The following is a 55,785-nucleotide window of genomic DNA, read 5'->3' as shown; positions in this document are numbered from 1 at the left end:
CCGTGCGTGCTTGCAGGGCCGACCTGCGACAGCGCCGACGTGCTGTACGAGAAGACCCCGTATCCGCTCCCCGTCACGCTCGAGATCGGCGACAAGGTGCTGATCGAGGGCACTGGGGCCTATACGTCGACCTACTCGTCGGTGGCGTTCAACGGCATCCCGCCGCTGAAGACCTACCACATCTGATCCGCCTCTCTTTCGAGGCCTGACGAACCCGGGAGCCGGCCCTGCCGGCTCCTCCCTCACATTCCGATTTCTGACGACGTCTTGGACCGGCGTGCTCGCTCACGTCGGTTCAAGCGGGGACTGACGCGCCATGACTGCTCCTCGGAAGCCACTGATCGCCCTCACCTCGAAAGCCGCTCCGTTTGCGATCCGCAGCGAGCGCGCTGGCGACGTCGCGATGCGTGAAGCGCTGCTCGATGCCTGCTTTGGCGAGAACCGCCATGGCCGGACCTGCCAGCGCCTGCGCGACGGACGCGCGCCTGCCGCAGGCCTTGCCCTGTCGGCCGTGCGCGAGGGACAGCTCGTGGGAACCGTGCGGCTGTGGCACGTCAGCGCCGGAGGCAGGCCCGCTCTGGTCCTCGGACCGCTGGCGGTCGACCCTGCCTGCCGCGAGCTCGGGATCGGCGCCGCGCTGATGCATCAAGCGCTGGCCGCCGCCCGGGCGCGCGGGCATGCTGCGGTGATCCTGCTCGGCGATGCCCCCTATTACGCCCGCTTCGGCTTCTCGGCCGACAAGACCGGTGCGCTGTCGCTGCCCGGCCCATTCGAGCGCGACCGGCTGCTGGCGATCGAGTTCGCGGAAGGCGCGCTCGACGGCGCCGAAGGGATGATCGTTCCGACTGGAGCGGCCCAGCCCAAACGGAGGGCGGTTCGCGCTCTCCAGGCGCACGCGGCCTAAGGGATTGCCATGATGGCAACGACCGAAGCCGCATCCAGCGGCCATACCCGGCTGCGCCTGACTTGATGCCTGTTCCTTTGGGGTTGCGCGAGCCCGAGAAACCCCCTTTAACCCCGCAAAACATCCCCCTTCAGTCGAGGTCCGAGAGCATGTCCCGTCGCCTGATTTCCACCGGCTCCCCGTTCGAGAAGACCGCCGGCTACAGCCGCGCCGTGATCGACGGCGAGTTCGCCTTCGTCGCGGGAACCACGGGCTATGACTACACCACCATGACAATGCCGGCCGATGTCACGAGCCAGTCACGCAACTGCTTCAAGACCATCGAAGCCGCCCTGAAGGAGGGCGGCTTCGAGATGGCCGACATCGTCCGCGTGACCTACTACCTCACCGACGTCAAAGATGCCGACGCGCATTTCGCTGTCTGCGGCGAAGTCCTCGGCGACATCCGCCCGGCTGCAACGCTTCTCGTCGTCTCGGCGCTCTACAAGCCCGAGATGAAGGTCGAGATCGAAGTCACCGCCAAGCGGCGTAGCGTCTGATCCACCCCTCACCCATTGTCTGCCAGCACGTTCCGGAGAAACCATCCCATGAGTCCCGCCTCGCAGATCTACGCGAAGATCACCGGTCCCATCGTCATGGTCGGCTTCGGCTCCATCGGCAAAGGCACGTTGCCGCTGATCGAGCGGCATCTCGATTACGACAAGTCGCGCGTCACCGTGATCGATCCCAAGGATGAGGGCCGCAAGGCGCATTGCGAGAAGCACAATGTCCGCTTCATCCAGAAGGGCGTGACCAAGGACAATTATCGGGACTTGCTGACCCCGCTGCTCACCGAAGGCGGCGGCCAGGGCTTTTGCGTCAATCTCTCGGTCGATACCGGCTCCACCGACATCATGGAGCTCTGCAGCGAACTTGGCGCGCTCTACATCGACACCGTCAACGAGCCCTGGCTCGGCTTTTATTTCGACGCTTCGAAGGGCCCGGAAGCGCGCTCCAACTACGCCCTTCGCGAAGTGACGCTGGCCGCCAAGAAAGCGCGGCCTAAGGGCTCGACGACGGCCGTCTCCTGCTGTGGCGCCAATCCCGGCATGGTCTCCTTTTTCGTCAAGCAGGCGCTGCTCAATGTCGCCGCTGATCTGAAGCTCAATGCCCCCAAGCCGAAGACCAGAGCCGAATGGGCGGACCTGATGCGGCAGGCCGGCGTCAAGGGCATCCACATCGCCGAACGCGACACCCAGCGCTCCAGGAAGCCGAAAGAGCCTGACGTCTTCGTCAACACCTGGTCGGTGGAAGGCTTCCTGTCGGAAGGCGTGCAGCCCTCAGAACTCGGTTGGGGCACCCATGAAAAGTGGATGCCCGAGAATGCGCGGACCCACGAAGCCGGCTGCGGCGCCGCCATCTATCTGATGCAGCCCGGCGCCAACACGCGCGTGCGCACCTGGTGCCCGACCCGCGGCGCGCAATATGGCTTCCTCGTTACCCACAACGAGTCGATCTCGATTGCCGATTACTTCACGGTGCGTGACGCATCGGGCACGGCGATCTACCGGCCGACCTGCCATTATGCCTATCACCCGGCCGACGATGCTGTGCTGTCGCTGCATGAAATGTTCGGCCGCGCGGCGAAGATGCAGGACAAGCACCACATCCTCGATGAGAACGAAATCGTCGATGGCATCGACGAGCTCGGCGTGCTGCTGTTCGGCCACGACAACAATGCCTACTGGTACGGCTCGCAGCTCTCCATCGAAGAGACCCGCAAGCTCGCGCCCTACCAGAACGCCACCGGCCTGCAAGTGACCTCCGCCGTGCTCGGCGGCATGGTGTGGGCGCTGGAGAATCCGAACGAAGGCATCGTCGAAGCCGACGAGATGGATTTCGATCGTCTCTTGGAAATCCAGCTGCCCTATCTCGGCCCGGTGAAGGGTTTCTACACCGACTGGACGCCGCTGACGGATCGCCCGGGACTGTTCCCGGAAGATATCGATACGAGCGATCCCTGGCAGTTCCGGAATATTCTGGTGCGGTGAGGGCGGTTCGCCCTGAGTACACTGTCATGCCCCGGCTTGGCCGGGGCATCCAGTACGCCGCGGCCTCTCCGTATCCACGCTCCGTCTCTGGAACACTGGATCCCCCGCCTTCGCGGGGGATGACACCGAGTATGTGACGGTCAGCACGGCCGCACAGCTACTTCTTCTCAATCGGCGGCGCGACCTTCTCGGCTGGAGCGGGCGGCAGCGTGGGCTTGGTCGCCGCGCCCTGTGTCTGGGAATCGGGCCGTGCGGGCTCGGGGGCCGGCGTAGTCGGGCGATCACCGCCGGGCTTGGACTCCGCGGGCGTCTTGCTCTGATCGTCGGACGGGGTGCCCTGGAGCGGTGGCGTTGCCTGTGCCATCTGCATCCGGCTCTCGGCGCGAATCTGCGCCAGCGACAGGCCCGATACCACGACGCCCGCTGCGAACAGCGAAGAGGCGATTATCAGGTCGAGTTTCAGTCGGCGCTTGTCATAGCCTGTCATGTCGATCACCGCATTTGTCCGCGGAATCAACGAAATGGCCGCGCGCGGGTTCCGAGCTTGGCAAGGTGGGAACCGCACGCCGGCGCGCCAGAACGCCGCGCTCAATCCGTGGTGCTGACTTCCCAGGTGGCGTGGCGCACGCCTGGAAGATGCTGGAGATCCGTCGCCACCGCGTTCAGCTCGTTCGGATCGACCGCGGTCGCAACCAGCTTTGCGACGATCTCCAGGATGTCGTCGCCGATCTCGGCCACATCGATATCAGCGACCGAATATTTCGCGGCTTCCAACCTCTCGACGAGGCGGTCGCGCATGTCAGGCAGAGCGTCGGCCGCGACCGCCAGCTTGAAATAGTAGGTCGCCTCCAGTGCACGCTCATTCAGCGGAATGCGGTTGATGGCATTGACCAGCGGGCGCAGCAGCGTGTTGCCGGCAATGACGAACACGGTCAGCGCCGCCGCCTGCGCGACCATGTCGGCGCCGGCACAGGAGCCGACCGCGGCCGAGGCCCATAGCGTCGCGGCCGTATTGAGCCCGCGCACGTCCATGCCCTGCTTCATGATGACACCGGCGCCGAGGAAGCCGATGCCGGAGACGACGTAGGAGATCACCCGCACCGCGCCGTCGGCGCCGGTTAGATGCATGGCGAGATCGACAAAGGCGGCGGCGCCGACCGCGACCAGCACGTTGGTGCGCAGGCCCGCCGTGCGCTGGCGATACTGTCGCTCGGCGCCGATCAGCGTCCCCAGCACGAAGGCCGTCAACAGGCTGATCAGCGTGTCCGCAAAGTCGGCAAGCTGAAAGGTCGTCAGAAACCGCATGGCCCCCTATACGGCGGGAACCATGACAGATTAAAGCTCCAGCAGGCCGCCGTCCCCATTTTCATCCGCGAACGCCAGCAGCGTGCCCTTGGCGTTCCAGGCGAGTCCGGCGACCGGCGGGGTGCCGTTGCGGCGGACCAGGATCTCCGCGCCGTCCTCCAGCCGCACCATCAGCACGGTGCCGTCGCTGTAGCCGGCGGCGAGGATGTCGTTCTTGGGGTGGCAGGCCACCACCGCGACGCGCGCTTGCAGCGGCGCGAGCATCGCGGGCTCCTTGCCCATCGGACCGTCCTTGCCGGCGAACGGCCACAGGATCACAGTGTCGGCGCCCGAGGTCGCCAGCGCCTTGCCGCCGGCGCTCCAGGACATCGAGCGGACGCGGCCAGGATAACCGGTCATGCGCATGTGCCTGTTGTCGGCGAGCCGCCAGCCATGCAGCGCCGCCTCGTGCATCGCAGTGACCAGGAACTTGTTGTCCGGGCTGAAAGTGACGCCGAGATGCGAGCCGGCCCAGGGCAGGAATTCGGCTGTGGCAGCCATGTTGGGAAACCACAGCGTCGCGCCGTTGTAATGCGCGATCGCGAGCCGGAGGCCTTTCGGCGCGAAGGCAAGGCCGCCGACGGTCGAGGGCACCTCGATCGACTTCTCCTCGGTCTTGCCGCTCTTGACGGTCGCCGTCTTGCCGGCCGACCAGGCGAAGGCGCCATCTGGATGCAGCGCCACCGCGTCGATCCAGCGCCGCTTCGGATCGGTGGCGAGCAGGGTCACCTCGCCCTTGGCATCGAGCGACACGACCTTGCCGTCGTCGCCGCCCATGACGAGGCGCTTGCCGTCGGAGGCGGTCGAGAGGATGCCGCCGCTGTGCACGGCGACCTTGCTGATCTCGCCCTTGGCATCGACCAACGCGACATTCTCCTCGCCGCCGACGAAGGCGGCCCGATCGGCGAGGAAATGCACTGACGTCACGGCCATGCCGAGCGCGACCGGCTTGACGCGGTCGGTGACGGAGACGATCGAGGCGGAGTCGGGAGCCGGCGTAAACTCTTTCATCACGAGACGATGCAGCTCTCAAAACCCTTGCGGATGGCTTCTTCCGGCAGTTCGCGGCCGATGAAGATGAGGCGGCTCTCGCGCGGCTCGCCCTCCTTCCACTTCCGCTGGTGGTCGCCCTCCAGCATCATGTGGACGCCCTGGAAGACGTAGCGGTCGTCATCGTCGTGGAAGGCGAGGATGCCCTTGGAGCGCAGGATCTTGCCGCCCTCGATCTGCACCAGGTTCTGGAGCCAGGGCATGAACACGTTGGGATCGAGCGGCTTGTCGGTCTTGAGCGCTAGCGATTGCATGTCCTCGTCGTGATAGTGCTTCAGGCCATGGCCGTGATCATGGTGGTTGTGATGGTCGTGGCCATGGTGATGATGATCATGGTCGTGGTCATGATCGTCGGCCTCAAGGAAATCAGGCTCGATGTCGAGGATGCGGTCGAGGTCGAACGCGCCGCGATCGAGCACGTCGGCCAGCGCCACCGAGCAGCGCTCGGTGCGATGCAGCTTCGCATAGGGGTTGATGCCGCGGATGCGGGCCTCGACCTCGGCGAGCTCGCCCTTGTTGACGAGGTCGGTCTTGTTCAGCACGATCACGTCGGCAAAGGCGATCTGGTTCTTGGCCTCGGGCGCGTCCTTGAGCCGGTCGGACAACCACTTTGCGTCCGCCACAGTTACAACCGCATCGAGCCGCGCGTTCTTCTGCACGTCCTCGTCGACGAAGAAGGTCTGGGCGACCGGCGCCGGATCGGCAAGGCCGGTGGTCTCGACGATGATGGCGTCGAACTTGCCCTTGCGCTTCATCAAGCCGTCCATGATGCGCACGAGGTCGCCGCGCACGGTGCAGCAGATGCAGCCGTTGTTCATCTCGAACACTTCCTCATCGGCGCCGATGATGAGGTCGTTGTCGATGCCGATTTCGCCGAATTCGTTGACGATGACGGCGTATTTCTTGCCGTGGTTCTCCGACAGGATGCGGTTCAAAAGCGTGGTCTTGCCGGCGCCGAGATAGCCGGTCAGTACGGTCACGGGAATTTTTGGGGCAGTCGCTTCAGACATAACAACTCCGGACTTTAAGGCTTTTCGCGCGACGCGAGGCGGGGTGGCCCCTGCCCTAGTGGTCAAGCGCGCTGGTCAGGGCCTTTATATTGTGCCTGACCATGTCAATGTAAGTGGGTGCAGGCCCCTTTTCGCCGGTCAAACCGTCGGAAATCAAGGTCCCGCCGACCTTTGCCCCGGTCTCGGCCGCGATCCGCCGGATCAGCCGGTCGTCGCTGATATTTTCCAGGAACACGGCCGGGATTTTCTGGGCCTTGATCTGGCCGATGATCGCGGCGATGTCGCGCGCGCTGGGTTCGGTCTCCGTGGAGACACCCAAGGGGGCGATGAACTGGATACCGTATTCGGCGGAAAAATAGCCGAAGGCGTCGTGGGTGGAGATCACCTTGCGCCGCTCCAGTGGGATCTTGGCCACGGCCTCGCGGACCTCGCGGTCCAGGGTTTCGAGCTTTTCCAAATAGGCTTTGGCCTGGGCGCGGAAGAACTCCGCGTCATCCGGGGCGGCCGCGGCGAGTGCATTGGCGATGTCGGTGACATAGACCTTGGCGTTGGGGATGGACTGCCAGGCGTGGGGATCGGCGGCCGAACCCAATTTCAGGGGCGCGATACCGGTGCTCGCAGTCACGACCGTCGCCTTGCTGCCCGAGGACTGCACGAGCCGCGGCAGCCACCCCTCGAGGCCGAGCCCGTTGACGATGACGAGATTTGCATCCGCGATTCGCTTCGCATCGCTCGGTGCAGGCGTGTAGACGTGGACATCGCTGTCGGCGCCGACCAGCGTGGTCAGATTGATCCTGCTACCACCGACATTGCGGACGAAATCGGCGAGGATCGAGAAGCTCGCGACCACGTTGAGTCGCTCTGTGGCGTGCAGCGGCGGGGCGATCAGCAACAGCGCACAAAGCAGGATGAGCCGCATCGTCACGCTTCCAGATGCCGGCCGGGAAACAATTGCCGGACGATACCGCCGACGCGGCCGAACAGGACGGAGACCACATAGAGCGCCGTCGCCACGAGAATGATCGCAGGGCCCGACGGCACGCGGGTCTGGAACGACAGCACGAGGCCGGCATAGCCCGAGACGGCGGCAGCGACGACCGCGATGCAGATCATGGCGGTGAGATCGCGTGACCAGAACCGCGCAATGCCGGCCGGCAGGATCATGAGGCCGACCGCAAGCAGCGTGCCGAGTGCCTGAAAGCCGTTGACGAGGTTGATCACGACGAGCGCGAGGAAAGCGAGATGCGCAGGCCCCCCGGCGCGGCTCACCGTGCGCAGGAACAAGGGATCGACGCTCTCGACCACCAGCGGGCGGTAGATCACGGCGAGCACGAGCAGCGTCACCGTGGCGTTGAAGGCCACCACCAGCAGCGTCTGGTCGTCCATCGCGAGGATGTTGCCGAACAGCACATGCAAGAGATCGATATTGGTGCCCTTGATCGAAACGATGGTGACGCCGAGCGCGAGCGAGGCCAGATAGAAGGTGGCCAGCGAAGCGTCCTCCTTCAGCCCGGTCGAGCGTGCGACCACACCGGCGAGGATCGCGACCGCAAAGCCGGCGATCAGGCCGCCGGCGGTCATCGCGAACAGGTTGAGCCCGGAGAGCAGGAAGCCGACGGCGGCGCCCGGCAGGATCGCATGCGCCATGGCATCGCCGACGAGACTCATCCGCCGCAGCATCAGGAACACGCCGATCGGCGCGCCCGCCAGCGACAGCGCGATCACGGCGGCGAGTGCCCGCCGCATGAACTCGAATTCGGTGAACGGACCGATCAGCGCATCATAGGCCATTTGCGATCACGCCGCCTGCGAACGCCCGTCGTCGGCCGCGCAGGCCGCCGCACTGTCGTCGAAGGCCTCGCACATCCGCATCGCGACCATCAAATTCTCCGGCGTCAGCACCTCGGCCGTCGGTCCCCACGCCACGGGGCCGCGCGCCAGCACCAGCGTCTCGCTGAAATGGGTGCGCACCATCTCCATGTCATGCAACGCGGCCAGCACGGTGCGGCCCTCGGTGTGCCACTCCTTCACCAGCGCGAGCAGATCGGCCGTGGTCTTGCTGTCGATGGCGTTGAAGGGCTCGTCGAGCACGATCAAGGTCGCGTCCTGGAGCAGCACCCGCGCGAACAGCACGCGCTGCATCTGGCCGCCGGAGAGCGTGCCGATTGGGCGGTTCTCGAACCCGTTGAGACCAACGGCGGCGATCGCGCGCAGGATTTTTTGCCGCGCAGCCTTGCCGATGCCGCCGAACAGGCCCGTCCCGCGCCACAGCCCGGTGCCGACGAAATCGAACACCGAGATCGGAAAGCTGCGGTCGATCTCCGCGCTCTGCGGCAGGTAGGCGATGTCCCTGCTGTCGCGGCCTCCGAGATGGATGCTGCCGTCGAGCGGCTTGAGGATGCCGACGATGCCGCGCAGCAACGTCGATTTGCCGGCGCCGTTCGGGCCGATCACGGCGACCAGCGCACCGGGTGCGACCTCGCCGTTGAGATGGTGCACGGCCGGATGCCGGTCATAGCCGAGCGTGACGTTGTGGAAGGCTAGCTGTGCCATGGTCACCTCATCGCCAGGAAGACCATGCCCCAGAGCACGGCGCAGACGGTAAGCGCGGCCGCGAGGCGCCCCGCCATGGTCATGCGCAGGATCGACCACGGCGCCGCTTGAGCCGGATGCGGCGAAGCCGCGTCATGGACATGGGCATGGGTGTGGTCGTGCCCGTGCGAATGGGCGTGGTCGTGGGAATGGTCGTGATGATGGGCGTGAGAGGCGGCGGGAACCATCCCAAGACGTTATATTATAACATTGCGCCTGTCCACGCCGGGCTCAGGGCCGGTCGATCAGCATGGCGATGGCGGCCGCTACGAACGGGAACGGCACCGACACCGCGCAACGAAACCAGACGAACCGGGCCGGCATGAACGGGATCTCCCACAGGATCACCCGCTGGAAGGCGAACAGGGCCCAGGCAACGACATAAGCAACCACCTGAGGCACCCCGCCGCCGGACTTCAATGCCACCGTGCCGATAGAGAAGCCGATCACAGGCCCGCCCGGCGTGGCGGCGCCGGCGACCACGGCAGACGCGACCCCAAGCCAGCCACTGTCCGGCCCGAGCCAGCCGGTGATCACCTCTTGCGGGATGATGGCGGCGATGTAGCCGGAGCCGATCACCCCCAGCGCGATCCGCGGCACGATGTTGATGAAGTCCATCGAGCCTTCGCGCAGAGAAGCCTTGAACACGGCAGGGCTGCGGCGGAAGGCGATCAGGCCGACGCCGAACACCGAGCCCCACAACAGGATGTCGATCAGGAGCGCGGCGCTCACGTCTCGTCGCCCTTCGGGATTGGCTTCGGATAGAGCCGGACATAGACGAAGCGGCCGAGCGCGCCGGCGAGCACCGGCAGCGGCAGCGAGATCACGATCCGCCACAGCGTGAAATCGGTGCCCATGATCGGGATTTCCCAGGCCACCGCCCGGCCGTAGCCGATCAGGGTCCAGCTCACGACCATGGCGATGGTGGCGCCGAAATCGGCACCGACCGCGAGCAGCGCGCTCGCCACCGGATAGGCGGTGAAGGGACCGCCGGGCAGGATCGCGCCGAAGGCGGTGCCGATCAGAAGCCCCATCAGGCCGGATTTCGGCCCGAGCGAGCGCGAGACTTTTTCGTGCGGCAGGATTTCCGAGATGAACGCACCAAGCAGGCAACCGGCGAGCACGCGCGGCAGGATGCCGCCGAACAGCGAGAGGTCGTGGGTGAGAATGTCGAGAACACCATCGGTGCCGTCACGCCGCCAGACCAGACCCGCGCTCACCGCCACCAGGGCCGCGATGATGATGGTCGACCAGCCGATCGGCTTGCGCGCACGCCCCGGCCGCGGCTCGGAGTCCGCGTCCTCGGCAGACGCCGGGTCTTTCGGGGAAGGTTCTGACAACGGGCTCGGTCGGATCGAGGGTGATGCCCATCCTGCTTAAGGGGGCTGCCCATGCGATGCAAACGGAACGATCACAGGCCGATACGCGCACCGCGCAGGGCAATTCCGCACAGCAAAAAGGCGGCCGCGCATGCGACCGCCCTTCTCTACTCTGTCATTCCGGGGCGCGTCAGCGCCGAACCCGGAATCCATCGGGCGTCATCCCGAGTGGACAAATGGATTCCGGGTCGGCACTGGCGCGCCCCGGAATGACTCCAAATGCCTACGCCTTCTCGAACAGCGACTCGACGTATTCCCAGTTCACGAGGTTCTCGACGAACGCCTTGAGATAGTCCGGACGGCGGTTGCGATAGTCGATGTAGTAGGAGTGCTCCCAGACGTCGCAGCCGAGGATCGGGGTGGCGCCGTGCACCAGCGGATTCTCGCCGTTCGGGGTCTTGGAGATCTCGAGCTTGCCGTTCTTGACCTGGAGCCAGCACCAGCCGGAGCCGAACTGGCCGACGCCGGCCGCCTGGAAGTCGGTCTTGAATTTATCGAAGCCGCCGAGGTCCTCGTTGATCTTCTTCTCGAGCTTGCCGGGCAGCTTGGTGCCGCCGCCATTGGGCTTCATCCAGCTCCAGAAGTGGATGTGGTTGTAGTGCTGGCCGGCATTGTTGAACACCGCGGGGTTCTTGCCGAACGAGCCCTTGACGATCTCTTCAAGGGATTTGCCTTCCCATTCGGTCCCCTTGAGCGCGTTGTTGCCGTTGGTGACGTAGGCCTGATGATGCTTGTCGTGATGATATTCCAGCGTCTCCTTCGACATATACTGGCCGAGGGCGTCATAGGCGTAAGGGAGAGGGGGCAGCGTAAAGGTCATGGCTTCTTGTCCGCAACTGGTGGGGAACGAGTTCTAACGGTCACCCCTTATAGAAGGTTCCTGCGTCGTTAAATACCGCCAATTTGCGAAAATGCGTGATGCGAACGCTTGGCACGATTGCATAAAATCGTCGCAGCACGCGGACATTCGCGCGGCCTTGGTGGCGTGATGCAAAATATCATTGCCTTTGAGGCGCTTATGGCAGAACGAATGCACCACGGACCGACCTTGCGAAAGACAGAGCCATGAGCATCGAGATCGACATTTTGAACGGCGACGCCTCGTGGCCGATCGCAGAGCCGCTGCACCAGGCAATCTGGGGCCCACACATGGTTGCGGATAAGCCTTGGGCTCACGTCAAATGGGATAACGCTCATCTTCGCGTGCTGCTCGACACGCCCGACGACGGCCTCGTCTGCCATGTCGGCGTCTACTTCCGGACCGTCACCTGGAACGGACAGAAGGTCCATGTCGGCGGCATCGGAGGCGTCTGTACCCGCGAGGACCGGCGCGGTCGCGGCTATGCAACCATGGCGATCGACGCGGCGGTGCACACTATGCGCGCCAACGAGGCGGTGCGCTTCGCGCTGTTGTTCTGCGAGCCGCACAATTTCGCGTTCTACGAGGCGCGCCGATGGCAGCCCTTCAAGGGCGAGGTCTATTGCGAGCAGCCGGAGGGACGAATCCGCTTCGACTACATGGCACCCTACGTCTTCGACATCGTCCGGGCGCCGACGCTAGGCACCATCGACCTATGCGGCCTGCCCTGGTGAGCCCTGCGTGAGCGGAGGGCTGCGCCGGCCGCCTCACACCCTATAATATGTCGACCATCATTTAATATTCCGCCCGGTGAACATGACGATCGACGCCCCTGCAGACGCCGTCCCGCCGCTTGCGCCGGTCGCCTCCCCCATCGCCAACCTGCTGACGGCGCCGATCCTGCCGACATTGCTGCGGCTCGCGATCCCAAACATGATCGCGATGGTCGGCAGCACGCTGGTTGCGATCGCAGAGACTTCCTATATCGGCCGGCTCGGCACCATCCCGCTCGCCGCGATCGCGCTGGTGTTTCCGTTCGCGATGCTGACGCAGATGATGAGCGCGGGCGCGATGGGCGGCGGCGTCTCCTCCGCGATCAGCCGCGCGCTCGGCGCAGGAGATCGCGACCGCGCCGCGACGCTGGCGCTGCATGCCGCCATCATCGGCCTCTGCGGCGGCCTGTTCTTCACGGTGATGATGCTCATCTTCGGCCGCTCGTTCTTCGCGCTGCTCGGCGGCCGCGAGCGCGTGCTGGAGGAGGCCAGCGGCTACTCGCAGGTGCTGTTCTCCGGCGCGGTTGCGATCTGGCTCGTCAATACGCTGGCCTCGGTGATCCGCGGCACCGGCGACATGCGTCTGCCTTCGATGACGTTGATCGGGGCGAGCCTGCTCCAGGTCGCACTCGGCGGCACGCTGGGGCTTGGCCTGTTCGGCGTGAAGCAATTCGGCATGCCCGGCGTCGCGAGCGGCCAGCTGATCGCGTTCAGCTGTGCCGCGATCTTCTTGCTCTGGTACCTCTTGTCCGGCCGCAGCAGGCTGCCGCTCGACTTCCGCGCCTTCCATTTCGAGCGCGCGATGTTCGTGGACATTCTCAATGTGGGCGCGGTGGCCTGCCTGTCGCCACTCCAGACCGTGCTCACCATTCTGATCTTCACAAAAATCCTCGCGACCTTCGGCACCGAGATGCTGGCCGGCTACGGCATCGGCTCGCGGCTGGAATTCTTGCTGATCCCGATCACCTTCGCCTTCGGCATCGCATCGGTACCGATGGTCGGCATGGCGATCGGCGCCGGACATCTGAAGCGCGCGCGGCGCGTGGCCTGGACCGCGGCCGCCGCCTCTGGACTCACGGTCGGCCTGATCGGCCTCGGGATCGCGCTCGATCCGTCGCTGTGGGTCGCGCTGTTCACGCGGGATCCGGGCGTTACCGCCGCCGCCCACAGCTATTTCCACTGGGCAGGTCCGGCCTTCGTGTTCTTCGGCATGGGCGTGTCGTTGTACTTCTCCTCACAAGGCGCGGCGCGCGTCGGCGGGCCCGTGCTCGCCTCCACAGCGCGGCTCCTGATCGTCGCGATCGGCGGCGTCGGCCTCATGACGTTGCAGGCGCCGGCCTGGACCTTGTTCGCTCTGGTCGGCTGCGCGATGGTCGTGTTCGGGCTCTCGACCGCCGTCTCGGTCGCCTTCGTGCACTGGGGCAAATGAGCGCAGGCGAATAAGCACAGACAGTAAGCGCAGGAATGTGATTCCATCCAGCGTTGCACTATTCTGCCGGACTGCTATGGAGGCGCCGTCATTTTCGGGGGCTCTCTCCATGTTCAGCAGATTCGCGATTCCCTTCGTCGTCCTGGCTGCGCTGCTTGGCGCGACGAGCGCCCATGCGCAGAGCGCCGACGGGACCTGGCTCACCCAGGCGGGTGATGCGCGCGTGAAGATCAGCAAATGCGGCGGCGGCATCTGCGGCCACATCGTCTGGCTGCGCGAACCCATGGACACCGCGACCGGCCAGCCCGCGACCGACAATAAGAATCCCAATCCCGCGCTCGCCAGGCGTCCGATGATCGGCCTGCCATTGTTCAGCGGCATGCAGCCGTCAGCTCCGAACAAATGGTCGGGCCAGATCTACAATGCCGACGACGGCAGCACCTATGCGAGCAGTATCAGCGTGATGGGCGCGGATTCGCTGCGCGTCGAGGGCTGCGTCGGCGCGCTCTGCGGCGGCGAGACCTGGACGCGCGCGGGGCGATAGCCGCCGCTCACGTCGTCATTGCCTTCAACGCCGTCGCAGCCGAGGCATAGCCGCCCCGCGCGCCGTCGATGAAATGGACGTGGTCGCTGCGCAGCGCCGAGGGCGTGAAGCAGGTCATCATCGCAGCGTCCTGCTGATAGAGGCCGTAGCGCACGATGCCCTCGCGCGCGGCTGCAGCGAGACGATCGCTCAGCGCGCGCTCGAGCTCGTTCGTACAGTCGAGGATCATGCGCAATCCGTCGTCATATTTCCTGAAGTCCGAGTTCTCGACCACCTGACGCTTGTAGACGTCTGGCACGAAGCCGCCGACTTTGATGTCGAAGCGCATGATCAGATAGGCGAACAACGTGTAGGCCAGGACGGCGGCCCGGCGCGCAAGCAGCGGGCCGCCGCGCCTGCTGCGGGCTTCATAATCCAGCCCCTGCGGCGGCCATTTCAGCGGCGGCCCCTGCGCCGGCACCGGGCGGCCGCCATCCGGACTGCGCTCGACGAGATGGATGATGTCCTCGATCACTTTGCGGAAAGCCAGCGGGTCAGCGCCACGCGCTGGCATCACCAGCACCGACAGGATCAATCCGCGTGACGCCGGCATCACCTCGAAGCGGCAGGACAGGCCGGAGAGATCGGGCTGCGTGCCGTCCGGCGCCTCGGTCACTGCGAACTCGCCGCGCTTCATCGCGGCGTCGGCCCAGGCGAGGCCGCCGCCGGAGAACATCGCATAGGACAGGTTCGCCGACGGACCGAAGCGTGCGACGCGTACGTCGAGGCCTTGCGCACGGATGGCGCTGACCGGCACCAGGGCGACGCGCATCTTCAGATCAAGATCCTCACGCACCCAGGTCGCGGTCGCCGCCAGCGCGTCGCGGGCCAGTTCGAGATCGTGAGGCGCGACCGCAAAGCTGGCACCGTCGCCGCCGAACACGAAGGGGAATTCGCGCCCCTCCAACGCGTTGGTCACCGCCGCGATCACGGCGGCGCCGGCCATGTTCACCGCCTTGTAGCGCTGCGCCGCGATAGCCTTGGTCGAATCGACGATGTCGGCAACGCCGACGCTCCAGTCGTCCGGCAGCGGCGCATACAGCACCGGGTCCATCAGGCTGGTGAAACCACGGAAGACCGGAATGCCGCTGTAGAAGGATTCGCCTGATGTCATCGGGTGATGCCGGACGGTTGGGATGGCGCGTTGCGAAAAGTAGATACGTGGCAGGATCGATCCGGGTTCGCCGGCCGGCCTCTCCGCGACGTCCCGATCATTGGCCGAAATGGAGCCGGACAACAAGCTCGCACCGCGATGCAGTGCTGCAGTTTGTCATTGATCGACATCAAACGACACACCGCAAAAGTCGTTTACTCTTGATTTATCGAAAATGAATGCCCGGGATCATCGAAGTGTCCGACATCGGCAACAAGGACTCGACCTCACCCGTACGCCGGCGCACGGGCCTCGACGCAATCAGCGCGGTGAAGATGCCGGAACGGCTGACCGCCGCCGTCGATGCCTGGGCTGAAGCCCATCAGCTGACCCGCTCGGATGCAATCTGCAAGCTCGTCGAACTGGCGCTGAAGATCGCGCCTGCCGAACCGGCATCAGCGCACGCGATCACATCGGACGCCACGCAGATTGAATACATCGCCGTGCACGAGATCGACGCACTGCTTGATCCCGCATTGCCGGCAGACGAACGCGAGCGCCGCATCGCCGCCTCACCGAGGGGCCGCCGGAGTTCTCACATGAACGAATTGACTTGCCGAAGCATCAGAGGTGAGTGGCTAGTGCAGCTTCTCGTCCTGACGCTTGCGCACCGTTGACGCGGGGACATCGTGACAGCCGACCAGCCGCACGAATTGCTGCGGATACATTTCGTGGCCGTGATCACCGGAATTCTGATGCGACATCGGCTGGCAATGGACATCGTCCGGCCTCGAGCAAGACTGCTCTGCTGACGCGCGGCCCAGGTTCGAAGCGGTCATGGACTGCTCCCTGTCGATTAGGGCAGATCGATTGACGTAACCCAACCGATTGCGGGGCATCATACGACCAAATCCGGTGAATTCAAATTGAGCCGGATCAAATCTATTGCGGCGACAGAGTTCCGCTACGCCGTATTCCCCGCGTCGATCGTGAACACGGTGCCGGTGACGTTGCGGCCGCCCTCACCGAGCAGATATTCCACCATGCGCGCGACGTCCTCTGTCTCCGGCAGGCGGCGCAGTGCGCTGCGGCCGGCGATGCGTTTGCGTCCCTCGTCGGAGAGATTGTGCGTCAGCTCGGTGTCGATGAATCCCGGCGCGATCGCATTCACGGTGATGCCGAGCTTGCCGACCTCGCGCGCCAGCGAGCGGGTGAAGCCGGTCGCGGCCGCCTTGGTGGCGCCGTAGACGGAGAGGCCATTATAGCCGGTGGTCGCGATGATCGAGGAGATGTTGATGATGCGGCCGGCGCCATCGGCCATCATCTGCCGCGCGACATATTTGGTGAGGATGATCGGCGACAGCACGTTGAGCTCCACCAGCGCCTCGATCTCGGAATTGTGCATGGTGGCGAGCAGGCCTTCGGTGCCGAGGCCGGCATTGTTGACGAGGCCGTAGATCGGGCCGAATTCGTCGCGGACGAGCTTTGCGAAAGCGGGGATCGCGTCGATCACGGCGAGATCGCAGGCGCGGAAATGCAGGCATTGCTCGGACGCGGCGATTGCGGCCTTGAGCTCCTCGCTCTCGCGCCGTGCGGCGGCAATCACGTTGAAGCCAGCGCCGGCGAGGCGCCTTGCGATCGCAAGGCCAATGCCGCGGCTGCCGCCGGTGACGAGAACATTATGCATCGGTGCGCGCCAGTTTGCCGGCCGGAGTGACGTCGAGCGCCTCGACGAAGCGGATCACCGCCGGCACCTTGTGCGAGGCGAGCTGGGCGCGGCACTGGTCAAGGATCTGGTCGCGGATCTCATTCGCGCGGGCGGGATCGGAGCCGTCGGCGACGAGGATCACGTCGGCGACGACGATGCCGCCGGTGATCGGGCTGCGGCGGGATTTGGCCCGCGACATCCGCACGTCGGGATGGCGGTTGATCGCTGCCTCGATCTCCTCGGGGTGAACCTTCAGCCCGCCGATATTGATGATGCCGCCGCGGCGGCCGACGAAATAATAGCGATCGCCGCGCAGCTCGACGATGTCGCCGCTATCGACAAAGCCGTCCGCATCGGTGAGCGCGGCAGCGTTGCGGCCAATGTAAGCGTGCGCGGTGCGCGTCGAGCGGATGCGCAGCGAGCCGTCGACCACCTTCATCTCGACACCATTGCGGTTACCGAGATAGTCGGCCGGAAAACCCTCCAGCCCGTCATTGACAGCGAAGCCTACGCCGGCCTCGGTCGAGGCATAGGCATGACCGACGGAGGCATTGGGGAATGCCGCTTTCAAGCCGTCCAGCACCGCCTGATCGGCGATCTCGCCGGAGAGACGTACGTAACCCGGCGCGAACTGTGCCGCCGAGCCGCTCATCAGGAGCTTGCGCCAGTGCGAGGGCGTGCCGGAGATATGCGAGACGCCGCGCACATTCAGCCGCGCGACGTGATCGGCCAACGCCTCATGCGGGTTCGACAGCACCATCGAGCCGCCGGAAAGGATGGCGCGGAGGAAGATTTGCAGCCCGCCATAGCGGCGGATGTCGTAGAACGTCGCCCACACCGGCGCAGGTCCGCGCGCGGGGCCTTCGGCGACGATTGCGCCGGTGAGTGCTTCCAGCGTGTGCCCGGCGATCTTGGGCACGCCCGACGTACCCGAAGTCAGCATCAGCCATTCCGTGGCACGTTCGGTCTTCGCCGGCGCGGCCGCTTCGAGCGGCAGGTCTGCAGTGACAATGAGCGCGACGCCGGTGTTGGCCCAGCGATCCGGCTCGTCAGTCACGACGGCATCGATCCCGGCATCCGCGATCAACGCATCGAGATGCGCCGGGTTGAGATCGGGCGGGCACAGCAGCATGCGACGCGCGATGCCGTCGAGCTCGATCATGGCAAGGCCCGACCGGAGCTGGTCGGACAGCCTGAGCAGCACACAGCGGCCGGACAATTCGCGCAGGCGGCCGCCGAGGACCGTCTGCGACAGGATGTCCGTCAGCGACACGCTCGTCTGCGCATCTGACAGCGTGCGGCCCTTCAGCTCCGCGCCGAGATGGTCGCGAAGCGCAAAGATCTCACGCGGGGACATTTTCGTAGGCCCGCACGAAATCGCCCACGGTGGCGGGGAACGCTGCGTCCTCGGAAATGGTGAAGGGGTCGACGCCGGTCTCGTCCTCAAGACGCGCGACCAGGATCGCGAAGGCGAGCGAGTCGAAGCCCGTCTCGTGCAGGGACAGATCGTCCGAGAGTGCAGGAAGCGTGACGTGCTGTTCCTTGGCGATCTGCTGGATCGCTTCAATGACCTTAGACCTTACCGACATGGCTGGCTCGCTTGTTGTTATCGATCGTTCGCGTTGCGGCGGCTCTTGCTGACCGCCTCCCCATGGCCGCCTGTTTACCCGACAGAAGTAAATGGCTTCTTGGACAATTCAGATAAAATTGGACCTATCTGCGGATTTTTCGCAGCGTTACAACCTGATCGCGCCGTCCACGATCTGCGCATAGGCCTCAGCATCAAGCGCGACATAGGCGCCGGATTTCGGGTCAGCCATGAACAGCGCATCCGTTATCGCCTCTGGATCGAAGCCTTCGCGCGCGAGGTCGCCCTTCTTCTGCTTGAAGGTCTCGGTCGCATCGATCTCGCAAGAGATGCGAATGAAAACGGGACGGGCATAGGCCGGCAGGCGCTGTGCCAGATGCGCAGGCAGTGCGGCGATCTCAAAGCCCTCATTCACAACAAGCGCGCTCATGCCGGCGCGGCCGTCGGTACCGGGGATGCTGACGCCGTAGGTGGTGGCATCGATCACGCCGGTGAAATCCCGCACGGCATCGTTCACTTCCGACGTCGCGACGTTCTCGCCCTTCCAGCGGAAGGTGTCGCCGATGCGGTCGACGAAATGGAAGAAGCCCTTGTCGTCGACCCGCATCAGGTCGCCGGTGCGGAACCAGGCATCGCCGCTGGCGAAGACGTCGCGCAGGATCTTCTTCTCGGTCTCGCCCGCGTCGGTATAGCCCTCGAAACGGCCGCCGCCCTGGTCCGCGGTGCCGATGCGGCCGATCGCTTCCCCGGCCTCGCCACGGACGCAGGCGATGCAAAAGCCCTCTTCGTTGCGCAGCGGCGCGCCGGTATCGGGATCGAGCTTGACAAGGCTTGCGGGAAAGCGATGCGCGAGCAGCGGCGGGATGCGGCCGATCGCGCCCGGCTGGCCATCGACGTTGAACAGCGAGAAATTACCCTCGGTTGCAGCATAGAACTCGAGGATGCCCGGAATGGAAAAGCGCGCCTGAAAGTCTTCCCAGATGTCGCCACGCAGGCCGTTGCCGCAGACGAGCCGCAGGCGATGCCGGTTCTCATATTCCGACGGCGGCGCCTTGAGCAGATAACGGCAGAGCTCGCCGATATACTGGAACAGCGTGCAATCATGCCGGACGATGTCGGACCAGAAATGCGAGGCCGAAAACTTCTCCGCAATCACTACCGAGCCGCCGGCAGCCAGCATGCTGCAGGGCGCGACGATGCCGCCGACCGAGTGGAACAGCGGCAGGCAATCGTAGAGCCGGTCCTGCGGCGTCGCGCCGGTGAGGCCGGCGAACCAAAAGCCCCAATTGAGGATGCGGCGGTGACTGATGCTGGCGGCCTTGGGCAAGCCCGTGGTGCCCGAGGTATAGATCAGCAGCGCGCGGTCATCGATGGTGATGTTGCCGTGTTCGTCCGGCGAGAGCGCTCCATCGTCGAGCGCGGCCAGCGCCACGTCGATCGCGCGTTCGCTGCGGGCATCGCCATGGGTCCAGACTTTTGCGTCCGTCTTCAGGTACGGCGCCGCGCTGTCCCACATCTCCATCAGCTCATGCGCAACGATGACATGCGACGGCTTTGCGACGTCGACGCAATGTGCGAGCGATTGCCCAATGAGCTTGGTGTTGATCAGCGCAGCCACGCCGCCGATACGGCTGATGCCGAGCCAGGCCGCGACATAGTCGATGCCATTCGGCATGATCAGAGCAACGGTGTCGCCCTTGGCAACGCCAGCCGACCGAGCCCAGCGCGCATAGCGGTTGATCCTTTTCGACAGACCTTCGTAATCGAGAGTGGCATCGTCGGTCACCAGCGCTGCGCGATCGGGCTGGCGCTGCGCCCAATCGTCGACGACGTCCGCAAACAGACGTCCCGGCAGCGTCTCGATCCGCGCGGTGAGCTCGATCGCCTTCAGCCAGATTTTCGAAGCCGAGGGGGCGCGCGCGGCTTTCGGTTGCTCGAGGACACCGGTGGTCATGCCGTTCATTCTTTCGGGACGTGTCTGCTGATCCGGCAGCTTAGACCTGCGAGCCTGCCCAGATGTTAAGAGACAGGCTAAAACCCGGTTAGTGCGGGATTAACGCTAGCGATCCTTTACCAAGCGGGCGAGTTCGGCGGCATGCTGCCGGCCGAGACGATCGCTGGCGCAAGGTGGAGTTGTCGGGGATCAGGAAGGGGTAGGCCCCAGGCGAGACCGCGCGGCAATCCGCCCGGTGCTAACCATTTCGCCTATAACGCGGGCGCGATGCCGGGACGTTGACGGCAAAGTACGGATTGAGATCGCAAGTTGCGGCGCGGCCCGACGCAGTGGCGCGGCACTGCGGTACCGAGACAAAGGAGCACTCGTACCAGTCCCCGCCGCCGCCGTTTGAGCCGGAATAGACGTGCATGCAGACGGGGTAGCGCGGATCAAAGGTCTGCGCATGTGAGGGCGCGGCTACCAGTAAGGCACCGAAAGTCGCGATCAGGCCGAATGAGTGGCGCATGAAAACGGTCCTCGGAAGTCGCATCGCGGAAGCGCTAATATACCTTCTTGTAGCGCCGGCGCGGCGGCGGCGGTTCATCGAAAGCGTAATAGGGATTGACGTCGCAGCTCGCGGAGCGGCCTGACGCCGTGGCACGGCATTGCGGCAGCGAAGTGAAGGAGCAGTCGTAATAATCGCCGCCGCCACCGGCGAAGCCGCCGGGCGTGTAGACATGCATGCACACCGGGTAGCGCGGATCGTAGGTCTGGGCGCTGGCATCTGCCGCCACGAACAGCGTGGCAATGGCGGTGAGGGTCAGGATCGGCAGGCGCATCGGGCAGTCCTCGAATCGTGGCAACGGCACGCGTTATTTCATTTCGATATGGCACAACAACGCGGAAGAAGCGATTGTTCCTGTTCATACCTCTCCCGCTTGTGACACGCACCGAAACGGATGAGACACGGCGCTGCAACGACGCAAAAGCGGAAAAGAGCTCCGTTTCGGGCCTGCACAGGACGCATATCTCACGACAGCATTCCTTCGACAAAGGTCGCAAGCATCCGGAGCAGGAATCCGTTCGCAGGCTGCAGCGAACGGACTACTCTTTCGGTTACAACACTGGCCCCGGACCAACGACGTTCCAGGGCAATCAATAGACATAGGGGCTGAAGGAAACGCACATTCGCGCTCGGGGCTCTCGAGCGCGGCTCCGCCCTGCGCGGGGAAAGATGCGCCGGCCGGTCTGCAGGCTCAGGGCATGCAAGAGAGCTTTTCGTCTCCGTTCATCCGCTATCCGATCGGCACCTCGCTGCTGATGGCGGGCATCCTGTTCGTAGGCCTCTTGGCCTATCCTCTGCTGCCGGTTGCACCGCTGCCCCAGGTCGACTTTCCGACCATCCAGGTTTCCGCGTCACTTCCGGGCGGCAGCCCCGAAACCATGGCCTCCTCGGTGGCACAGCCGCTCGAACGCCAGCTCGCGCAGATCCCCGGCATCACGCAGATGACCTCGACGAGCTCGCTGGGCTCGGCGTCGATCACCATCCAGTTCGATCTCAACCGCCTGATCGACGCCGCCGCCAATGACGTGCAGGCCGCGATCAACGCGGCGAGCGGACAATTGCCGAAGAATCTGCCCTCGCCGCCGACCTATCGCAAGGTCAACCCAGCGGACTCGCCGATCATGATCCTGTCGGCGACCTCCGACACGCTGCCGCTGACCACGGTCAGCGACCGCACCGACGCCCAGCTCGCCCAGCAGATCAGCCAGATCCCCGGCGTGGCGCAGGTATTCGTCGGCGGACAGCAAAAACCCTCGGTGCGTATCCAGATCGATCCGACCAAGCTCGTCGCCAAGGGATTGTCGCTCGAGGACATTCGCAGCCAGATCGCGACCGCCACCGCGGACAGCCCGAAGGGCAACATCGACGGCACGCGCCGTTCCTATACCATCTACGCCAACGACCAGCTGCTCGAGGCCTCGCACTGGAAGGACGTGATCGTCGCCTACCGCAACGGCGCGCCCTTACGGATCCGCGACATCGGCGAGGCCGTGTCCGGGCCGGAGGACATGAAGACCGCGGCCTGGGCCGACGGCAAGCGCGGCGTGTTCCTGGTCATCTTCAAGCAACCCGGCGCTAACGTCATCGAGACCGTCGACCGCATCAAGGAGAAACTGCCGCGGCTGATCGCGGCGATCCCGCCCGCGATCAAGATCAAGATCATCAGCGACCGCACCATCACCATCCGCGCGGCGGTCGACGACGTGCAGATCACGCTCATGATCACCATCGCGCTCGTGGTGATGGTGATCTTCATTTTCCTGCGCAGCTTCTGGGCCACGATCATCCCGAGCATCACGGTTCCGCTGGCTCTGCTCGGCGCCTGCTCGCTGATGTGGGTGTTCGGCTATTCGCTGGACAATCTCTCGCTGATGGCGCTGACCATTGCGGTCGGCTTCGTGGTCGACGATGCCATCGTGATGCTGGAGAACATCACGCGCTATGTCGAGCGGGGCGAGAGCCCACTCGCCGCGGCGTACAAGGGCGCCGCCGAGATCGGCTTCACCATCGTTTCCATCAGCGTCTCGCTGGTCGCCGTGCTGATCCCGCTGCTGCTGATGGGTGGCATCATCGGCCGGCTGTTCCGCGAATTCGCGGTGACGCTATCGATGGCGATCTTCGTCTCGCTCGTGGTGTCGCTGACCCTGACGCCGATGATGGCCTCGCGCTTCCTGCGCGCCGACCACGAGGCGCGGCGCGGCCGCTTCTACCAGTGGAGCGAGCGGATGTTCGAGCGCCTGCTCGGCGCTTACGAGCGCGGGCTGGACCTCGCGCTGCGGCACAGCTTCGTCACGCTTCTCATCTTCTTCGGCACCGTCGCGCTCTCGGCACTGCTGTTCATCGTGATCCCGAAGGGCTTCTTCCCGCAGCAGGATAACGGCTTCCTCACCGCGGTGTCCGAGATGCCCCAGGACATCTCCTTTGCCGAGATGAAGCGCCGGCAGGAGGAGCTCAACGCCATCGTGCAGGCCGACCCTGCCGTCGATTCCATTGCGATGTTCATCGGCGGCGGCGGCACGGCGCTGAATTCGGGGCGCATGTATGTCACTCTGAAGCCGATCGGTGAGCGCGATGCCAGCGCACAGCAAATTATCGCGAGGCTGCGGCCAAAACTCGCCGAAGTCGAGGGCGCACGCCTCTATATGCAGGCCTCGCAGGACGTGCGGCTCGGAGGGCGCGCCACCCGCACCCAGTTCGAGTTCACGCTCCAGGACGCCAATCTCGCCGAGCTGAACGAATGGGCGCCAAAGATCCTGGCCGGCATGAGGGGCCTGCCGCAGCTGCGCGACGTCGCCACCGACCAGCAGACGGAGGGCACGACGCTGCAGCTTAGGATCAATCGCGACACCGCCGCACGCTACGGCATCCAGCCGCAATTGATCGACGACACGCTCTACGACGCCTTCGGCCAGCGCCAGGTCGCGCAGTATTTCACCCAGACCAACAGCTATCACGTCGTGCTCGAGATCACGCCGGCGCTGCAGGGGCAGCTCGATACGCTCGAGAAGCTCTACATCAAATCGCCGCTCACCGGCGAGCAGGTGCCGCTCTCGGTGATCTGCAACTGGACCAACGTGCCGGTGCGGCCGCTCGCGATCGCGCATCAGGGCCAGTTTCCAGCGGTCACGATCAGCTTCAACCTTGCCGAAGGCGTGGCCTTGGGACAGGCGACCGATGCCGTGCTGCGCGCGGTCAGCGCGATGGGCGCGCCGCCGACGCTATCGACGAGCTTCCAGGGCACCGCGCAGGCGTTCCAGCAATCGCTCGGCACCGTGCCGATGCTGATCCTCGCGGCGCTCGTCGTGGTGTATCTCGTGCTGGGCGTGCTCTACGAGAGCTACATCCACCCGCTGACCATCCTGTCCACGCTGCCGTCGGCCGGCGTCGGCGCGATCGCGATCCTGATGATCTTCGGCTTCGACTTCAGCCTCATCGCCCTGATCGGGGTCATTCTGCTGATCGGCATCGTCAAAAAGAACGGGATCATGATGGTGGACTTTGCCATCGTCGCCGAGCGCGAGCAGCATTTGACGCCTGAGCAGTCGATCCGCCAGGCCGCGCTGCTGCGCTTCCGTCCGATCATGATGACGACAATGGCGGCCCTGCTCGGCGGCGTGCCGCTGATGCTCGGCCACGGCACCGGCGCCGAGATCCGCCAGCCGCTCGGCTACGCCATGGTCGGCGGCCTTCTGGTGAGCCAGGCCCTGACGCTGTTCACGACCCCCATCGTCTATCTCTACCTCGACCGATTCTCCAACCTGCTTTCGCGCTGGATGGAGGGGAAGCCAGATGCGGAGGCAGCTAGGGACAAGCAGAAGGATGCGGCGGAGTGAGCCGAACCACGACCTCCGTCATTGCGAGCGCAGCGAAGCAATCCAGAGTCTTTCCGCGGAGAGATTCTGGATTGCTTCGTCGCGAGGGCTCCTCGCAATGACGGAGTATGAGGCAACAGCTTCGCTCTTGCAGGTATCGTAGGGTGGGCAAAGGCGCAAAGCGCCGTGCCCACCATTCCGGTCACGCTGCGCATGTGGAGGGCACGCTTCCGCCGTCGCTCTTCGAGCTATGGCGGACAAGTCGCTTTGCCCACCCTACCGAGGTCTGCGTGCGTGGCGAGCTGCTTCCCCATCGCAACGACGTTGGGCGAGCGTCAGCCCAGTCCCTGCAACACCAGCCGGTTCAACCTCGCCGCAAACGCCGCCGGATCTTCCGGCAATTCGCCGTCCAGGATCTGCGCCTGTTCGAGCAGCAGCAGGCTGAGATCGTCGACGTCCTTGGAGCCGGCCTGCGCCTTGGTGATCGCGCTCACCAGCGGATGGCGCAGATTGATCTCGAGGATCGGCTTGGTCTTCATGCCCCGGTTCTGCTGCGCCAGAATGCGCTCCAGCTCGCGGCTCGGCCCCTGGCTGTCGGCAACCAGGCAGGAGGCCGAGCTGGTGAGGCGCGTCGAGGCCTTGACATCGCTGACGCGCTCGCCGAGCGCGGCCTTGATCACCGCGATGGTGGCGGCTTCATCCGCCTCAGGCTCATCCTTCTTCGCCTCGTCCTTGTCGTCGAGGCGCGGGATCAGGTCGAGGTTGAGATCGCCCTGGCTCAGCGATTTCAGCGGCTTGCCGTCGAACTCCGAGGGCATCGAGGTCCAGAAGGCGTCGACCGGATCGGACAGCAGCAGCACCTCGATGCCGCGCGCAGTCGCGGCCTCGAGCCGCGGATTGGACTTCAGCCGCTCGATGCTGTCGCCGACGAGATAATAGATCTCGGTCTGGTTAGGCTTGAAATCGGCGATAACCTGCTTCAGCGACCGCTTTTCACCCGACGTCGTGGTGAAGCGCGACAGCGCCAGCAGCTTTTCGCGACGCTCGAAATCCTCGTAGATGCCTTCCTTCAGCACTGCGCCGAAGGCGTCCCAGATCTTGGCAAAATTCTCCGCATCCTTCTCGGCGAGGCTTTCGAGCTCAGATACGACGCGGGTCGCCACGGCTTTACGGATCTGCGCGAGCTGCGGATTGTTCTGGAGCATCTCGCGAGAGATATTGAGCGGGAGATCCTCGCTGTCGATGACGCCACGGATGAAGCGGAGGTAGCCCGGCAGCAGATCGGCATCATCGGTGATGAAGACCCGGCGGACATAGAGCTTGACGCGGCCCTTGCGGTTCGGCTCGAACAGATCGAACGGCTTCGTCGACGGTGCGAACAGCAGCACTGCGTAGGAATAGCGGCCCTCGGCGCGGTAGTGCAGCGTCATCGCGGGATCGTCGAAGGCGGAGGCGATCTGCTGATAGGCTTTCTTGTAGTCGTCTGCCGTCAGCTCGGATTTCGAGCGTTGCCACAGCGCGCTTGCCGAATTGATCTGGCGCGGCTCGCCTTCGCCAGGCACGAGCTCGATGGGAAACAGGATGTTGTCGGAATAGGCACCGACGATGCGCTCGATCTCGTAGGTCTCGAGATATTTCTTGGCGTCGTCCTTCAGGTGCAGGACGATCTCGGTGCCGCGCGTCACGCGCGCCGCGTCCTCGTCGCTGGCGCGGGCGATCTCGAATCCGGAGCCGCCGGAGGACGTCCAGGTCCAGACGTCACTCTCACCGGCGCGGCGGCTGACCACGTCGATCTTCTCGGCGACCATGAAGGCGGAATAGAAGCCGACGCCGAACTGGCCGATCAGGCCGAGGCCGTCCTTGGCTTCCTTCAGCTTCGATACGAACGCCTTGGTGCCGGAGCGGGCGATGGTGCCGAGATGATCGATCAGCTCCTGCCGCTCCATGCCGATGCCGTTGTCGGCGATCGTGAGCGTTCCGGCCGACTTGTTCGGGATGATGCGGATCCTGAGCGCGTCGCCCTCACCGAGCAGGTCCGGACTGGCGATCGCCTCGTAGCGCAGCTTGTCGCAGGCATCGGAGGCATTGGAGATGAGCTCGCGGAGGAAGATGTCGGTTTCCGAATAAACGGAGTGCACCATGAGGTGCAGCAGTTCGGAAACTTCGGCCTGGAAAGGCTGCGTGTGCACAGCCGTATCTGACGTCGTCATGCGCTTACCCGGTCAAATCAAAGGGGAGGAACCCGGATATAGCGCGATGAAACGGCGGATCAAGAGGATGTGAAGGCTCGGCCGCAAGTCGCGACAGAGCAGCCTTGGTCGGACCAATGGCGCGGATCAGGTCACACAGCGGCCGGGCTGGAGCAGCTTGGCGATCTCGGTCAGGGAGCTGACCATCGGCTCGCAGGCGATCGTCGGCTTGCTGCGGCCCTGCTTCTGGTTCTTCTGGTTCTGGAGCAGCACCGGCGGCTTGGCATTGCCGGTTTCGATCACCGCGGGGACCCGCAACAACACCGACGTGTCGGCGAGGTCGTTGAGCCGCATCGACACGGTGCGGGTGGCGACCGGTGCCGGCTTGATCTCGCCGAGCCGGTCGGCCTTGCCGGCACGATTGACGTTGTGGCTCGGGGCGAAGTTTGAGCTCTGGCTGGAGATGTCGGCGACCGCCTGCCAGCGGTCGGCCAAATCATGGCCGGAGGCCAGTTGCACGGCACCCAGCGTGGCGGCAATCGCGACGGCGCCCAAAAATACCTTTTGAATCTGTAACATGGCTATTGATCCCTCGCCCCATGGCGATCGCGGGAACAACGCGGGCGGAGGATCGGGGGTTCTTGGCCGTTACGATCACTTAACCGTGTGCGAAAAATGCCAGAGGCCCGCAAAATATTTCGCAAGGCCTGGAACGACTTTTGCGGACGGGAGTCGTCTCAGCAGCCGGCTATTCCCCCCTGCCCCATAAGCCGGCGACGTAGGGCGCGACTGTGGTGATGCCAGTCGCGCCTTACTTTTGTCTGGGGCTCACTTTTGCGTTGCGTTATTTGGCGGTCCCGCCAGCCAGTCCCGCCCCTCGCCATAGAGCTTCTCGACCTCGGGCCCGATCAGGCCCGGCATGTCGCGCTTGACCTTGTAGCCGATCAGCTCCTGCATGTAGGCGAGATGGCGATAGCCCTCGGGGAGCGCGGCGAGCGCTTTCTGGTCGAGCTGAAGCGGCGCAGCGGGATCGACCGGGTCGATCCGGTCCTTCTCGTAGATCGGCTGGCGGCGAACGATGCCCCACCGGGCCTGCCGCTTCTCCAGGAAATCGTAGAAGCGGCCGGTACAGACGACGTCGCAGAGCACGTCGTGCACCAAAGCCCGCTGCGAGATCGTCATCTTGGTCTGTGCGATGGCCCGCTCACCGCTGAGGTCGATGCTGGTGCCGCCGAGGAAATGCAGGATGCGCACGCCCTTGGCGAAGCCCTCCTGGCTGACGCGCATGAAATCCCGCGCCGGCCCCTGAAACCAGGTGGCGGACATCCAGCCTTCTTCATGCCAGACCGTCGCAAAGCGCTCCCAGTCCCCGGCGTCGCGCCACACCGCCCAGTTCTCGACGAGGTCGCGGATGGCGAGGCGATCGAGCAGCTGCGGGTCCATGAGCACATCTCCGATTGGGTCGATGCACGAGGTTTGAGCGGCGAATGCGATGCCGTCAAGCGCCGCAAGCGGACACGAAAAATCCGGCGCGCCTTGCAGCACGCCGGATCAAATGCGTTGCGAACGTTCAGACTACGAGCGCACCGTTACGCTGCCGGCGCCTTGGGCGTGCGGTTGCGCGAGTTGCGCTGGAAGAACAGCGCCTGACTCGCCACCGCCGACACCATCGCGGGCTGGAACGGTTTTGAGATCAGGAATGCCGGCTCGGGGCGCTCGCCGGTGAGGAAGCGCTCGGGGTACGCGGTGATGAACACCACCGGCACCTCGAAGGTGCGGAGCAGCTCGTTGACGGCATCCAGGCCCGACGAGCCGTCGGCGAGCTGGATGTCGGCGAGGATCAGGCCGGGCCGCCTGTTCTTGGCCAGCGCCACCGCATCGGCATGGGTGCGCGCGACGCCGACGACGTTGTGGCCGAGATTCTTCACCAGGCTCTCGAGGTCCATGGCAATGAAAGTCTCGTCCTCGATGATCAGCACGTCGGTGGCTATCTCAGCCGCCATCTCGCGACCGGCAGCGTCTGCGAGCCGCCGCGTCTCGCCCACGTCGGTGCCGAGGATGAAGGCGACTTCCTCTTCCGAAAAGCCCTCGAGCGAGAGCAGCAGGAAGGCCTGCCGCGGCAGTGGCGTGATATTCGACAACCGCCTCTCAGGCGGCATCGGCAAGGTCGTCACCTCGGCATCGTCGTTGACGGAGACGGAATTCCAGATCTGGGTGAACAGCCGGAACAGGCCGGCGCGCGGCCCATGGCTCTCGTCGAGCACTGATGGATCGCCAAGCATGGCTTCCAACATGGCCGCGACATAGGCGTCACCGGAGGCCTGGCTGCCCGTCAGGGCGCGTGCGTACCGGCGCAACAACGGCAAGTGTTCAGCAACAAGCTGTGAACGGGACATCCCCACTCCATTCATCTTCGGGCCAGACTTGAGGTTACCCTGAGGTCAGCGTTACGCGGGGGCCCGGTTCCCCTGCTCGGCTGATTACGCATCAGCCTGAGAAAAGTTCCGTATTGGGCGGAACTTTTTCGCGCAACTCGCATTGTGCCTATCCAGGGAACGGCTCCCGGTTGAGAAAAATTCTCGATTTTACAGTCACTTAACTCGGGGAAACGTGGAACAGGCCATGAAAGATCTCAAGTCTCAAGCCAGCAAAAGCACGACCCCCGGCAAGGGAGGGCTCACTCCGGAGATCCAATCCCGGATCGGCCATCAGCTGCGCGCCATGTACGACGACGTGGTGCGGCAAGGGGTTCCGGATCGGTTCGCTGAACTGATCAAGAAGCTTGATGCACCGGGAGCGGCCCACCAAGTGGAAAATGAGGGTGGATCCAACGACAACAACAATGGGAGGGATTAATGCCTCTCACGGACTCCCTGCGTAATGACATCCTGGCGGCCGTGCCGAGCTTACGCGCGTTCGCCATCTCGCTCAGCGGCAATGCGGACCGCGCCGACGATTTGGTGCAGGAGACGTTGCTCCGCGCGCTGGCCAACATCGACTCGTTCCAGCCTGGCTCGAACCTGCCGGCGTGGCTGTTCACGATCCTGCGCAACCTGTTCCGCTCCGACTATCGCAAGCGGCGGCGGGAGGTCGAGGACGCCGAAGGCAACTACGCCAAGACACTGAAGACCCAGCCGTCGCAAAATGCGCATCTCGAATTCGAGGAGTTTCGTACGGCGCTCGACAAGCTTCCACAGGACCAGCGTGAAGCGCTGATCCTGGTCGGCGCCTCCGGCTTCTCCTACGAGGACGCGGCCTCGATCTGCGGCTGCGCGGTCGGCACGATCAAGAGCCGCGTCAACCGCGCCCGCTCGAAGCTCGCCGCGCTGCTCTATGTCGAGGGCGCCGAGGACTTTGGGCCCGACGAGACCGTACGGGCCGTGATCGGCGGCAGCGGCGGCTGACGGCAGGCATCATCAGGATCGAGACGGCATGAAGACGGCCGCTTGCGCGGCCGCCTTTGCGTGCGTGCGAAAAACGTGATCGCGCCAAGCTTGCAGCGCCGATCACTCGTCCACGAAAGTCACGGTGTCCGCGACATTGGCCCGCGAGGTGCGGTAGCTGTTGACCTTGTGCGCGTGGTCGGCATAGCCGAACGAGATGCCGCAGACGACACGGCGATCGTCCGGCAGGTTGAAGTGACGGCGGATCAAGCCGGAATGGCGCGCGAGCGCCGCCTGCGGAATGGTGCCGAGCCCGAGCGCCTGCGCGGCCAGCAGGAAATTGGAGACATAGGCGCCGCAATCGATCGCACCATAGATGCCGAGCGGCTCATTGGTGTGAATGATCGCCACATGCGGCGCGCCGAAGAAATTGTAGTTCTCCAGCGCCTGCCTGGCATAGGCCGCCTTGTCGCCGCGGACGATGCCAAGCGTGTTGTAGAGCTGAAAGCCGCTCTCGCGCCGGCGCTCGAGATAGACCCCGACATATTCTCGCGGCGGGGTGAAATCGTAGTCGTCGCCGAGACCGCCCGAGGCCTCCTTGTAGATCGCCTGGCGAAAGCGCTCCTTGGCCGCGCCGCTGGCGATGATCACCTGCCAGGGCTGGCTGTTGCACCAGGACGCGGTGCGCTGCGCGGTGGTCAGCACATGCTCGATGGTGGCACGGTCAACTTCCTTCGGGAGAAAGGCACGCACGGAGTAGCGCTCGTTGAGGAGCTCTTCGAGCACGCCGATGCGGTCTTGTGTCTGGCTCACTTTTGCATCCATGTTTAGCTCGCGCTCTTGGTAGGGTGGGCAAAGGCGCATAGCGCCGGGCCCACCGACAGACTTACCCCGGAGCATCTGCATATGGTGGGCACGCTTCGCTTTGCCCACTCTACAAGATACAGCGAGAGGTGAGATCAACGTCCCTTGGTCGGGATCTTGTTGTACGGCACGTCCTTGTCGACGCGGATGTCACCTGGCAGACCCAGTACCCGCTCGGCGATGATGTTGCGTAAAATTTCGTCAGTGCCGCCGGCGATGCGCATCGAAGGCGAGGACAGCAGCATCTGCTGGAACTGGCCCTGCACCGTCTCCTCGTCGCTGCCGGTGAGAACGCCGGCTGCGCCCTGCAGGTCCATGGCATAAGTGGCGATGTCCTGGAGCATCATGCCCGACACCAGCTTGCCGATCGAATTCTCCGGGCCCGGCCGCTCGCCCTTCGACAGCGCCGAGATCGCGCGGTAGCTGGTGTATTTCAGCCCGCTCGACTTCACCGCCCAGCTCGCAAGCTTCGAGCGCACCGCCGGATCATCGATCGCAAGCCCATCCTCCAGCATCAGATTGGAGCAGAACTCGAACATCTCAGGCACGCCGGTCGCGAGCCGCGCGCCGATCGACATGCGCTCGTTCATCAGCGTGGTCAGCGACACGCTCCAGCCCTCGCCGACGGCGCCGAGGCGCTGGCTGTCGGGGATCACGACGTCGGTGAAATAAACCTCGTTGAACTCCTGCATGCCGTTGGCCTGCTTGATCGGACGCACCTCGACGCCCGGGCTCTTCATGTCCAGGAAGAACATGGTGAGGCCCTTGTGCTTTGGGACATCAGGATCGGTGCGCGCAATCAAGAGGCCGTAGTCCGAGTAATGTGCGCCGGAGGTCCAGATCTTCTGGCCGTTGACGATCCAGTTGTCGCCTTTCTTCTCCGCGCGGGTGCGCAGACCCGCGACGTCGGAGCCGGCCGACGGTTCGGAGAACAGCTGGCACCAGATCTCCTCGCCCGAGGCGAGCTTCGGCAGATACCGGCGCTTGGCATCCTCGCTGCCGAAAGCCATCACAGTCGGGCCGCACATGCCCTCGCCGATCTGGAACGGCTGCGTCAGCTTGCCGTAGACGCCCTCCTCCTGCTGCCAGATCACGCGCTCGATCGGCGTCGCGCCGCGGCCGCCATATTCCTTCGGCCAGTGCAGGCAGGCCCAGCCCGCTTCGAACTTCTTCTTCTGCCAGGCCTTGCCGACATCGACGATGTCCTGCTTGGCAAGCCGGATGCGGCCGAGCGAGGATTTTGACAGCTCGGCATGCAGCTCCTTCGGCGCGTTAGCCTCGACCCATTTGCGCGCGGTCTCGCGGAATCCGGCTTCTTGCGGCGTATCGTCGAAATTCATGGCGGACCTCTAACCTCTTCCCTTCGTCGGGATCTTGTTGAACGGCACGTCCTTGTCGACACGGATATCGCCCGGCAGGCCCAGCACCCGCTCGGCGATGATGTTGCGCATGATCTCGTCGGTGCCGCCTTCGACGCGCGTACCCGGTGCCCGCAGCAGCATCGCCTGGAAGCGGCCAGCCACTTCGGCGTCTTCGGGGCCGCTGACGACGCCAGCCGCGCCTTGCAGATCCAGCGCGTAGGTCGCGACGTCCTGGATCATGGAGCCCGCCACCAGCTTGCCGATGGAATTCTCCGGACCCGGCCGCTCGCCCTTCGACAGCGCCGAGATCGCGCGCATGCTGGTGTAGCGCAGGCCGCTCGCCTTCACCGCCCAGTTCGCGAGCTTCGCGCGCACCGCGCGATCCTCGATCGCAGGTCCATCGTCGAGCATCAGGCTGGAGCAATACTCGAACAGCTCCGGAAAGCCGGTCGAGACGCCGGCGCCGATCGACATGCGCTCGTTCATCAGCGTGGTCAGCGAGACGTTCCAGCCGTCGCCGACTTCGCCGAGGCGCTGGTGGTCAGGGATGCGGACATTGGTGAAATAGACTTCGTTGAAATCGGAGGCGCCACTGGCCTGCTTGATCGGCCTGACCTCGACGCCCGGGCTCTTCATGTCCAAAAAGAACATGGTGAGGCCCTTGTGCTTGGGCACGGTCGGATCTGTGCGGGTCAAGAGGATGCCGTAGTCCGAATAATGCGCGCCCGATGTCCAGATCTTCTGGCCGTTGATGACCCACTCGTCACCGTCTTTCTCGGCCCGCGTGCGCAGGCCCGCGACGTCAGAGCCGCCGGCCGGCTCGGAGAACAGCTGGCACCAGACCTTCTCGCCGGAGGCAAGCGGCGGCAGATAGGCCCGCTTATGCTCCTCGCGCGCGAATGCCATCATGGTCGGCCCGCACATGCCGTGGCCGATGATGAACATGTGGGAGAGCTTTCCGAACGGACCCTCCTCCTGCTGCCAGATCACGCGCTCGATCGGCGACGACCCGCGGCCGCCATATTCCTTCGGCCAATGCAAGCAGGCCCAGCCGGCATCGGCCTTCTTCTTCTGCCAGGCCTTTGCGACCTCGAGAATGTTGGCGTTCTTGAGCTGCGTGCGGCCGAGCGAGGATTTGCGCAGCTCGTCCTCGTATTGCTTGGGCGCGTTCGCATCAATCCATGCGCGGGCGGTTGCGCGGAATTCGGCTTCCTGCGGGGTGTCGTCGAAGTTCATAACGTTGCCCCTCGCTTACGCCGCGTTCTTCTTCCGCATGCGGTCGATCAACTGGTCTTCCCAATAGGTGAGGCTGCCGAGCCCGAGCGCCATGGCGTTGGCGCGGCGGTAGTACATGTGGCAGTCGAACTCCCAGGTAAAACCCATGCCGCCGTGAACCTGGATGTTGTTCTTGGCACAGTGCTGGAAGGCCTGCGTCGCGCTGATCCGCGCGGCGGCCGCGGCCTCCGGCAATTCAGCTGCGTTGGTCGAGAGCGCCCAGGCACCGTAATAGCTGTTCGAGCGCGCCAGCGTCGCCGAGACATACATGTCGGCGAGCATGTGCTTGATGGCCTGGAACGAACCGATCTGACGGCCGAAGGCGATGCGGTCGAGCGCGTAGTCTCGGCCCATCTCCAGGGCGCGGTCAGCGCCGCCGACCTGCTCGAACGCGCACAACACCGCGGCGCGGTCGAGCACCTGGGTGAGGATGCTCCAGCCGTCGCCGGCAGCACCTAGCGGCTCGGCCTTGCAGTCTTTGAAGGAGATCTCGGCCTGCCCACGGGTAGGGTCGAGATTGGTGAGACTTTTCACCTCAACACCCGCGCCTTTGAGATCGACCAGGAACAGCGAGATATCATTCTCACGTCCACTCGATCCCGTGCGCGCGGCAACCACGGCGAAGTCGGCGATGGCGCCATCGGCCACCGGCTTCTTGACGCCGTTGAGCACGCCATTCGCAGCAGTCAGCTTGACATTCTTCGGCGACGGATTGCCCTTGCCCTCGAACAGCGCCAGCGTGCCGATCGCTTCGCCCGAAGCAATCGCGGGCAGCCACTTCTTCTTTTGCGCGTCGCTGCCGGCAATCAGCAGCGCTTCGGCGGCAAGATACACGGTCGAGGAGAACGGCACCGGCGCATTGGCCCGGCCCATCTCCTCCGCGATCACGCAGAGCTCGAGATGACCGGCACCCGCACCGCCGAATTCTTCCGGGATCGCGACGCCGAGAAATCCCATTTCGGCGAGACCCTTCCAAAGCGCCTTGTCATAGGGCGCCTTGCCGTCGAGCACGATGCGCACCGCCTTGGGCGAGCACTTCTCGGTGAGGAATTTGCGCGCCTGGTCGCGGAGCTGCTTCTGGTCGTCGGAGAAATCGAAGTTCATGGCGGGCTACCTTTTTATTCGTTGTCATTCATTGATGCCGTCATTCTGGGGCGCAACGACGTCGCGAGCCCGGAATCCATTCCACCGCGTCAATGCGGCCCGATGGATTCGCTGATGCGCAATTGCGCATCAAAGTTCGCGCTGCGCGCCCCCGGGGAATGACGAGGTGAGAGAGTTGTGCATTCATCGCAGCACGATCACATCTTCATCCGGCTTGTCCGCATAAAGCCGCTCCACCAGCGCTGCGCGGCGCTCTAAGCCGGCGCGCTGGTTGATATAACCCTTGTCGGTGAGCTCGTTGCCGTCGATCGAAGGCGGTTCGACCATCAACATGGCGCGCGCGATGACGCGACTGCTGGCGCCTTCGCACTCCCGGTTGTGCGTCTCCAGCCCGCGCCTGAAGCAGGCCATGACCTCAGGGTGCTTCACCGCATCCGCAAAGCTCAGGTCAGGATTGCCGACGAGCTGGCGGCAGGCATGCAGGTTTGGCCAGGCAAGCAGGCCTATGAAGGCGCGATCCTGTCCCGCGACCAGCGCGTCATGCACGACGGGCGTCGTCGCCGCGATCGCATCGGTACGGAGCGAGCCGACATGCACGAAGGTGCCCGTGGTGAGCTTGAAATCCTCCACCACGCGCCCGGCAAAGATGATGCCCTGCACCGGATCGGCATCGTCGACGAAAATGCCGGCATCGCCGATACAGTAGAAGCCTTCCTCGTCGAACATCTTCTTCGTCAGCTCCGGCTGGCCGAAATAGCCTGATGTGACGTTGACACCGCGCAGGCGCAGCTCGTATTTCGAGCCGCACGGCACCATCTTCAGTTCGACTCCGGGGAACGGCAGGCCGATCAGGCCGACGCGCTCGGTGTCCCAATAGGTGCCGGTCGAGGTCGGCGCGGTCTCGGTCGAGCCCCAGCCGGTGTAGAACACGATGCGCTCGCCGGTCGTCTTCACCGCCAGCGCCTGCATGCGGTCGTAGAGATCGTCCGGCAGCCGCGCACCGCCATAAGCCATGATCGAGAGGTTCTTGAAGAAGGAGCGACACAGCGCGTCGTCCTTCTCCATCGCCGCCGCGAGCGCGGCATAGCCGGCCGGCACGTTGGCGTAATAGGTCGGCGAGATCTCGTGCAAATTGCGCAACGTCTCCTCGAACTGGCCCGGCACCGGCCGGCCGTCGTCGATATGGAGCGTACCGCCTTCGACCAGCACGGGGTGGAATGCCGCATTGCCGCCCATGGTGTGATTCCAGGGCATCCAGTCGAGCACGGTCGGCAGCGGGCCGCCCGGCGTACGCGGCCGCACCTGCATCATCATGGCCGCATTGGCGCACATCATCTCCTGGGTGTTTATGACGGCTTTGGGCATGCCGGTCGAACCGGAGGTGAAGAGCAGCTTGCCGATGGTCTGCGGCGTGATCTTCGCGATCGACGCCTCGACATCCCTCGTGACCGGCGTCGCCGCGAGCTCGGCAAAGCTGACGCTCTTGATGCCGTCGCAGGGTCGCACGACATGAACGACGGTGACGCCGGTGAGATCGATCGCCCTGAGCGCCTTCTCGAAGGTCGGGCCGTCCTGCACCATCACGACGGCCGGCTTGATCAGGTCGAACAGGTATTTCAGCTTGACGTGATCGTGGCTCATCAAAGAGTAGGCCGGCGATACCGGTGCCGCCGGCGCGCGCGCCTCCATCGCGGCCTGCGTCATCAGCGCATGCTCGATCGAATTGCCGGAGAGGATCGCAACGGGGCGACCGTCAAGCCCGAGATTGAGCAAGCCTTGCGTCAGTGCATCGGCGGTCCGCTTGGCTTCGCTGTAGGAGACTTTTCTCCATTCGCGGTTCGGGCCGCCACGCTGCGCAAGCCAGATGCGCTCGGGCGCTTCCTTCGCCCACTTCGCCAGCGACGCCGGGATATGCTTCTCGTAAGCTTGCAGCGGAATGCGCGACTTCAGCACCAGCGTGCCGTCGCCACGGCGCTCGACCTCGATGTCGCGCGCGAGCCACTGGACCTTGCGAAAGGCGGGCTTCGTCATCACTGCCGCCGCGCTTCCACTCATTTTGCGTCTCCCGGAATTAATGTCCTTTGCGGATCATTCTCGTTCAGCGCTTGATATAGACAGGCTTTCGCTTCTCAAGGAAGGCCCTGATGCCTTCCGAAAACTCCTCGGAACGACTGCACAGGACTTGGTTGCGGTCCTCCATCGCAATCGCAGCTTCCAGCGAACCGGCATCGACGCTCATGTTGAGACATTCCTTGGACAGACGCAGCCCCACGGGCGAGGCCGTCATCATCGCGTCGATATAAGGCGCGGCCGCGTCGTCGAGCTTGTCCTCGTCGACGACCTCCGAGACGAGCCCGACCGCCAGCGCGCGCTCGGCGCCGATGAAGCGCCCGGTCAGGATCAATTCCGATGCCACGGACACGCCGACGAGGCGCGGCAGGAAATAGCTGGTGCCGATGTCGCAGCCGCCGAGGCCGAGCTTGATGAAAGCGCAGTTCATCCGCGCCGATGTCGTCGCAATGCGGATGTCGGACGCCAGCGCCAGCGCGAAGCCGCCACCGGCCGCGGCGCCCTGCACCAGCGCGAGAATTGGCTGCGGGCAACGCCGCATCAGCATCACGATGTCGGCGATGCGCCGCTGCGAATCGAGAGACTCGGTCACACCAGGCGGCTCCTGCTGACCCGTGCGGCGAGCCATCGCGGCCTTGAGATCGAGGCCCGCGCAGAAATTCTTGCCGGCGCCGCGCAACACCACCACGCGCGTGTCGCGGTTGCGCTGCAGGCTTTGGAAATAGACGTTGAGAGCATCGATCAGCGCGGGATCGAGCGCGTTGAGGCTGTCAGGACGATTGAGCGTCACCCGGTCGACGCCGTCGTCATGCTCGATCAGCAGCGGTTGGGACATGGGACCTCGCACATCGGTCACGGGCCGGACTGCTACCCTCCCCTGGAGGGGGAGGGTCGGCTCACATTGCGCGGAGCGAAATGTGAGACGGGGTGGGGTGACAGTCTCTCCTCACCGAATAGTGCCCGAGTGGAGAGATCACCCCACCCCGGCGCTTCGCGCCGACCCTCCCCCTCCAGGGGAGGGTAAGAAGCGCCGCTTACCGCGGCGCCATGCGAATGGCGCCGTCGAGGCGGATGGTCTCGCCGTTGAGCATCGGGTTCTCGACGATGTGGACCGCCAGCATGCCGTATTCGGCGGCATCGCCGAGACGCGAGGGATGCGGCACCTGCGCGCCGAGGCTCTTGCGGGCCTCTTCGTTGAGGCCCATCAGCAGCGGTGTGAAGAACAAGCCGGGCGCGATAGTGTTGACGCGGATTTTCTGGCTGGCGAGGTCGCGCGCCGCCGGCAGCGTCAGGCCAACGACGCCGCCCTTCGACGCCGAATAGGCGATCTGGCCGATCTGACCTTCGTAAGCGGCGACCGAGGCGGTGTTGATGATGACGCCGCGCTCCTCACCGACCGGCTCGATCGTGACGAGACGTTCTGCGAACAGCCGCAGGCAGTTGAAGGTGCCGATCAAATTGACGTTGATGATGCGCGCGAACTTTTCCAGCGGGTAGACGCCGTCGCGACCGACGATGCGCTGCGAGCCGCCGATGCCGGCGCAGTTCATCAGCACGCGCGCGACGCCATGCGCGGCTTCCGCCTTGGCGATCGCCGCCTTGATCTGCTCCTCGCTGGTGACGTCGGCATGGAGCGCGACGCCCTTCACCTCGGCGGCGACCTTCTCGGCGTTTTCCTTGCTCTGGTCGATCACGCCGATCTTGGCGCCCTTGGCGGCCATGGCCCGAGCGGTCGCGGCACCCAGGCCCGAACCGCCGCCGGTGATGAGAACGGCCACGTCTTTCAACTGCATCGCTTGTACCTTTCCTTGGGCGTTTCTTCTCTGGACTTGAAGGTTCGGCCGGATCATCCGGCCGCGGCAGCTTCCTCGGCTTGCGTGAGGATGCCGCCGCAAATCAGCGTTTCCATGTGCTTGATGTATTGCCGGCAGACTTCGTCGGTGACCGGGCCGACGCCGGTCGCGCGAGACATTGCGTGCCGGCCGAAGAACAGGTGATCGCAAGCGCCGATCAGGCTGGTGTAGAACAGCACAGGATCGGTGGCGCGGAACTCGCCGCGGCTGACGCCGTCGGCGAGCAGGCGGCGGTGGAAGTCCAGCAGCGGCGCGACGAAGAATTTCGACACCTCATCTGCGCATTCCGGCTTGGTCTCATGCAGGAGATAGTGGATCAGCCGGTTCATATACGGGAACCGGTAATAGGCGCGGATGATACCGCCGATGTGCAGCTTTAGCTTCGCGGTCGGCGTGATCGGCTGCGCCAGCAGATATTCGAGATTGGACAGTTCGGTCGCAGCGTTGCGCTCCAGCAGCGCCAGCAGCAGGCCGTCCTTGTTACCGAAATGGTATTTGACCAGCGCGGCATTGGCGCCGGACTTCTGGGCGATGTCGGAGAGCGAGATCTCGATCGAGGAGCGTTCGATCATTAGCTCGCTCGCGGCCACGAGCAATTTCTCTGCCGTGGAATTCTTCCCGCTGGGGAGCTTGGTCGGTACGCTGGTAGCCACAGAGATCCCTGAACATGCCTCGTGAGGCGCGCAGATAAGCCCAAGCAGCGCCCTATCACAAGAGTTAATTGATCGATTGACTAAACGATCTCGCGTCCCTTAAATCCGTCCCCGACAACCAACCCAATCAAGAATTCAGGGAGAAACCGACATGGCCGAGGCTTACATCGTCGCCGCTGCGCGCACCGCCGGCGGGCGCAAGGGGGGCCGCCTCGCCGGCTGGCATCCGGCCGATCTCGCCGCCAAGGTGCTGGACGAGCTGGTCGACCGCACCAAGGTCGATCCAGCCCTGGTCGAGGACGTGATCATGGGCTGCGTGATGCAGGTCGGCGAGCAGTCCAACAACATCGCACGCAACGCGGTGATGGCGTCAAAACTGCCGGAGAGCGTGCCGGGCACCTCGATCGACCGCCAGTGCGGCTCCTCGCAGCAGGCGCTGCACTTCGCCGCGCAAGCCGTGATGTCCGGCGCGATGGACGTGGTGATCGCCGCCGGCGTGGAATCGATGACGCGGGTGCCAATGGGCCTGTCGTCACAGCTCCCGGCCAAGAACGGTTTTGGCAATTACAAGAGCCCGGGCATCGAGAAGAAGTATCCGAACATCATGTTCAGCCAGTTCACCGGCGCGGAGATGATGGCCGAGAAGTACGGCCTCTCCAAGGATGAGCTCGACGAATACTCCTTTGGCAGCCATCAGCGCGCGATCGCGGCGACGCAAGCGGGTCACTTCAAGAAGGAGATCGTGCCGCTCGAGATCACCCGTGCCGACGGCAGCAAGGACGCCCATCACATCGACGAAGGCATCCGTTTCGATGCAACGATCGAAGGCATCAGGGGTGTCAAGCTGATCGCCGAGAACGGCAAGCTCACCGCGGCCAGCGCCAGCCAGATCTGCGACGGCGCCTCCGGCGTCATGGTGGTCAACGAGCGCGGCCTGAAGCAGCTCGGCGTCAAGCCGCTCGCGCGCATCCACCACATGACCATGACCGGCGGCGATCCCGTCATCATGCTCGACGCTCCGCTGCACGCGACCAAGCGCGCACTGGAGAAGGCCGGCATGAAGATCGGCGACATCGATCTGTTTGAGGTCAACGAGGCCTTTGCCTCGGTGCCGACCGCCTGGCTCAAGACCACCGGCGCCGATCCGGAGCGTCTCAACGTCAACGGCGGTGCGATCGCGCTCGGCCACCCCCTCGGCGGCTCCGGCACCAAGCTGATGACCACGCTGGTCCACGCCCTGCATCAGCGCGGTAAGCGCTACGGCCTCCAGACCATGTGCGAGGGCGGCGGCATGGCCAACGTCACGATCGTGGAGCGGATGTAAGCGCCGTTGCAGTTGCCACACTAAAGGTGTCGTCCCGGCGAAAGCCGGGACCCATAACCACAAGAGTCTGTGGTAGGGGCGAGCTGGGGCGACATCGCATTTCAACGATCTGTTTCGGTGGTTATGGATCCCGGGCTTTCGCCGGGATGACACCTTTGTTGTTGCGAGACCAACTTTCATGACTCATCCGTCCGTCTACGCGAAGACAACGCCGAGCAAGATCGCCTATCAGATGGCCGGCACCGGCAAGGCGATCACCTATCGCGAGCTCGACGAGCTCTCGAACCAGGGCGCGCATCTCTTCCGCTCGCTTGGTCTCAAGGCCGGCGACCACATCGCGCTGTTGATGGAGAACCGGCTCGCCTTCATGGAGATCTGCTGGGCGGCACAGCGCAGCGGGCTCTATTACACCGCGATCAGCCGCTATCTGAAGCAGGACGAGATCGACTACATCGTCAAGGATTGCGGCGCCAAGGTCGTGATCACGACGCCGAAATGCGCCGACCAGATCAAGGGCCTGATCAAGGGCGCTGCCGGCGAGCCGATCTTCTACATGATGGACGAGCCGCTACCGGGCTTCCGCTCCTACGACAAGGAAGCAGGCGCGCAGCCGACGACGCCGATCGCGGACGAGGTCGCCGGCTACGACATGCTGTATTCGTCCGGCACCACGGGCCGCCCCAAAGGCGTCAAGAAGGCGTTCGAGGGCAAGCCGATCGACGAGCCGAACGCATTCCTGCGCGTGCTCTGCGCCAACATGTGCGGCATGAACGCCGACACAATCTACCTTTCTCCGGCGCCGCTCTATCACGCGGCCCCATTGCGCTTCAACATGATGGCAGTCGTGCTCGGCGGCACCTCCATCATCATGGAGCATTTTGATGCCGAGGAATTTTTGAAGCTCGTCGAGAAATACAAGGTCACGCAGTCGCAGCTGGTGCCGACCATGTTCGTGCGGATGCTGAAGCTGCCGGACGAGGTGCGCGCCAAATACAATGTCTCCACGCTGAAGGGCGCGATCCACGCCGCCGCACCCTGCCCCGTCGACGTCAAAGCCAAGATGATCGAATGGTGGGGACCGATCCTGATCGAGTATTATGCCGGCTCGGAAGGCAACGGCGTCACCGTCTGCAGCTCGAAAGATTGGCTGGCGCACCGCGGCAGCGTCGGCCGCGCCGTGGTTGGCAAGGTCAAGATTCTGGACGAGAACGACGAGGAGCAGCCGGTGGGCGAGATCGGCACCGTCTACTTCGCCGACGCGCCGGCCTTCACCTATCACAACGACCCTGAAAAGACGAAGAAGGCCTACAACGCAAAGGGCTGGTCGACGCTCGGCGATGTCGGTTATCTCGACAAGGACGGCTTCCTCTATCTCACCGATCGCAAGTCCTACATGATCATCTCCGGCGGGGTGAACATCTACCCGCAGGAGACCGAGGACGTGCTCATCACCCATCCTGACGTCGCCGACGTCGCCGTGTTCGGCGTGCCGAACGAGGAGATGGGCGAAGAGGTGAAGGCGGTGGTGCAGCCGCACGACATGAGCCGTGCCGGCAAGGCGCTCGAGGCCGAGTTGATCGCCTATTGCAAGGGCCGCCTCTCCGCCATCAAGTGTCCGCGCTCGATTGATTTCGAGGCCGAGCTGCCGCGCACGCCCACGGGCAAGCTGGTGAAACGCCATCTGCGCGACAAGTATTGGCCGAAGACGGCGGCGAAGATTTAGCGGGGGTTCGTAGGGTGGGTTAGCGTAGCGTAACCCTTGTCTCCATGGAGGCGAAAGAGGTGGGTTACGCCTTCGGCTAACCCACCCTACGCGTCCCGCAACCTCAATCAAACAGGCTCGGCGTGTGGTTCACCAGCGCGCCTTCGATCTCGAGCATCTTCAGCTTCGTCACCACGCCGCCATTCGCCGAGAAGCCGCCGGGCTTGTTGCCGGCCGCCAGCACGCGATGGCAGGGCACGACGATCGGGCACGGGTTACGGCCGAGCGCCTGGCCGACGTCGCGCGACAGTTCGACGCCGCCGAGTTGCTTCGCGATGTCGCCATAGGTCATGGTCTTGCCGGGCGGGATGGTGCGGGCGATGTCGTAGACGCCGCGATTGAACTCGGGCACGCCGTCGAGATCGAGCGGGATGTCGGTGAGATCATCCGGCTCGCCCGCGAGCAGCTTGACGATGCGGTCGATCGCCCGCTGCACCTCGGCGGTCGGCTCGGCTTCGGTCGCCTCGGCATGGCGCTGATGGATACGGGTGCGGATCTTCTGCTCGCCGCCCATCGGCAATTGCGTGCCGTTGATGCCGCGCGGGCCCCAGGCGATGGCGCACAGGCCGATCCTGGTGTCGAACAGGGCAAAATGCTGGTCGGTCATGGCTTGGTTCCTGGCTTGCTTCTCGTCGCAGGCCCCCCTCTTTGATCTCCTGCGAAATCTAGGCTTGGAAATAGTTGCGATCCACCCGGTTTCCGGGAATCTTGCACAGGAGTTCCTGTTCCTTCGCGCGAGCCCAGAATGCAAAGCCTCCACGTCAACGGATACGAGATGCCCTACCTCGACGTGGGCGAAGCCAAAGGCGGCCCGCCGCTGGTCTGCGTGCACGGCTCGCTCTCGGACTTCCGCATCTGGGGTTGCGTGCTCGGACCGCTGACGCAGCGACACCGGGTGATCGCTGTCAGCTTGAGGCACTTCTTCCCGGCGCAATGGGACGGCCTCGGTGACACCTATTCGATTGCCCAGCATGTCGACGACGTCATCGCCTTCATCGAAAAGCTCGACCTCGGGCCGGTCGACCTGATGGGACATTCCCGCGGCGGGCACATCTGCTTCCGCGTTGCGCAGGCGCGGCCGGACCTGCTCCGGCGGCTGATCCTGGCCGAGCCCGGCGGCGAGCTCGATGCAAGCCTCGATCCCGATCATGTCGGCGGCCCCTCGCCGCTGCTGGCGCGGTTCTCGGCCTCGGCCGAGAAGATCGCAGCTGGCGACGTCGACGGCGGCCTTGCCGTCTTCGTCGACACGCTGGAGGGCCCCGGCACCTGGCCGCGACTACCGGCGATGGTGAAGCAAAATCTGCGCGACAATGCCATGACGCTGATCGGCCAGGTCCGCGACAAACGCCCGCCGTTCTCGAAGGCGGACGCGGAGTCCATCAAAATGCCGACGCTGTTCATCCTGGGCGCGCGGACCAAGGGCCTGCTGCCGAAGGTGCTGCACGCGCTCGCGGCGCATGTGCCTTATTCAAAGACGGCGGTCATCCCGAACGCGACGCACCCGATGTTCGAGCAGGCACCGCAAAAATACTCCGAAGTGGTGCTGGATTTTCTGGCGAGCTGACCCATGCGGACATTTCGTGTCAACGGTTACGACATGGCCTATCTCGAAGTCGGAGACGGCCCACCGCTGGTCTGCGTGCACGGCACGTTAGGCGACTTCCGCACCTGGTATTCGGTGCTCGGCCCGCTGTCGAAGAACCATCGGGTGATCTCGGTCAGCCTGCGGCACTTCTTTCCGGAGCATTGGGATGCCGTCGGCGACGACTACAAGATGGCCCAGCATGTCGCCGATACGATCGCCTTCATCGAGCAGGTCCAGCCCGGACCGGTCGATCTGATGGGACATTCGCGCGGCGGCCACATCGCCTTCCGCGTGGCGCAGGCCCGGCCGGATCTGTTGCGAAAACTGGTGCTGGCCGAACCGGGCGGCGATCTCGATGCCAGCTTGCCGGTTCCCGCAGGCACACCGACGCATCCGCCGCTCGCCGCACGCACCGCCCGCTCGGTCGAGATGATCCGCGCCGGCGACATCGAGAGCGCGCTGCAGAATTTTTACGAAGGCATCGAGGGCGACGGCTCCTGGCGCCGCGTGCCGGCGGCGGCCAAGCAGCAACTCCGCGATAACGCACTGACCTTCCTCGGCCAGATCAACGAGCAGCGCAGGCCCTACACACTCGCTGATGCGCAGGCGATCAGGACGCCGACGCTGCTGATCGGCGGCGGCGCGACGACGGGAAGCCTGTCGGTGATGTGGCGCGTGCTGGCCGAGCACATCGAAGGCAGCAAGACAGCGGTGATCCCGAACGCCGGCCACTGGATGTTCGAACAGGCGCCGCTGGAGTTCGGCGAGGCAGTGAACAGGTTCTTGGCGGAGTAGGCGCTCTCGTTGCCTCTTCCCACGTGCGGGGCGAGGGAGTGCACGGTCAGTGCCTCCCTCACACGTGCTCACACCTTCCAAACGCCGACCGGCATCTTGATCGTCGCGTTCAGCCGGTTCCAGACGTTGATCGTTGCGATCGAGAGGATCAGCGTGGCGAGCTCGCGCTCGTCAAAATGCTTGGCGGCCGCGTTCCAGATCGCATCCGGCACGGGATCCTCGCGATCGGCAAGACGCGTGACCGCCTCGGTCAGCGCCAGCGCCGCGCGTTCGGCTTCGGTGAAATAGGGCGCCTCGCGCCAGGCGGACACGGCGAACAGGCGTTCATCGGTCTCACCGAGCTTGCGCGCGACCTTCGGATGCATGTCGACGCAGACGCTGCAGCCATTGATCTGGCTGGCGCGCAGGTGCACCAGTTCCAGGAGCTTTTCCGGCAGGACCTGTTTGGTCAAATTGCCGAGGGACTGAAGGACATTCATCGCCTCCGGCAGGACCATGACCGGATGGTTCATTCGTGCGTGCATCATCTTGCGTCTCCGTTCGAGAATTTCGAAGGTTCCGGTCACATCGACCGGATTGGCTTCGTCATGGGCATGACGGATCGCGATGAGGGAATGTGACCGATGACTGAAGAAAATCTTCTCACCCGCCAGTTCGAGGCCAGCCGGGACCATCTGCGCGCGGTCGCCTACCGGATGCTGGGCTCCCGCGCTGAGGTCGAGGATGCCGTGCAGGAGGCCTGGCTGCGGGTCAGCCGCTACGACATGTCCGATGTGGCGAACCTGCGCGGCTGGCTGACCACCGTGGTGGCGCGGATCTGCCTCGACATGCTGCGCGCACGGAAGTCGCGCAAGGAAGAGCCGATGGGTCCGGACGTGCCCGAGCCGGTCGACGAGACGCGGGAGCGCGAGGCGGAGATGGCCGATTCCGTCGGCGCGGCGCTGCTGGTCGTGCTGGAGACATTGCAGCCGGCGGAACGGCTTGCCTTCGTCCTGCACGACATGTTCGCCGTTCCCTTCGAGGAGATCGCGCCGATCGTCGGCCGCTCCGTTGACGCCTCGCGGCAGCTGGCGAGTCGTGCGCGGCGGCGCGTGCAGGGCGCGCCGGTGCCGGAGACGGATCTGTCGCGCCAGCGCGGAATCGTCGATGCCTTCCTCAAAGCTTCGCGCGAGGGCGATTTCGAGGGCCTGCTGGCCGTGCTCGATCCCGACGTCGTATTCCGCGCCGACCAGGCCGCGGTGCGGCTCGGCTCGCTGCCCGAGATCCGCGGCGCCGACGCGGTGGCGCAGACCTTCAAGGGCCGTGCTCAGGCGGCACAGGCCGCGCTGGTCGATGGCGAAATGGGCGTCGCCGTCGTTCTCGGCGGCCAGCTGCGCATCGCGCTGCGCGTCAGCTTCAGGGACGGCCGGATCGCCGGGATCGATGCGACGGCCGATGCCGAGCGAATTGCGACGCTCGATGTGGAGGTGCTCGAGCGCTAGATGGCATCGACCCAGGCCAGATCATTTTTCTCGAAAAACAACCCCATGCACAGTAGACAGCGGTAGCAATATCAATTGCTTAGCCGCTCCGAAACGAAGGTCGGGGCCACCCTCCGGTACCGCTTGACGCGGTCGATCCCGCGGCGTAGCTTCGAATACGGAATTCCGTATTCCTTCTTTACGTCTCCGGAGCTGCCGGCGTGATCCCTCTCGACCCGCTCCCGAACCTGATCGACCAGGTCTACGCCCGGATCCTGGAGGCGATCTCCGACCGGACCCTTCAGCCCGGACAGCGCATCCGGCAGAACGAGCTCGCCGACAAGCTCGGCGTCTCGCGCCAGCCGGTGTCGCACGCACTGCATCTGTTGCACCGGCAGGGCCTCGTCGCCGAGAGCGGCAAGCGCGGCTTTGAGGTGACCCAGCTCGACCCCTCACGCATCCGCCAGCTCTACGAGGTGCGCGGCGCCATCGATGCGCTGGCCGCCCGGCTTGCCGCCGAGCGCGCAGGCACTGACGCCGCGGCTCGCGCGCGGCTGGAGGCGGCGCTTGCGGCCGGACGCCGCATCGATCGCAACACGACGCTCGCTGAGCTCATCGTGCTCGACGTCGATTTTCACCGCGCGATCTATCAGCTCGCCGGCAATCCCGTGATCGAGGAAACGATGGCGCCGCAATGGCCGCACATGCGCCGCTCGATGGCGACGGTGCTCGCCGAGCTCGACTATCGCGGCAGCGCCTGGGCGGAGCATGCCGATATCGCCAAACACATTCTCGCGGGCGATGCGAACGCCGCCGAACGCGCGGCGCTGGCGCATGCGCAGACGGCGGGACGGATGACCGAGGAGAGATTGAGGGCGACGGAAGAGGTGGCGGCGTAGTCATTTGCACCTGCGCCGTCATGGCCGGGCTTGACCCGGCCATCCACGCCTTTGCTCGACGAAGAACGTGGATGCCCGGGACAAGCCCGGGCATGACGAGAGAGAAAACAAATAAACAAAACCAAGGAGGACGCCCCATGAAACTGTCTCAGGAGCAATTGGAGTTCTTCCACCGCGAGGGCTGGCTGTTCCTGCCCGAATTGTTCAGTCCGGAGGAGGTCGATCTGCTCGCGCGCGAGGCGGTCGGCATCTACGACGCCAACCGACCGGAGGTCTGGCGCGAGAAGAGCGGCGCGCCGCGCACCGCCTTTGCCGCGCATCTCTACAACGAGGCGTTCGGCATCCTGGGCGCGCATCCGCGCATGATCGAGCCGGTCGAGCAGGTGTTCGGGGAGCCGGTCTACATGCACCAGTTCAAGATCAACGCGAAATCGGCCTTCACCGGCGACGTCTGGCAATGGCACCAGGATTACGGCACCTGGAAGCGCGACGACGGCATGCCGGAGCCGCGCGCGATGAACATTGCGATCTTCCTCGACGAAGTGATGCCGATCAACGGCCCCCTGATGCTGGTGCCACGCAGCCAGAACGCGGGCGATCTCGAAGCCTCACATGACCTCGCCACCACCTCCTATCCGCTGTGGACGCTGGACGAGGACACCGTGACGCGGCTCGTCAAGCAGGGCGGCATCGTGGCGCCCACGGGCAAGCCCGGTGGCATGCTGATGTTCCACGGCAATCTCGTGCATGGCTCGAGCGGCAACATCACGCCCTATCCACGCAAGATCGTGTATCTGACGCTGAACGCGGTCTCGAACTACATCCGCACCCCGACGCGGCCGGACTACATCGCGCATCGCGATTTCGCGCCGATCAAGACGGTGGATGACGACGCGCTGCTACGGCTCGCACGTGCGCCGCGACAGGCGGCGGAGTAACCTGTCATTCCGGGGCGCGACGAAGTCGCGAGCCCGGAATCCATTTATCCGCAGTTTCTGCGGCCCGATGGATTCCGGGCTTCGACGCTGACGCGTCGCTCCGGAATGACGAACGTTGATACTTCGCACTTCGCGTCGCGCAACAGACAACGCACTCTCGGACACCCACATGAACCTCTTCCGCCTCCTGCAAGCTCGCGCGTCCGCCGGCAAGCCCGTTCGCGTCGCGCTGATCGGCGCCGGGAAATTCGGCTCGATGTTTTTGTCGCAGGTGCCGCACACGGCGGGACTGGAGGTGCCTGTCATCGTCGACATCGACCGCGACCGGGCACGCGAGGCCTGCCGCACTGTCGGCTGGGATACAGACCGCATCGCCGCGACCACGTTCACCGATGACGGTGCGCGCGCCATCGCCGGCGGCGCGATAGACGTGGTGGTGGAAGCGACCGGCAATCCCGCCGTCGGCATCAAGCATGCGCGCGCTGCGATTGCGGCCGGCAAGCATATCGTGATGGTCAATGTCGAGGCCGACGTGCTGGCGGGCCCCCTGCTCGCCGAGGAAGCGCGAAAAGCGGGCGTGGTCTATTCGCTCGCCTATGGCGATCAGCCGGCGCTGACGGCGGAGATGGTGGATTGGGCGCGCGCGACAGGATTCCACGTCGTCGCTGCCGGCAAGGGCACAAAATATCTGCCGGCCTATCACGACGTGACGCCTGATGGCGTCTGGCAGCATTACGGCCTCACCGCGAGCGAAGCGCAGTCGGCCGGGATGAATCCGCAGATGTTCAACTCCTTCCTCGACGGCACCAAATCGGCGATCGAGATGGCCGCGATCGCCAATGCCTGCACCCTCGACGTGCCCGCCGACGGCTTGCTGTTTCCGCCCTGCGGCGTCGACGATCTGCCGCACATCATGCGGCCTCGCTCGCGCGGCGGCGTGCTGGAGCGATCGGGCGTGGTGGAAGTGGTCTCTTCACTCGAGCGCGACGGCCGGCCGGTGTTTCGCGACCTGCGTTGGGGCGTCTATGTCGTGCTGGAGGCACCGAACGATTATGCTGCCGACTGCTTCAGGCAATACGGCCTGAAGACCGACGCCAGCGGGCGTTTCGCGGCGATGTACAAGCCCTATCATCTGATCGGGCTCGAACTGAACATCTCGGTGCTGTCGGCGGCGCTGCGGGGTGAGCCGACCGGACAAGCTAACGGCTTCCGCGGCGATGTCGCGGCTGTGGCAAAACGCAATTTGCACGCCGGCGAGATGCTGGATGGCGAAGGCGGCTACACCGTGTGGGGCAAGCTGGTACCGGCGGCCGCGAGCCTGAAGACCGGCGCGCTGCCGATCGGCCTCGCGCATGGCGTGAAGCTGAGGCATGACGTCGCGCATGGCGCGGTGGTGCGCTGGAGCGACGTCGAGTTCGATGCGGGAAACGAGACGGTGAAAGCACGCAAGGCCATGGAGGCCGCGTTCGCAGCGCAGCATTGAGGGCGTCGCCGGCAGCGCAACCAAATGTGCGCTTGCTTTGCTGCCGCCCTTTCGCCATCCTGAGCGCGATCCGGGACATTTGAATTTCGGACACCAAGAAACGTCGGCCAGCGACGAAGACAAAGCGGCGCCAAGATCGCGATCCCCTCGTCGAGGACTCGACATCACAGGAGGGAATGCATGGAACGTCGTAAATTCCTGACGGCAGGCGGGCTGGGCCTTGCCGCAAGCGCAGTTGCTGCACCGGCTATCGCGCAATCGATGCCCGAGGTGAAATGGCGCCTAGCGGCGAGCTGGCCGAAATCTCTGGATACGCTCTATGGCGGCTGCGAATATTTCTGCAAGCGCGTCGCCGAGATCACCGACAATAAGTTCCAGATCCAGCCCTTCGCCGCCGGCGAAATCGTCCCGGGATTGCAGGTGCTCGACGCGGTCTCGAACGGCACCGTGGAGATCGGCAATACCGCGCTCTATTATTATTGGGGCAAGAATCCCGCCTTCACTTTCGGCACATCGCTGCCGTTCGGGCTCAACACGCGCCAGCACATTTCCTGGCTGATCTGGGGCGGTGGTCAGGACATGCTGAACGAGCTCCTGAAGGAGCATAACGCGATCGGCGTGCCCACAGGCTCGACCGGCGCCCAGATGGGCGGCTGGTTCCGCAAGGAGATCAAGACCGTCGATGATCTCAAGGGGCTGAAATTCCGCGTCGGCGGCTTCGCGGGCACCATCATCTCGAAGCTCGGTGGCGTGCCGCAGCAGATCGCGGCCGGCGACATCTACCCAGCGCTGGAGAAGGGCACGATCGACGCGGCCGAATGGGTGGGGCCGTATGACGACGAGAAGCTCGGCTTCGTGAAGGTGGCGAAATACTATTATTATCCGGGCTGGTGGGAAGGCACCGGCCAGGGCCACAACCTCATGAACCTCGAAAAGTGGAATGCGCTGCCGAAGCACTATCAGGCCGCAATCAGCGCGGCATCGCTGGACACCTTCACCTGGGTGACAGGCAAGTACGATTCGGTCAATCCGCCGGCGCTGAAGCGTCTGCTGGCTGCCGGTGCGATCCTCAAGCCGTTCCCGCAGGAGGTGCTCGAAGCCTGCTACGGCGCGGCCAACGGGGTCTACGCCGATCTCGCCAAGAGCAACCCGCATTTTGCCAAGATGTATGCGAGCCTCACCGCCTATCGCAGCGAGTCGCTGGCCTGGATGCAGGTCGCGGAGCTGAGCTTCGACAGCTTCATGATGCGGATGCGGACGCGGACGTAGCTGCCTCGCGCGGCAATCGGCGAAACGACGAAAGCCCCGGAGATGTCTCCGGGGCTTTTGCGTTGAGCGCGGCTATGATTGCACAGTTTGGCGAGAGATGGAGCTACCCGAAAGGTGTCATCGCCCGGCTTGATGTTCAGCCCGGGGACATGACCGACGGGTGTTCGGGGACATAGCCGACACATCATAGTGCAGGGATTTGGCGGTAAAGGAGGCCAAGTCCATGCCCTGGCGAGAGGTGTCGGTGATGGATCAGCGGCGGGAGTTCGTGCGGCTTGCGATGCAGGAGGGAGCGAACCGGCGGGAGCTCTGCCGGCGGTTCAATATCCATCCCGACACGGGCTACAAGTGGCTTGCACGATGGCAAGCGGATCAGAATGTCAACGACCGCTCGCGCCGACTGCGCGGCGGCGATCAGGGTGAGACTCCAGCGACAATCAAGGTGAGACTGCGCCGATGGGGACGGACCGAAGGGAGGGCGTAGCCCGACCGGAGGACCGTCCCCATCGGCGTCGCGCGTTTTTGGACCCGTCTGGCGGCTGGGCGGGGCTGGTGCAAGCTTTTGATTCGTCTCGACAAGAGGGAATCGATGCCTTGCCTGGCCTTCACATCACCGACCATCAGATGAGGCTGTACATGACCTACCGACTGACATTGTCCCCCGAAGCGGCCGCGGCCAAGGCGGGGTTCTCGAAAGCGAGTGCGTATCGGATTGAGGGCGATGCGCGCCCGCCATCGCAGAAGAAGGCGCCGAGGGGCCGGCGACGATCCGATCCACTCGCGCCCTATTGGGACGCCGAGATCGTTCCGATCCTGAAGGCTGCTCCCGGCATCCGCGTGATCGGTGTGCTGGACGAACTGCGCCGGCGGCATCGCGACCTCAACCCCAACATCCGACGCACGCTGGAGCGGCGCATCAATGCGTGGCGGGCGCTCAACGGCCCCGAACAGGACGTGATCTTCCGCCAAGAGCACGAGCCCGGGCGGCTGGGTCTGTCCGACTTCACCGACGTGAGCGCGCTCGGCATTACCATCGTAGGTGAGCCACTCGATCACCGGCTCTATCACTTCCGGTTGGCGTTCTCCGGCTTCGAGCATGCCCATGTCGTGCTCGGGGGCGAAAGCTTCGTCGCCCTGGCGGAGGGCTTGCAGAACGCCCTGTGGGCGCTTGGCGGCGTTCCACGGGAGCATCGCAGCGACAGCCTATCGGCGGCGTTCCGCAATCTGGCGGCTGACGCGCGTGAGGATCTGACACAGCGCTACGCTGCGCTGATGGGCCACTATGGCATGGCACCAACACGCAACAATGCGGGCATTGCACACGAGAACGGCTCGATCGAGAGTGCGCACGGCCATCTCAAGCGCGCACTGGAAGATGCGCTGTTGCTGCGGGGGACGCGCGACTTCGCCAGTCTCGATGCCTACCGGGCTTTTGTCGACGAGATTGTCGGCCGGCGCAACGCCAATCTCGCCAAGCCGATCGCGCTCGAGAAGGAGGCATTGGCGCCGCTGCCGAAAGGCCGCACGACCGACTTCGACGAGAAAGTGATCCCGGTGACGTCGTCAGGCGGCTTCATCCTGCGGCGCGTGTTCTACACCGTTCCTTCAAGGCTGATTGGCCATCGCCTGCGTGTGCGCATCTTCGACGACCGGCTCGAATGCTTCCTCGGCGTCACGCCGGTTGTGACGTTGCGGCGCGGTCGGCCTGTGTCGGAGAGCCAGGGCGGGCATGTCGTCGATTATCGGCACGTCATCCATGCCCTGCGGCGCAAGCCGATGGCGCTCCTCAACCTCGTCTATCGCGACCAGCTCTTCCCGCGCGCCGCTTACAGACGCCTGTTCGAGACCTTGCGGGAGCACGGTGACGATCGGCGCGCCTGCAAGGTGACGGTCGAACTTCTAGCGCTGGCCCACGAGCGAGCCTGCGAAGCCGAGCTCGCCAAGGCGATCGCGATGGATCTGGACGCCGGACAGTTACCCGATCTTGCCGCGCTGCGCGACCGCTTCCGACCCGAGGCGGCCTCGATCCCGCGCGTCGCCGTCAAGCTGGCGCCGCTCGACGTCTACGATGAACTCGCCTCCGTCAGCGTCATGTCGGGCCGCTCGAATCTGGGAGAGGCAGCATGACCAGCATCGCCACCTCCGTCGATGCTGCTCGTGTCGAGTTGCTTCTCAATGAGCTCCGCCTGCCGGGCGTCAAGGCGATCTGGCCGAAGCTCGCCGCACAGTCGGACAAGGAAGGGTGGCCTGCCGCCCGCTTCCTCGCCGCCCTTGCCGAGCACGAGGCATCCGATCGTACCCGCCGTCGGATCGAGCGACACATGGTGGAAGCGCGTTTGCCCGCCGGCAAGACGCTCGCCACCTTCGACTTCGAGAGCGTGCCGATGCTATCAAAGGCACAGGCGATGGCGCTCGCTGCCGGCGACGCCTGGTTGAAGGCCGGCGCCAATTTGCTCTTGTTCGGTCCACCGGGCGGCGGCAAGACCCATCTCGGCGCGGCGATCGGCCTGGCTCTCGTCGAGAACGGTTGGCGCGTTCTCTTCGCGCGCACCACTGATCTGGTGCAACGGCTGCAGGTCGCGCGGCGCGAGCTGGCGCTGGAGTCCGCGATCGGCAAACTCGATCGCTATGACCTCCTGATCCTCGACGACATCACATATGTGAGCAAGGATCAGGCGGAAACCAGTGTGCTGTTCGAGTTGATCGCCGCCCGCTACGAACGACGCTCGCTGCTGATCACGGCCAATCAGCCATTTGGCGAATGGGGGCGTATCTTCCCGGACCAAGCAATGACGTTGGCTGCCATCGATCGTTTGGTCCACCACGCCACGATCCTCGAGATGAACGTCGAAAGTTACCGTCGAAAAGTTGCCCTCGATCGCAAGCGCGGTCCAGGCCGGCCGCCTGTTCACACTACCCCCAACGAACTCGACAAGACTGCGATTGACGCTGGCAGCGCCGCTTGATTGTCGCGCAGCGTCAATCAACGCTTGCCAAGCCGGCGGCCAGCGTCAATTATCTCCTGACTCGGCCGCCTCGTCTCATCTTGATTGACGCGCCGCTCTCATCCTGATTGTCGCGCTATACGCCGACCGCATGCGAGCCCGGGACAGACCGATTGCGAGCTCGAGGCACGTATTCTCGCGGTGCGCGATGCCCATCCGGCATGGGGAGCTCGCAAGATAGCTCACTGCCTGGAGCGCAATGGTTTGCGTTCGCCAGCAGTCTCAACAGTTCATCAGATCTTGCGTCGGTCTGGCCGCATCAAGCCTCCGATCGGCGGCCCGATGGCAAGCCAGCGTTTCGAGATGCCGGCCCCCAATCTGTTGTGGCAGATGGACTTCAAAGGCTGGGTTCGGCTCGGCAATGATACCCAGTGCCATCCTCTGACGGTGGTGGATGACCACTCCCGCTATGATCTGTGTCTGCAGGCCTGTGCCGATCAACGCACAGATACCGTGCGCAGCCGCCTGGAGAAGACCTTTCGCCACTACGGGCTCCCGGAGGCCTTCTTCGTCGACAATGGTTCGCCCTGGGGTGATCCTTCCGGCGAGCGATGGACACGGTTCTCGGTGTGGCTGCTCAAGCTTGGCGTCGCCGTCATCCGCAGCCGCCCATATCACCCGCAAAGCCGCGGCAAGAATGAACGATTCCACCGCACCCTCGCGGCTGAGGTGTTCGCACTGCGACAGTTCCGCGATCTCGCAGAGACGCAGCGTGCCTTCGACGCCTGGCGGGAAGTCTACAACTTCGAACGGCCACACGAGGCGCTCGGACAACAGGTCCCGGCCAGTCGATATCGGCCCAGCCAGCGACCAATGCCCGATCGATTGCCACAGGTCGAATACGACAGCCATGAGATCGTGCGCCGCGTCTCCACGACCAAGGCCTATGTCAGCTTCAAGGGACGTCTGTGGAAAGTGCCACAGGCCTTCCGTGGCGAGCGCCTCGCCATCCGCCCCTCGGCAAACGATGCGCAATACGGGATCTTCTTTGCCGCCCACCAAATCGCTATCATCGACTTGGCGAGCGGAGAAAGTGTCGGCTATGTCCCCGAACACCCGTCGGTCATGTCCCCGGGCTGAACACTTGACCGGGCGATCCAGTATCCAGAGGCCGGCGTTAGAGAGCTCGCTCTCACCACATCCGCCGCGGCGTACTGGATGCCCCGGTTAAGCCGGGGCATGACAGCGGAGAGGTGCGGTGCATAAAGAGCGCGCCGCCAACTCTCTCAATTCTCGTCGTCGCCGAGCGCGGCGACCAGCTTGTCGTAGTACTTGCCGACGAGATCGATGTTGCCTTTGTTCTCGATCTGCGGCGCCGGCGTCTTCAGCGCTTCGTTGAGCTCGTCGACCGCTTCCTTCTTCTCCTTGGCCGGCATCTTCTTGTCGGCCTGCACCTGCGCGATCTGCGCCTTGATCACGGCTTCGGGGCCGACATATTTCTTGGTCGCGGGATCGAAGCCGCCGAGCACGAGGCTGATGTTGTCGACCACGTTGTTGTAGTCGTCGTAGCTGACAAAGCCGTGCTTCTTGGCGACCTCCTCGAGCCGCGCGATCACCTTCTGGTCGGGCGCGGTGTTCTCCGGCAGCTTCTCCGTGATCGCGTCCATGTCCTTCTGCGCGGCGAGCACGCCATCGAGCTGCTTGTCGGTCAGTGCGATCTGCTTCAGCGCTGGAGCTTGCTGCTGCTGGGCCGGCGCCGCCTGCTGGGCGGGTGCCGGCTGCTGCTTGGCCTGCGCGAATGCTGCGTCGGAGGAGACGAGGGATACTGCGGACAGAAGGCACGCAGCGCTCAGCACAGTGAGGGTGGGACGAAGCAATGCGGGCATGGAAGTCTCCTCAGATCTTTTGATGGCGAGGT

At 64.4% G+C, this 55,785-nt stretch carries 55 protein-coding genes and 3 pseudogenes (1 of these 58 running past the window's edge); 24 read left to right on the top strand and 34 right to left on the bottom strand.

Annotated features, from left to right (window positions below):
• From LRP30_RS04395 to LRP30_RS04380, 4 genes are all read left to right on the top strand, one after another.
• Positions 1-186 carry the end of a type III PLP-dependent enzyme gene (locus LRP30_RS04395; RefSeq protein ID WP_249759466.1) on the top strand. It extends 957 nt beyond the left edge of the window, so the window shows 186 of its 1,143 coding nt (coding positions 958-1,143); the start codon falls outside the window, past its left edge; its stop codon occupies positions 184-186.
• A gap of 130 nt (positions 187-316) precedes the next feature.
• Positions 317-904: an N-acetyltransferase gene (locus LRP30_RS04390; RefSeq protein ID WP_128944461.1), complete on the top strand. Its 588-nt coding sequence runs from the start codon at positions 317-319 to the stop codon at positions 902-904.
• 149 nt (positions 905-1,053) lie between these two features.
• A complete protein-coding gene (locus tag LRP30_RS04385; protein ID WP_128931279.1) occupies positions 1,054-1,443 on the top strand; it encodes a RidA family protein in 390 nt (129 codons plus the stop codon).
• Between the two features lie 48 nt (positions 1,444-1,491).
• Positions 1,492-2,934, top strand: coding sequence for a homospermidine synthase (locus LRP30_RS04380; RefSeq protein ID WP_249759465.1), 1,443 nt, complete (start codon positions 1,492-1,494; stop codon positions 2,932-2,934).
• A 157-nt stretch (positions 2,935-3,091) separates the two neighbouring features.
• On the opposite strand, the gene LRP30_RS04375 is transcribed toward LRP30_RS04380, so the two are convergent.
• From LRP30_RS04375 to LRP30_RS04325, 11 genes are all read right to left on the bottom strand, one after another.
• Positions 3,092-3,421, bottom strand: coding sequence for a hypothetical protein (locus LRP30_RS04375; RefSeq protein ID WP_164934711.1), 330 nt, complete (start codon positions 3,419-3,421; stop codon positions 3,092-3,094).
• 101 nt (positions 3,422-3,522) lie between these two features.
• Positions 3,523-4,239 (bottom strand): MgtC/SapB family protein, encoded by a 717-nt coding sequence (locus LRP30_RS04370; RefSeq protein ID WP_128931277.1) that lies wholly within the window; start codon positions 4,237-4,239, stop codon positions 3,523-3,525.
• A 30-nt stretch (positions 4,240-4,269) separates the two neighbouring features.
• Positions 4,270-5,289: a WD40 repeat domain-containing protein gene (locus tag LRP30_RS04365; protein WP_164940101.1), complete on the bottom strand. Its 1,020-nt coding sequence runs from the start codon at positions 5,287-5,289 to the stop codon at positions 4,270-4,272.
• Positions 5,289-6,338, bottom strand: a complete 1,050-nt coding sequence (locus tag LRP30_RS04360; RefSeq protein ID WP_128931275.1) for a GTP-binding protein — start codon at positions 6,336-6,338, stop codon at positions 5,289-5,291. Before LRP30_RS04360 ends, LRP30_RS04365 begins: the two co-directional genes overlap by 1 nt.
• A 55-nt stretch (positions 6,339-6,393) precedes the next feature.
• Positions 6,394-7,257 (bottom strand): zinc ABC transporter substrate-binding protein, encoded by an 864-nt coding sequence (locus LRP30_RS04355; protein ID WP_249759464.1) that lies wholly within the window; start codon positions 7,255-7,257, stop codon positions 6,394-6,396.
• A 2-nt stretch (positions 7,258-7,259) separates the two neighbouring features.
• A complete protein-coding gene (locus tag LRP30_RS04350) occupies positions 7,260-8,129 on the bottom strand; it encodes a metal ABC transporter permease (RefSeq protein WP_128944457.1) in 870 nt (289 codons plus the stop codon).
• 6 nt (positions 8,130-8,135) lie between these two features.
• Positions 8,136-8,891, bottom strand: coding sequence for an ABC transporter ATP-binding protein (locus LRP30_RS04345; RefSeq protein ID WP_164939302.1), 756 nt, complete (start codon positions 8,889-8,891; stop codon positions 8,136-8,138).
• A gap of 2 nt (positions 8,892-8,893) precedes the next feature.
• Positions 8,894-9,118, bottom strand: a complete 225-nt coding sequence (locus LRP30_RS04340; RefSeq protein WP_249759463.1) for a hypothetical protein — start codon at positions 9,116-9,118, stop codon at positions 8,894-8,896.
• Between the two features lie 43 nt (positions 9,119-9,161).
• Positions 9,162-9,662: a hypothetical protein gene (locus LRP30_RS04335; protein ID WP_128931270.1), complete on the bottom strand. Its 501-nt coding sequence runs from the start codon at positions 9,660-9,662 to the stop codon at positions 9,162-9,164.
• Entirely contained in the window at positions 9,659-10,270 is a 612-nt protein-coding gene (locus LRP30_RS04330; RefSeq protein WP_249759462.1) for a permease, read from the bottom strand. The genes LRP30_RS04335 and LRP30_RS04330 overlap by 4 nt, the downstream gene beginning before the upstream one ends.
• Before the next feature lie 262 nt (positions 10,271-10,532).
• Positions 10,533-11,129: a superoxide dismutase gene (locus LRP30_RS04325; protein ID WP_061846478.1), complete on the bottom strand. Its 597-nt coding sequence runs from the start codon at positions 11,127-11,129 to the stop codon at positions 10,533-10,535.
• Between the two features lie 245 nt (positions 11,130-11,374).
• Here LRP30_RS04325 and LRP30_RS04320 point away from each other — a divergent pair, with 245 nt between their 5' ends.
• The 3 genes from LRP30_RS04320 to LRP30_RS04310 all read left to right on the top strand — a co-directional run bounded on the left by LRP30_RS04320 (position 11,375) and on the right by LRP30_RS04310 (position 13,914).
• Positions 11,375-11,902, top strand: coding sequence for a GNAT family N-acetyltransferase (locus LRP30_RS04320; protein WP_128931268.1), 528 nt, complete (start codon positions 11,375-11,377; stop codon positions 11,900-11,902).
• Positions 11,903-11,984: 82 nt separating this feature from the next.
• Positions 11,985-13,370, top strand: coding sequence for an MATE family efflux transporter (locus LRP30_RS04315; RefSeq protein WP_249759461.1), 1,386 nt, complete (start codon positions 11,985-11,987; stop codon positions 13,368-13,370).
• 109 nt (positions 13,371-13,479) lie between these two features.
• Positions 13,480-13,914, top strand: a complete 435-nt coding sequence (locus LRP30_RS04310) for a DUF2147 domain-containing protein (RefSeq protein ID WP_249759460.1) — start codon at positions 13,480-13,482, stop codon at positions 13,912-13,914.
• Between the two features lie 7 nt (positions 13,915-13,921).
• On the opposite strand, the gene LRP30_RS04305 is transcribed toward LRP30_RS04310, so the two are convergent.
• Positions 13,922-15,067, bottom strand: a complete 1,146-nt coding sequence (locus LRP30_RS04305; RefSeq protein ID WP_249759459.1) for a DUF3095 domain-containing protein — start codon at positions 15,065-15,067, stop codon at positions 13,922-13,924.
• 227 nt (positions 15,068-15,294) lie between these two features.
• Between LRP30_RS04305 and LRP30_RS04300 the strand changes: the two are divergent.
• Positions 15,295-15,680 (top strand): annotated as a pseudogene (locus LRP30_RS04300) (hypothetical protein).
• A 4-nt stretch (positions 15,681-15,684) separates the two neighbouring features.
• Here the strand turns inward: LRP30_RS04300 and LRP30_RS04295 are convergent.
• The 7 genes from LRP30_RS04295 to LRP30_RS04265 all read right to left on the bottom strand — a co-directional run bounded on the left by LRP30_RS04295 (position 15,685) and on the right by LRP30_RS04265 (position 21,117).
• Positions 15,685-15,885 (bottom strand): hypothetical protein, encoded by a 201-nt coding sequence (locus LRP30_RS04295; protein ID WP_128931264.1) that lies wholly within the window; start codon positions 15,883-15,885, stop codon positions 15,685-15,687.
• A 125-nt stretch (positions 15,886-16,010) separates the two neighbouring features.
• Entirely contained in the window at positions 16,011-16,733 is a 723-nt protein-coding gene (locus LRP30_RS04290) for an SDR family NAD(P)-dependent oxidoreductase (protein WP_249759458.1), read from the bottom strand.
• A complete protein-coding gene (locus LRP30_RS04285; protein ID WP_249759457.1) occupies positions 16,726-18,111 on the bottom strand; it encodes a class I adenylate-forming enzyme family protein in 1,386 nt (461 codons plus the stop codon). Before LRP30_RS04285 ends, LRP30_RS04290 begins: the two co-directional genes overlap by 8 nt.
• The gene (locus LRP30_RS04280; RefSeq protein ID WP_015688794.1) at positions 18,098-18,343 is read right to left on the bottom strand and encodes an acyl carrier protein; all 246 of its coding nucleotides are present in this window, start codon (positions 18,341-18,343) and stop codon (positions 18,098-18,100) included. The genes LRP30_RS04285 and LRP30_RS04280 overlap by 14 nt, the downstream gene beginning before the upstream one ends.
• 147 nt (positions 18,344-18,490) lie before the next feature.
• Complete coding sequence (locus LRP30_RS04275) at positions 18,491-20,305, bottom strand: long-chain-acyl-CoA synthetase (RefSeq protein ID WP_249759456.1); 1,815 nt, start codon at positions 20,303-20,305, stop codon at positions 18,491-18,493.
• A 229-nt stretch (positions 20,306-20,534) separates the two neighbouring features.
• A complete protein-coding gene (locus tag LRP30_RS04270) occupies positions 20,535-20,804 on the bottom strand; it encodes a DUF3551 domain-containing protein (RefSeq protein ID WP_128931260.1) in 270 nt (89 codons plus the stop codon).
• A 34-nt stretch (positions 20,805-20,838) separates the two neighbouring features.
• The gene (locus tag LRP30_RS04265) at positions 20,839-21,117 is read right to left on the bottom strand and encodes a DUF3551 domain-containing protein (RefSeq protein WP_249759455.1); all 279 of its coding nucleotides are present in this window, start codon (positions 21,115-21,117) and stop codon (positions 20,839-20,841) included.
• A gap of 424 nt (positions 21,118-21,541) precedes the next feature.
• Between LRP30_RS04265 and LRP30_RS04260 the strand changes: the two genes are divergently transcribed.
• Positions 21,542-24,676 (top strand): multidrug efflux RND transporter permease subunit, encoded by a 3,135-nt coding sequence (locus tag LRP30_RS04260; RefSeq protein ID WP_249759454.1) that lies wholly within the window; start codon positions 21,542-21,544, stop codon positions 24,674-24,676.
• A gap of 314 nt (positions 24,677-24,990) precedes the next feature.
• Here the strand turns inward: LRP30_RS04260 and htpG are convergent, their stop codons facing one another.
• From htpG to LRP30_RS04240, 4 genes are all read right to left on the bottom strand, one after another.
• Complete coding sequence (htpG, locus tag LRP30_RS04255; RefSeq protein ID WP_249759453.1) at positions 24,991-26,865, bottom strand: molecular chaperone HtpG; 1,875 nt, start codon at positions 26,863-26,865, stop codon at positions 24,991-24,993.
• Between the two features lie 126 nt (positions 26,866-26,991).
• Positions 26,992-27,423 carry a hypothetical protein gene (locus LRP30_RS04250; protein WP_128931255.1) on the bottom strand — a complete coding sequence of 144 codons (432 nt, stop codon included), beginning with the start codon at positions 27,421-27,423 and terminating at the stop codon, positions 26,992-26,994.
• Positions 27,424-27,672: 249 nt separating this feature from the next.
• A complete protein-coding gene (locus LRP30_RS04245; protein WP_249759452.1) occupies positions 27,673-28,287 on the bottom strand; it encodes a nuclear transport factor 2 family protein in 615 nt (204 codons plus the stop codon).
• A gap of 146 nt (positions 28,288-28,433) precedes the next feature.
• Positions 28,434-29,240, bottom strand: a complete 807-nt coding sequence (locus LRP30_RS04240; RefSeq protein ID WP_164934704.1) for a response regulator — start codon at positions 29,238-29,240, stop codon at positions 28,434-28,436.
• Between the two features lie 226 nt (positions 29,241-29,466).
• Between LRP30_RS04240 and LRP30_RS04235 the strand changes: the two genes are divergently transcribed.
• Together LRP30_RS04235 and LRP30_RS04230 are read left to right on the top strand one after the other, a co-directional pair.
• Positions 29,467-29,700, top strand: a complete 234-nt coding sequence (locus LRP30_RS04235) for a NepR family anti-sigma factor (RefSeq protein WP_164934705.1) — start codon at positions 29,467-29,469, stop codon at positions 29,698-29,700.
• Entirely contained in the window at positions 29,700-30,248 is a 549-nt protein-coding gene (locus LRP30_RS04230) for a sigma-70 family RNA polymerase sigma factor (RefSeq protein ID WP_008543571.1), read from the top strand. Before LRP30_RS04235 ends, LRP30_RS04230 begins: the two co-directional genes overlap by 1 nt.
• 102 nt (positions 30,249-30,350) lie before the next feature.
• On the opposite strand, the gene LRP30_RS04225 is transcribed toward LRP30_RS04230, so the two are convergent.
• From LRP30_RS04225 to LRP30_RS04190, 8 genes are all read right to left on the bottom strand, one after another.
• On the bottom strand, positions 30,351-31,052 hold the full coding sequence (locus LRP30_RS04225) for a nitroreductase (RefSeq protein WP_249759451.1): 702 nt from the start codon (positions 31,050-31,052) through the stop codon (positions 30,351-30,353).
• Positions 31,053-31,186: 134 nt separating this feature from the next.
• The gene (locus LRP30_RS04220) at positions 31,187-32,431 is read right to left on the bottom strand and encodes an acyl-CoA dehydrogenase (protein WP_249759450.1); all 1,245 of its coding nucleotides are present in this window, start codon (positions 32,429-32,431) and stop codon (positions 31,187-31,189) included.
• 9 nt (positions 32,432-32,440) lie between these two features.
• Positions 32,441-33,688: an acyl-CoA dehydrogenase gene (locus tag LRP30_RS04215; RefSeq protein WP_249759449.1), complete on the bottom strand. Its 1,248-nt coding sequence runs from the start codon at positions 33,686-33,688 to the stop codon at positions 32,441-32,443.
• Between the two features lie 15 nt (positions 33,689-33,703).
• Positions 33,704-34,831 (bottom strand): acyl-CoA dehydrogenase family protein, encoded by a 1,128-nt coding sequence (locus LRP30_RS04210; RefSeq protein WP_249759448.1) that lies wholly within the window; start codon positions 34,829-34,831, stop codon positions 33,704-33,706.
• A gap of 183 nt (positions 34,832-35,014) precedes the next feature.
• Entirely contained in the window at positions 35,015-36,886 is a 1,872-nt protein-coding gene (locus LRP30_RS04205) for an AMP-binding protein (RefSeq protein WP_249759447.1), read from the bottom strand.
• A 43-nt stretch (positions 36,887-36,929) separates the two neighbouring features.
• Positions 36,930-37,736, bottom strand: coding sequence for an enoyl-CoA hydratase-related protein (locus tag LRP30_RS04200; RefSeq protein ID WP_249759446.1), 807 nt, complete (start codon positions 37,734-37,736; stop codon positions 36,930-36,932).
• 199 nt (positions 37,737-37,935) lie between these two features.
• Positions 37,936-38,694: an SDR family NAD(P)-dependent oxidoreductase gene (locus tag LRP30_RS04195; RefSeq protein ID WP_128939966.1), complete on the bottom strand. Its 759-nt coding sequence runs from the start codon at positions 38,692-38,694 to the stop codon at positions 37,936-37,938.
• A 53-nt stretch (positions 38,695-38,747) separates the two neighbouring features.
• Positions 38,748-39,350 (bottom strand): TetR family transcriptional regulator, encoded by a 603-nt coding sequence (locus LRP30_RS04190; protein ID WP_164939298.1) that lies wholly within the window; start codon positions 39,348-39,350, stop codon positions 38,748-38,750.
• Positions 39,351-39,558: 208 nt separating this feature from the next.
• Here LRP30_RS04190 and LRP30_RS04185 point away from each other — a divergent pair, with 208 nt between their 5' ends.
• Entirely contained in the window at positions 39,559-40,731 is a 1,173-nt protein-coding gene (locus tag LRP30_RS04185; protein ID WP_249759445.1) for an acetyl-CoA C-acetyltransferase, read from the top strand.
• Between the two features lie 178 nt (positions 40,732-40,909).
• Entirely contained in the window at positions 40,910-42,454 is a 1,545-nt protein-coding gene (locus LRP30_RS04180) for an acyl-CoA synthetase (RefSeq protein WP_249759444.1), read from the top strand.
• A 103-nt stretch (positions 42,455-42,557) separates the two neighbouring features.
• On the opposite strand, the gene LRP30_RS04175 is transcribed toward LRP30_RS04180, so the two are convergent.
• Positions 42,558-43,100: a methylated-DNA--[protein]-cysteine S-methyltransferase gene (locus LRP30_RS04175; RefSeq protein ID WP_128931243.1), complete on the bottom strand. Its 543-nt coding sequence runs from the start codon at positions 43,098-43,100 to the stop codon at positions 42,558-42,560.
• 138 nt (positions 43,101-43,238) lie between these two features.
• Between LRP30_RS04175 and LRP30_RS04170 the strand changes: the two genes are divergently transcribed.
• The gene (locus tag LRP30_RS04170) at positions 43,239-44,057 is read left to right on the top strand and encodes an alpha/beta hydrolase (RefSeq protein ID WP_249759443.1); all 819 of its coding nucleotides are present in this window, start codon (positions 43,239-43,241) and stop codon (positions 44,055-44,057) included.
• Positions 44,058-44,060: 3 nt separating this feature from the next.
• Positions 44,061-44,873: an alpha/beta hydrolase gene (locus LRP30_RS04165; protein WP_249759442.1), complete on the top strand. Its 813-nt coding sequence runs from the start codon at positions 44,061-44,063 to the stop codon at positions 44,871-44,873.
• 68 nt (positions 44,874-44,941) lie between these two features.
• Here LRP30_RS04165 and LRP30_RS04160 read toward each other — a convergent pair whose 3' ends face one another.
• Positions 44,942-45,397, bottom strand: coding sequence for a carboxymuconolactone decarboxylase family protein (locus LRP30_RS04160; protein ID WP_128937126.1), 456 nt, complete (start codon positions 45,395-45,397; stop codon positions 44,942-44,944).
• A 99-nt stretch (positions 45,398-45,496) separates the two neighbouring features.
• On the opposite strand from LRP30_RS04160, the gene LRP30_RS04155 reads away from it, so the two are divergent.
• The 9 genes and pseudogenes from LRP30_RS04155 to LRP30_RS04115 form a co-directional block, all read left to right on the top strand.
• Positions 45,497-46,354, top strand: a complete 858-nt coding sequence (locus tag LRP30_RS04155) for a sigma-70 family RNA polymerase sigma factor (protein WP_249759441.1) — start codon at positions 45,497-45,499, stop codon at positions 46,352-46,354.
• Positions 46,355-46,554: 200 nt separating this feature from the next.
• Positions 46,555-47,232: a GntR family transcriptional regulator gene (locus LRP30_RS04150; protein WP_249759440.1), complete on the top strand. Its 678-nt coding sequence runs from the start codon at positions 46,555-46,557 to the stop codon at positions 47,230-47,232.
• A gap of 137 nt (positions 47,233-47,369) precedes the next feature.
• Entirely contained in the window at positions 47,370-48,170 is an 801-nt protein-coding gene (locus LRP30_RS04145) for a phytanoyl-CoA dioxygenase family protein (RefSeq protein ID WP_128939973.1), read from the top strand.
• A 169-nt stretch (positions 48,171-48,339) separates the two neighbouring features.
• Positions 48,340-49,653 (top strand): Gfo/Idh/MocA family oxidoreductase, encoded by a 1,314-nt coding sequence (locus LRP30_RS04140; protein ID WP_249759439.1) that lies wholly within the window; start codon positions 48,340-48,342, stop codon positions 49,651-49,653.
• Between the two features lie 180 nt (positions 49,654-49,833).
• A complete protein-coding gene (locus LRP30_RS04135; protein WP_128931236.1) occupies positions 49,834-50,922 on the top strand; it encodes an ABC transporter substrate-binding protein in 1,089 nt (362 codons plus the stop codon).
• A gap of 223 nt (positions 50,923-51,145) precedes the next feature.
• Positions 51,146-51,322 (top strand): annotated as a pseudogene (locus LRP30_RS04130) (helix-turn-helix domain-containing protein); the annotation flags it as partial.
• Between the two features lie 224 nt (positions 51,323-51,546).
• Positions 51,547-53,049, top strand: a complete 1,503-nt coding sequence (gene istA / locus LRP30_RS04125) for an IS21 family transposase (RefSeq protein WP_249761693.1) — start codon at positions 51,547-51,549, stop codon at positions 53,047-53,049.
• Positions 53,046-53,888, top strand: coding sequence for an IS21-like element helper ATPase IstB (gene istB / locus LRP30_RS04120; RefSeq protein ID WP_249756397.1), 843 nt, complete (start codon positions 53,046-53,048; stop codon positions 53,886-53,888). The genes istA and istB overlap by 4 nt, the downstream gene beginning before the upstream one ends.
• A gap of 120 nt (positions 53,889-54,008) precedes the next feature.
• A pseudogene (locus tag LRP30_RS04115) lies at positions 54,009-55,007 on the top strand (IS481 family transposase); the annotation flags it as partial.
• 146 nt (positions 55,008-55,153) lie between these two features.
• Here LRP30_RS04115 and LRP30_RS04110 read toward each other — a convergent pair.
• Positions 55,154-55,753: a hypothetical protein gene (locus LRP30_RS04110; protein ID WP_128931235.1), complete on the bottom strand. Its 600-nt coding sequence runs from the start codon at positions 55,751-55,753 to the stop codon at positions 55,154-55,156.
• Positions 55,754-55,785 lie beyond the last annotated feature (32 nt).

This window comes from Bradyrhizobium sp. C-145, assembly GCF_023375135.1.
GTDB classification, from domain to species: domain Bacteria; phylum Pseudomonadota; class Alphaproteobacteria; order Rhizobiales; family Xanthobacteraceae; genus Bradyrhizobium; species Bradyrhizobium zhanjiangense.
This window is presented reverse-complemented; position numbering and strand designations above follow the sequence as displayed.

What these genes read in the sequence shown, in the direction of transcription:
- LRP30_RS04390 (WP_128944461.1), top strand. Translation starts at nt 317, where the DNA reads ATGACTGCTCCTCGGAAGCCACTGATCGCCCTCACCTCGAAAGCCGCT.
- LRP30_RS04385 (WP_128931279.1), top strand. Translation starts at nt 1,054, where the DNA reads ATGTCCCGTCGCCTGATTTCCACCGGCTCCCCGTTCGAGAAGACCGCC.
- LRP30_RS04380 (WP_249759465.1), top strand. Translation starts at nt 1,492, where the DNA reads ATGAGTCCCGCCTCGCAGATCTACGCGAAGATCACCGGTCCCATCGTC.
- LRP30_RS04375 (WP_164934711.1), bottom strand. Translation starts at nt 3,421, where the DNA reads ATGACAGGCTATGACAAGCGCCGACTGAAACTCGACCTGATAATCGCC.
- LRP30_RS04370 (WP_128931277.1), bottom strand. Translation starts at nt 4,239, where the DNA reads ATGCGGTTTCTGACGACCTTTCAGCTTGCCGACTTTGCGGACACGCTG.
- LRP30_RS04365 (WP_164940101.1), bottom strand. Translation starts at nt 5,289, where the DNA reads ATGAAAGAGTTTACGCCGGCTCCCGACTCCGCCTCGATCGTCTCCGTC.
- LRP30_RS04360 (WP_128931275.1), bottom strand. Translation starts at nt 6,338, where the DNA reads ATGTCTGAAGCGACTGCCCCAAAAATTCCCGTGACCGTACTGACCGGC.
- LRP30_RS04355 (WP_249759464.1), bottom strand. Translation starts at nt 7,257, where the DNA reads ATGCGGCTCATCCTGCTTTGTGCGCTGTTGCTGATCGCCCCGCCGCTG.
- LRP30_RS04350 (WP_128944457.1), bottom strand. Translation starts at nt 8,129, where the DNA reads ATGGCCTATGATGCGCTGATCGGTCCGTTCACCGAATTCGAGTTCATG.
- LRP30_RS04345 (WP_164939302.1), bottom strand. Translation starts at nt 8,891, where the DNA reads ATGGCACAGCTAGCCTTCCACAACGTCACGCTCGGCTATGACCGGCAT.
- LRP30_RS04340 (WP_249759463.1), bottom strand. Translation starts at nt 9,118, where the DNA reads ATGGTTCCCGCCGCCTCTCACGCCCATCATCACGACCATTCCCACGAC.
- LRP30_RS04325 (WP_061846478.1), bottom strand. Translation starts at nt 11,129, where the DNA reads ATGACCTTTACGCTGCCCCCTCTCCCTTACGCCTATGACGCCCTCGGC.
- LRP30_RS04320 (WP_128931268.1), top strand. Translation starts at nt 11,375, where the DNA reads ATGAGCATCGAGATCGACATTTTGAACGGCGACGCCTCGTGGCCGATC.
- LRP30_RS04315 (WP_249759461.1), top strand. Translation starts at nt 11,985, where the DNA reads ATGACGATCGACGCCCCTGCAGACGCCGTCCCGCCGCTTGCGCCGGTC.
- LRP30_RS04310 (WP_249759460.1), top strand. Translation starts at nt 13,480, where the DNA reads ATGTTCAGCAGATTCGCGATTCCCTTCGTCGTCCTGGCTGCGCTGCTT.
- LRP30_RS04305 (WP_249759459.1), bottom strand. Translation starts at nt 15,067, where the DNA reads ATGACATCAGGCGAATCCTTCTACAGCGGCATTCCGGTCTTCCGTGGT.
- LRP30_RS04295 (WP_128931264.1), bottom strand. Translation starts at nt 15,885, where the DNA reads ATGACCGCTTCGAACCTGGGCCGCGCGTCAGCAGAGCAGTCTTGCTCG.
- LRP30_RS04290 (WP_249759458.1), bottom strand. Translation starts at nt 16,733, where the DNA reads ATGCATAATGTTCTCGTCACCGGCGGCAGCCGCGGCATTGGCCTTGCG.
- LRP30_RS04285 (WP_249759457.1), bottom strand. Translation starts at nt 18,111, where the DNA reads ATGTCCCCGCGTGAGATCTTTGCGCTTCGCGACCATCTCGGCGCGGAG.
- LRP30_RS04280 (WP_015688794.1), bottom strand. Translation starts at nt 18,343, where the DNA reads ATGTCGGTAAGGTCTAAGGTCATTGAAGCGATCCAGCAGATCGCCAAG.
- LRP30_RS04275 (WP_249759456.1), bottom strand. Translation starts at nt 20,305, where the DNA reads ATGAACGGCATGACCACCGGTGTCCTCGAGCAACCGAAAGCCGCGCGC.
- LRP30_RS04270 (WP_128931260.1), bottom strand. Translation starts at nt 20,804, where the DNA reads ATGCGCCACTCATTCGGCCTGATCGCGACTTTCGGTGCCTTACTGGTA.
- LRP30_RS04265 (WP_249759455.1), bottom strand. Translation starts at nt 21,117, where the DNA reads ATGCGCCTGCCGATCCTGACCCTCACCGCCATTGCCACGCTGTTCGTG.
- LRP30_RS04260 (WP_249759454.1), top strand. Translation starts at nt 21,542, where the DNA reads ATGCAAGAGAGCTTTTCGTCTCCGTTCATCCGCTATCCGATCGGCACC.
- htpG (WP_249759453.1), bottom strand. Translation starts at nt 26,865, where the DNA reads ATGACGACGTCAGATACGGCTGTGCACACGCAGCCTTTCCAGGCCGAA.
- LRP30_RS04250 (WP_128931255.1), bottom strand. Translation starts at nt 27,423, where the DNA reads ATGTTACAGATTCAAAAGGTATTTTTGGGCGCCGTCGCGATTGCCGCC.
- LRP30_RS04245 (WP_249759452.1), bottom strand. Translation starts at nt 28,287, where the DNA reads ATGGACCCGCAGCTGCTCGATCGCCTCGCCATCCGCGACCTCGTCGAG.
- LRP30_RS04240 (WP_164934704.1), bottom strand. Translation starts at nt 29,240, where the DNA reads ATGTCCCGTTCACAGCTTGTTGCTGAACACTTGCCGTTGTTGCGCCGG.
- LRP30_RS04235 (WP_164934705.1), top strand. Translation starts at nt 29,467, where the DNA reads ATGAAAGATCTCAAGTCTCAAGCCAGCAAAAGCACGACCCCCGGCAAG.
- LRP30_RS04230 (WP_008543571.1), top strand. Translation starts at nt 29,700, where the DNA reads ATGCCTCTCACGGACTCCCTGCGTAATGACATCCTGGCGGCCGTGCCG.
- LRP30_RS04225 (WP_249759451.1), bottom strand. Translation starts at nt 31,052, where the DNA reads ATGGATGCAAAAGTGAGCCAGACACAAGACCGCATCGGCGTGCTCGAA.
- LRP30_RS04220 (WP_249759450.1), bottom strand. Translation starts at nt 32,431, where the DNA reads ATGAATTTCGACGATACGCCGCAAGAAGCCGGATTCCGCGAGACCGCG.
- LRP30_RS04215 (WP_249759449.1), bottom strand. Translation starts at nt 33,688, where the DNA reads ATGAACTTCGACGACACCCCGCAGGAAGCCGAATTCCGCGCAACCGCC.
- LRP30_RS04210 (WP_249759448.1), bottom strand. Translation starts at nt 34,831, where the DNA reads ATGAACTTCGATTTCTCCGACGACCAGAAGCAGCTCCGCGACCAGGCG.
- LRP30_RS04205 (WP_249759447.1), bottom strand. Translation starts at nt 36,886, where the DNA reads ATGAGTGGAAGCGCGGCGGCAGTGATGACGAAGCCCGCCTTTCGCAAG.
- LRP30_RS04200 (WP_249759446.1), bottom strand. Translation starts at nt 37,736, where the DNA reads ATGTCCCAACCGCTGCTGATCGAGCATGACGACGGCGTCGACCGGGTG.
- LRP30_RS04195 (WP_128939966.1), bottom strand. Translation starts at nt 38,694, where the DNA reads ATGCAGTTGAAAGACGTGGCCGTTCTCATCACCGGCGGCGGTTCGGGC.
- LRP30_RS04185 (WP_249759445.1), top strand. Translation starts at nt 39,559, where the DNA reads ATGGCCGAGGCTTACATCGTCGCCGCTGCGCGCACCGCCGGCGGGCGC.
- LRP30_RS04180 (WP_249759444.1), top strand. Translation starts at nt 40,910, where the DNA reads ATGACTCATCCGTCCGTCTACGCGAAGACAACGCCGAGCAAGATCGCC.
- LRP30_RS04175 (WP_128931243.1), bottom strand. Translation starts at nt 43,100, where the DNA reads ATGACCGACCAGCATTTTGCCCTGTTCGACACCAGGATCGGCCTGTGC.
- LRP30_RS04170 (WP_249759443.1), top strand. Translation starts at nt 43,239, where the DNA reads ATGCAAAGCCTCCACGTCAACGGATACGAGATGCCCTACCTCGACGTG.
- LRP30_RS04165 (WP_249759442.1), top strand. Translation starts at nt 44,061, where the DNA reads ATGCGGACATTTCGTGTCAACGGTTACGACATGGCCTATCTCGAAGTC.
- LRP30_RS04160 (WP_128937126.1), bottom strand. Translation starts at nt 45,397, where the DNA reads ATGCACGCACGAATGAACCATCCGGTCATGGTCCTGCCGGAGGCGATG.
- LRP30_RS04155 (WP_249759441.1), top strand. Translation starts at nt 45,497, where the DNA reads ATGACTGAAGAAAATCTTCTCACCCGCCAGTTCGAGGCCAGCCGGGAC.
- LRP30_RS04145 (WP_128939973.1), top strand. Translation starts at nt 47,370, where the DNA reads ATGAAACTGTCTCAGGAGCAATTGGAGTTCTTCCACCGCGAGGGCTGG.
- LRP30_RS04140 (WP_249759439.1), top strand. Translation starts at nt 48,340, where the DNA reads ATGAACCTCTTCCGCCTCCTGCAAGCTCGCGCGTCCGCCGGCAAGCCC.
- LRP30_RS04135 (WP_128931236.1), top strand. Translation starts at nt 49,834, where the DNA reads ATGGAACGTCGTAAATTCCTGACGGCAGGCGGGCTGGGCCTTGCCGCA.
- istA (WP_249761693.1), top strand. Translation starts at nt 51,547, where the DNA reads ATGAGGCTGTACATGACCTACCGACTGACATTGTCCCCCGAAGCGGCC.
- istB (WP_249756397.1), top strand. Translation starts at nt 53,046, where the DNA reads ATGACCAGCATCGCCACCTCCGTCGATGCTGCTCGTGTCGAGTTGCTT.
- LRP30_RS04110 (WP_128931235.1), bottom strand. Translation starts at nt 55,753, where the DNA reads ATGCCCGCATTGCTTCGTCCCACCCTCACTGTGCTGAGCGCTGCGTGC.